Consider the following 57671-nt stretch of genomic DNA (forward strand, 5'->3'; position numbering starts at 1 on the left):
CAAATTTTTAGTTATACAGGTTGCTTACATCGTAAATGTCTACTAATTTTGTTGTCAGTTGGAAAATTCAAGTTATTGTGTCTAATTTGACTATCCTTTTGGGGATACTATGCAGTAATCACAACACCACAGCCACAGAAGTTACACCAATATCAGAGTTTCCCCAACACGAAAGTAGTGCAAAAGACCTACAACCAGTTGCAGAAATCACACCTCAAAATACTCCAGCAGCAACAAACAAACCAGAAGGAATTGCTCAAAATCCTCCAGCATCCACACAAGAACCAGATATTGAACTAACAGTCATCGACAAGCTATTGAATGAACCCGTTTACTCACCCTTTCGCCGTGAGGGGACAGTCAAAGATTCCACCCGTCCGGTTTACGTGATTACTGGTGAAGAGATGGAAGCGCAAGGCGCAAGAACCGTCAGAGAAGCACTAAAATTTCTTCCTGGTATCTTACCTGATGGTACAGTTGGCACAGAAGTAAACGCTTTAAGCGGTCAATTTATCCGGGGTTCTAACTCTGCACAAGTGTTGATTTTGCTTGATGGTAGACCGATTAACCAGTTAGGTTCCGGTGGTTTTGACCTTTCAGAATTTACCACCAATAATATCGAAAGAGTCGAAGTCTTGCCGGGTGGTGGTTCTACCCTTTATGGTTCTGATGCAATTGGCGGAGTGATTAACATTATCACTCGTCGTCCTACAGAAAAAGTGACAACGCAAGCAGGAGTCACCCTTGGCGCGTATGGGTTAAATCAGCAGACTATCAATAGTAGTGGGAAAGTAGGGGATATCTCTTGGGTTGTAGGTTACAACCGTACCGAAGCAAAAAATAACTACCCTTTTTCTATCCCAGAAGCGAACTTTGAGGGAACCAGGAAAAACAATGACACTCTCTACAATAACTTTAATATCAAGTTAGAGGCGAATTTAGGAAAGCGCAACACTCTAACCTTCTCAACCCTATATTTAGGTAAAGACCAAGGAGTACCAGGAGGAGTCCCCATTCCTGAACCATTATATGGTCAAGGTTATTTTAACTCATTGACGGATAGCGATCGCAAATACACAGATCAAGTTCTCACCGATTTAACCTGGAACTCAAAACTTGGAGGTGGGGATGATTCGCTGCTAACAGCAAGATTTTACGCAGATTTCCTTAACACTCGTTACGATAGTCGCAATTCATCCCAAGCACGATATGATAATGGGCAAACTTCTTATGGATTGCAAACCCAACACAGTTGGAAATTTGCTAATAATCAAACCCTAGTTTATGGCTTTGATTACCGCAATGTGGCAGCTACTAACAGTACATTCGACTTTTCGGTTAATAGAAAAACAGTCACTTACGACGATAGTATTAGTCAAGGGGCACTATTTGCTAGATATGAAATTAACTTTACCCCTAGCTTCACTGCCAACTTAGGTTTACGCCAAGATTTTAGCAGCTTGACAAATGGCTCATTTACATCACCGAGCGTAGGAGCAAAATTTGCGCTTACGGAATCTACCACCTTAAGAGCTAATTATATCAAGAATTTTCGCGCACCGAATCTTTTTAGCTTATATGCGAAGGGTCGTAGTTACGTTGGTAATCCTAATCTCCGTCCAGAAAAAGGCGATAGTTATGATATCGGAATTGACCAAAAATTAGGCGATTTTGGCTTATTGCGTTTGACCTATTTCAACAACACAATATCAGATTTAATTGCCTATAACTTTGCTGTTCCTGTAGCTACTTATGAAAATATTGGTAAGGTTCGCACTACGGGAATCGAAGCAGTTTTAAATTTGCAGCTAGCGAAAAATATCTACGCCTTTGTTAGTTATACAGCAAATGATCCGCGAATTTTAAAAAGTACAAACTCTGCCGAAGTTGATAAAGAATTGCGTTTTGCCGGTGCAGATAGTTTAAATGCAGGACTTTCTTATGAAACTCGTCAAGGTTTATATGCTGGAATACTGATGCATTCTTTGAGTGCATATCCCACAAACAATACTAATACAGAATCTTTGTCTGGCTACACTACTTTTGATTTCAAAATGCGCGTACCTTTAAGTGATAGGTTGATATTTACAGGTAGTGTGGATAATCTTTTTGATCAGCGTTATCAGTTGTTTCCTGGGTTTCCTGATGGAGGGAGGGTTTTTCAGGTTGGGTTAAGTTCTACGTTTTAATAGAAGTAATTTCTTCTCACATAGAGAAAAATGTAAACCTGTAATACAAGGAGAATGTTAAATGGTTGAATTTAATTGTTGGGTAACTCCAGTAAATGAGGTTGTGACTGAGACTTTATCTACAGGTGGTTCTATTGAGTATGAATATTTTAATTGTAGTACTGACGTTTTGTCCTCACTACTTTACACCCTATTTGAGCAAAATTGGCAACAGGTAGGAATAGGACATATTGTCCAAGGTAGTGTTTTAGAATTAGAATTTAATGCTCCACCAAAACTCTGCATTCTTTACGATGGATATTTGACAGTAGCAGCAGAAGGTTGGCATTTACACTTATGTATTGAGGCTAATCTAGGTGGGCCTCTGTGCAAGACACCTTTGGAATTAAGAAAACAGCGTCAAGTCAGCCGTGCTGCTTTTTACCGTCGATTTAATACAGAAAGTTATCCTAGAAGTTGGGGAATTCAATTTTGGAATGGTGCAGATGAACAATTGATGACTATTTTATTACCTAATCCTTTGGTGGATGGGGAGAATTTATTACCAGAAGGTAAACCTGACTTATCAAAGTTAGCTCTTTATGAGGAATTGCGAGATATTTATGTGTTAGCTAAAAAACCGATGCCATTTAACAAAAATCCTCTGAAACATTCTTATATCTCAGTTTGTACTTCAACTCGCTGTCTTCCTTCCCGCAAATGGCAACCCACATTTGATGCTTTAAAATCAGCAGTAGAACAAGCAGGTGTGGAAGTAGAAGTGAGGACATCTGGCTGTTTGGAAGTTTGCCAATTAGGGCCAGTTGTATTTTATTCAGATGATAGAACTTGGTACACTCGTGTTCACCATAATGTTGCTGAAATTATTGTTAATGAACATTTAGTAAAAGGGAAGAAAGTATCTGAATACCTCTATCCACCAGATTCCGTCTAGCTTCTCATTTTTTTTAATCTCACGCAAAGATATAAATCACTTTTTATTTATCTCATCCTCTTTTACTCTAACTCTTTGCGTGAAAAAAATATTTTTCTGAAACCCATGAAATTGCTAAAAACCCCTCACCCAAAAGCCATAATTTTTTTATGCCAATTACTTTTAATAGCAACTTTAATCATTGCTTGTAATAGTACAGCAATTAACACATCTACAAATATCAACAATAACGGCTGTATTCAAAAATATGATCCCAATACTGATTACTTCCCTAATAAAATCAAGATTACTCATGCAACAGGCTTGGCAGTAGAGTATCATAAACACTACAAGGTCGTCACTACAAAAAATCCTTGGCAGAATGCCAACACAGGTTTTCAATATGTTTTAGTTCAATGTGGAACTCCTACGCCACAAGGATTTAATCAAACACAGGTAATTACAGTACCAGTAAATACTATAGTCTCTCTTTCTACTACTCATTTACCGCACTTAGCAAAGTTAGGCTTGGTTGATAAACTGATTGGTATTAGTAATGCTAAACAAGTCAATACACCTGATGTTGTCAAGAGAATTAAAGCGGGTAAAATAGCAGAAATAGGTGATAATTCAAATGTAGATATAGAGAGATTATTAGAACTAAATCCTGAGTTAGTAACCACTTATGGTACAGGTAATTCCCAAACTGATAGCTATGCCAAACTCACAGAGGCGGGTTTGAAAGTGGCGATAAATGCTGAATATATGGAAGACACACCATTGGGAAGAAGTGAATGGTTAAAATTTACTGCTTTATTTTTTAATAAAGAAGAACAAGCAGAAAAGATATTTAATGAAATTGCTTATAAATATAAACAAATAATGCAAAAAGCCAAATCTATAAAAAATCGCCCGACTCTATTTGTTGGATTTAACTTTAAAGGAACTTGGTATATGCCTGGAGGAAAAAGTTATGTAGCTAAATATCTGGCTGATGCAGGAGCAAACTACCTCTGGAGTGATGATAAATCATCTGGTAGTCTACCTCTATCTTTTGAAGTTGTTTTAGAACGTGCGTCTAGTGCTGATTACTGGTTAAATTTTCGTCAATCTTGGAAGAGTTTAAAAGATTTAGTTGTTGAAGATAGTCGTTATGCTGATTTTAAGGCTGTGAAACAGGGAAATCTTTATAATAATAATGCCCGTGTTAATGAAAATGGAGGTAATGATTACTGGGAAGATGGTATTAGTAACCCAGATGTTGTTTTATCTGACTTGATTAAGATACTGCATCCAGATATATTACCTAATCATAAACTATTTTATTACCGAAAACTTATTTAACAATGTTAATTCAAAAATCTAAATTTAAAGTTACCCTACTAAACCAAAAAGCTCTGGGTATAAAAATCATTATTTTCTCAAGTTTGCTGATAGGTTTAATATTTGCCTTTTTATTGGACTTAGCTTTAGGTTCAGTTGATATTCCTATTAATGAAGTAGTCAAAATTTTACTAGGACAAGAAATAGAAAAACCGATATGGGCTAATATTATTCTCAAATTTCGTTTACCTAAAGCTTTAACTGCAACTTTAGCTGGTGCAGCTTTAGGTGTAAGTGGCTTGCAAATGCAAACTTTATTTAAAAATCCCTTAGCAGGGCCTTTTGTATTAGGAATTAGTTCTGGTGCAAGTTTAGGTGTAGCGTTAGTTGTGCTAACAGCAAGTGCTACTACACCAACGTTATTAGCAGATTTGGGGTATTTAGGTGATTTTGGTTTAGTCATAGCTGCAAGTCTCGGCGCAGCATCAGTTTTAGGAATGATGTTAGTTGTTTCTCGCCGAGTGCAAGATACGATGACACTACTGATTTTAGGTTTATTGTTTGGCTACGCTACCAGTGCAATGGTTAGCATTTTGCTGCAATTTAGTTCAAAAGAACGTATTCAAAATTATGTCATGTGGACTTTTGGTAGTTTTGCTGGAGTGACTTGGAAACAGTTAGTTGTTTTAACTCCAGTTATATTTTTGAGTTTATTCTTAGCAGTGTTGCAATCAAAATCCTTGAATGCACTTTTACTTGGTGAATCTTATGCACGTAGTCTAGGTTTAACGGTGCAAAAAACCAGATTTTCTATTATTACTAGTGCATCTATATTAGCAGGCGCAATTACTGCTTTTTGCGGCCCCATAGCATTTTTAGGTGTGGCAATTCCTCATTTATGTCGTAGTTTTTTCAATACTTCTGACCATCGAATATTAATCCCTAGTGTAACAATTATGGGTGCAATATTAGCATTGGTTGCAGATTTATTTTCCCAACTTTGGGTAAGTCAGATGGTTTTACCTTTAAATGCTGTTACTGCTTTGATAGGAACTCCTGTTGTCACTTGGGTAATTCTGCGGCGTAATTCCCAAAAATCTTTTCCATCGTAAGCGAAATCAGCTTTTTAAACGCAGAGTAACGCGGAGGTAAGCGCAAAGGTACGCAGAGTATTTCTAAAGTTAATTGACTAATGAGTAATTCAATTTTAACAACTCACAATCTGACTATTGGTTATAAAACATCCCGAAAAACTGTTCGGTGTGTTGCATCGGATATTTCTGTATCTCTCTTAGCTGGGGAACTTGTGTGTTTACTTGGCCCCAATGGTGCAGGTAAATCTACATTACTGCGATCGCTAGCCGGAATGCAACCCCCAATCGCGGGGGAAGTGCGACTCTTAGGAGAAAATATTTACAAGTTAGCACCACAAGAATTAGCCAAACGTCTGAGTTTGGTACTGACTGAGAAAGTTGATGTGGGAATGCTATCAGCCTACACCTTGGTGAGTTTGGGACGATATCCTTACACTGATTGGTGGGGAAATTTGACAGCCCAAGATGAAGCAATAGTAGATTGGGCGATAAAATCTGTAGGAGCAGTACACTTAGCAACATGCCAAGTTAGCGAATTAAGTGATGGTGAACGTCAAAAAATTATGATTGCGCGTGCTTTGGCTCAGTCGCCTATTGTGATGTTACTTGATGAGCCTACAGCATTTCTCGATTTACCACGACGGGTAGAAATTATGCAATTGTTGCGTCAGTTGGCGCGGGAAACTAATCAAGCGATTCTTCTTTCCACTCACGATTTAAATTTAGCTTTGCGTCTTGCTGATAAAGTTTGGCTGTTAGCAACTAATGGTATCTTACACGTTGGCGCACCGGAAGATTTGGTTTTGAGTGGTGCATTTGCTGATACTTTCCGTAGTGAAGGTGTAGAGTTTGATATTGCTTCTGGGGAATTTCATCTCCATACATACCACAAAGGAGAAATTAATGTGATAGGTGAAGGTATCGCATCTGTCTGGACTATTCGTGCTTTAGAAAGAGTAGGATTTTTGGTTAATCGAGGTGCAAAGTCTTCTAAAGTAGAAGACGCTATGCAAATACAAATCTTAGTAGAAGTTATATCAAACTACGAACAAGTTTTATGGCGAATCACAAATAGTAAGACTGTGTATACTCATCATTCATTGTATGAAATGATTAAATTTTTGGATTGTTTATAGAAGCCTTATATAGCGGTTCTCGATTGAGTGAGATACAACAACCCAACCCCCAACCCCCTCCCCGCAAGCGATGAGGGGGCTATAATGTACTTTGTATGATTAGGAAACGCTATAGAATTTCTTTGTGAGTATATAAGCTGAAAATACTTTAATTTGCATCCTCAAAAAAATGAATCTCTTGTGGGGTGGGCATCTTGCCCGCCCTAGCTGTGCAAATTAAATGCACGACAGCTTACTCCCATATTTTCAAAATAGTTCGTCTACATGGAGATTTAATTAATGTCCCTCGCTTCTACTGATAAACCCATTGATAAAAATATCAAAGATGTTGTAAACGAAATTGAAGCGCAAAGTCCTAATTTATCAGTTTTAGCAGCACGTCAATTGCGTTATAGCTTGCGTCAAACTCCTGTAGAAGTCAATATCAAGGAACCCCGCCAGTTTAATGTACTTGAAGAATTTATTATCCGCGCGGCTATTGAATTGCAACCCCCACCAACAGAGAATGAATTAGCCTCTATACTTGCACTTGATTCTGTATTTATTAAAACTACTACTGCAACTCTTCGTTCATTACAAACTCTATCAGCAACATCGCCAATTACAGTTACTCCTGAAGGTCGCTCATTTTATGAAAAAGGGTTTGTACCACAGCCCCCATATCCTGTACAATTGAATGCTATTTCAGACCCTTTAGGCAATGAAATAACCTTTCAATTTGAATCATTAAATGATACAATTGTCAACTTTCCTGATTTAGCAGATTTTATAAATCTCGATTGTAGAATTATTGATATTTCTTCATTACCTCTTGAGCAAATCCAAAAGAGTATTCAGGACTCAGGTTTAGCACTTCATTTGCCAGAAGAGGGAAAGATTGTTACTTCCTGTAAAGTAGTAGCTTCGACTCAAAAAATTTGGCAAAAGATATCACTTTTTGTTATTTTCGATGCCATTGAAGACAAGTTTAGCATTCAAATAAGAAGTGGGAAGAAAATTTTAGAGTCAGCGTCAAACTTATTAGAAGTTTTATATGCTGAAGGCAAAATATCTTTGGAAACCTTATGTGAATTGTCAACTGAAACCATAAGTTTGGAATGCGAAGCTATTCTGAAACAAAAAAACCTGAAATAGAAACGAGGGTCTTTCCTGTCAATACGTAATTCCTAATATAGGATTACTATTTGATTTCTGAACGAAATTAGGTATTGTAGAGTGTGTTAGAACGGAGTTCGTAACGCACTATTATCAAGGGTTTGATGCGTTACGCTGTCGCTAACACATCCTACGGATATTTTCAGAAATCAAACCGGATTCCTATATCTATAATATCTAATCAATAATCTATTCCTAAAGATTTAGAGATTATTTAATTTTGATAACTAAACTATGCCTTGTGTCAGAAGAATAATTGCCTTTTTGTCGTTAGGGTTTACTTGTAATTAAAAAACAACCGGATTGGCATGATAAGCTTGATTTCTATGGCGATTAGTAAGATTAGTTCCTTGCTTAAAGGACTTCAGATAAAAAGTTTTTTGGCTGTTGTCCTAGTTGGTTTTCTAGTACTGACAACGAATGTTAGTTCTGACCAAAATGACAAAGCCTTAAAGGAAAGAGTCCGTGAACAGATAGAGCAAAATGATGCTCAAAGACCCAAAACAACAGGGCAGTGGAATAAAGAAGCTCGTGAAACGGAAGGTTCTCTTGGTAAAAGACTTGAGAAGATTGGAGGAGAGTCAGCAGAAGCCTTTAAAGAATTTGGCTCTGGGTACGTAGAGGGCGCTCAGAAAACTGCTACCGATGTAGGGAATAGCGCAGCACAGAAAGGTAAAGATATCTCTAACCAAATTGGACGCTAAATGCGTTTCAATATTCTATTGGCATTGACGCACCCACCCCTAGAAGGGGTGGGATTTATAGAATTATAGGTCAAGCAGAACTCGATGGGTTCATCGCAAACCTTGCCCAGGCGATCGCAATTTGGGCGAAGTAGCGTGCATGGAAGGTTAGCAGTCGGTTAGATAGGCGGATTTGCCGAGAGCAAACTAAATTGTTGTAGATTCAAATAAAATATGTGAGATAGGTAACTATCTTGCTCAAATATTAAGAAGAGATATCAGTGAAGACAACGCTATTCCTCAATCCTCCTTCCTTCGATGGGTTTGATGGCGGTGCTGGTTCCCGATACCAAGCCAAGCGGGAAATTACATCGTTTTGGTATCCCACATGGCTAGCGCAACCTGCGGCGCTTGTACCTGGTAGTAAGCTGGTAGATGCGCCACCACATGGTCAGACTGTGGACGATGTGCTGAAAATAGCTAAAGATTACGAATTAATTATCATGCACACTAGTACACCATCACTAGGTAATGATGTTAATTGTGCGGAAGCTATTAAAGCTGCGAATCCAAATGTACAGATTGGTTTGGTGGGCGCTCATGTGGCAGTCTTACCAGAAGAGACTTTACGGGATAACCAAGTTATTGACTTTGTGTGCCGCAATGAATTTGACTATACCTGTAAAGAACTAGCAGAAGGTAAACCCTGGGAAGAAATCAAAGGACTAAGTTACCGCGATCGCTTTTCACAAATCCGCCATAATGAAGAGCGTCCGTTAATTCATGATTGGGATGCTATGCCTAGTGTCCTGCCAATTTACGCAAGTGATTTAGATATTACTAAGTATTTCATTGGTTATCTCCAACATCCTTATATTTCGTTTTACACTGGACGCGGTTGTCCGGCAAAATGCACCTTTTGTCTTTGGCCGCAAACAATTGGCGGTCATCTCTACCGCCACAAAAGCCCAGAGGCTGTAGGACGAGAGATGACACAAGCCAAAGCCATATTTGGCAACAAGGTGCAGGAATATATGTTTGATGATGACACCTTTACCATTGATAAACATCGAGCGATCGCTATCAGTGAACACATGAAGCGGCTCAAGCTGACTTGGAGTTGCAATGCCCGCGCTAACCTAGATTACGATACCCTTAAACAACTACGTGATAACGGTTTGCGCTTGCTTCTAGTTGGGTTTGAATCTGGGAACCAAGATATTCTCAACCGGATTAAAAAGGGAATCAAGTTAGAAGTGGCGCGAGAATTTATGAAAAACTGCCACAAACTGGGAATTACTGTCCACGGAACTTTTATCATCGGTTTACCGATTGAAACTCAAGAAACTGTAGAAGAGACGATTCGGTTTGCTTGCGAACTCAGTCCCCATACTATTCAAGTTTCCATCGCCGCACCCTATCCAGGGACGGAACTTTATGAACAAGCCCAAGCTAACAGCTGGTTTAGCAACCAATATCTAGTAGCCAACTCTGGCATTCAAACTTCTACGTTGCAATATCCCACCTTTTCCAGTGCGGAAATTGAAGATGCCGTTGAACAAATGTACCGGAAATTTTACTTCCGTCCCAAAGCTATCATCCCCATTGTACGGGAAATGCTGACTGACCGCAAAATGATGGTGCGTCGTCTACGTGAAGGTGTGGAGTTCTTTGCCTACCTGAAGGAACGCCGGACTCAAGCGATCGCCAACGCACAATCTAATCAGGCGGCTGCGGTTTAAATATTGCCCCCTTGAAAACCGTCTCTTGATGCAGGTTAAATACCTGCTCAAGAAGAGATTTGCCAAACTTATTGGTTATCTGTAAACCTTCAAAATCACTCATGGGCGAGTAAAGTAACTGGTGATGCAGCCTCGGAAGCGATCGCTCTAGCACTAACAATTATGCAATCATCAGCTTCATCTCTAGAAAAAATTAGAATTTAAGCTGATTTTCAGATGATAATCATTAATGTTCTGCTGTTAGTACTGTGTCTATCGACTGTCTTATTTTATTGCTATGGAATTTATGCAGCGATAACTTTTTCCAGTGACCCCGATCTCATCGATCCTGAATTCCATCCGCCTCTTACCATTCTCAAGCCAATTTGTGGGCTAGATAGTTATACTTACGAAAATTTTGCCTCATTCTGCCAACAAAATTATCCAGAGTACCAGATGATCTTCGGTGTCTGCGATCCCGAAGACCCTGTTATAGAAGTTGTCAAGAAAATCATTCAGCAATTTCCAGATATAGATATTCATCTAGTGGTGAGCGACCGGATCATTGGCGCTAATCTGAAAGTGAGTAATCTGGCAAATGCTGTCGCCGCCGCTAAACATGAAATCTTGGTCATAGCTGATAGTGATATTCGAGTCGGGAGAGACTATTTACAACGAACCATTCAACCTCTCAAAGATTGCAAAGTTGGTGTTGTCACCTGTATGTATCGTTCTTTAGCACAAGGATGGGTAGCAACCTTGGAGGCGATTGCTACTGCTACAGATTTTCATGCAGGCCTTTTAGTCAGTAATCAATTGGAGGGGACAAAATTTGCCTGTGGTTCTACAATTATCATCCGTAAACAAGTACTCAAAGCAATCGGCGGATTTGAAACGATTGCTGATTATTTGGCAGACGACTTCCAACTCGGCTACCTACCAGGGAAAATAGGTTACAAGGTTGTGTTATCTAACTATGTAGTTGAGCATGTTTTGGGTACGACCACTTTAGCTGATGCTATTGCGCGTCAAATCCGTTGGATGCGTTGCATCCGCGTTTCTCGTCCTTGGGGTTATCTGGGATTGCTTTTTACTTACGGTACAGTTGCTAGCCTACTTTTGTTATTGACTACAAAAGGGTCAATAGTAGGATGGATGGGGCTTGTTATTACTTGGATGATGCGGTTACTAATGGGCTGGATAGTTGGGGTAAATATTCTCAATGATTTAAATACCAAAAAGTTTTTCTGGGTCATCCCTTTACGCGATTTGATTCAGTTTGCTATTTGGTGTTATGGCTTCCTTGGCAGCACTATTACATGGCGAGGACAGCAACTAAAGTTGACAAAAGGAGGTAAGTTAGTTTCTATTACAACACCAATGCCCAATGCCTAATACCCAAGGAATTAACATCTTGCGACCTCGTTTTGCTATTATCAACGGTGATGACTTCGGCTTCTCTAGCGGTGTCAATGAAGCGATTATTAAAGCACATAAACAAGGTATACTAACCAGTACTAGCCTGATGGTGAGCGGTGATGCGGCCGAGGAAGCGATCGCGTTGGCACATAATTACCCCAATCTAGCTGTTGGGTTACATCTAGTTTTGGTCTGTGGCCGGGCAGTCATGCCGCCTACCCAAATTCCTCATTTGGTTTCATCAAATGGGAACTTCCCAGATAGTCCCCTCAGAGCCGGGTTACGCTACCAATTCGACACCGCCACACGCTCAGAATTGCGGCAAGAAATCCGCGCCCAGTTGACCAAATTCAGCGATTCTGGGCTATCCCTTTCTCATGTAGATGGACATTTACATCTACACTCTCATCCCATCATACTAAGTATCTTGGTAGAGTTGGCACAGGAGTTTAATATTCAAGTTATCCGTCTGCCAAATGAAGAATTGGGGATGAGCCTGAAGCTTGATAGACGTAAGTTACTGACCAAGTTAGTTTGGTCGGGGGTGTTTACTCTCCTGCGCCGTTATGGTGAGACTTTGCTCGCATCTCATAATATTAATTACGCTAACCGCGTCTACGGGTTATTGCAAACTGGCAATATGACTGAGGAATATTTGCTCGGTCTAATACCTCAGATAGAGGCAGATTTAGTGGAGATTTATTCCCATCCCGCAATGGTTAATCCTAGTGAACCGTTGAATAATCCACCAGGAGCAGGTACAGTAGAACTCGCTGCCTTGTTGAGCGAACAAGTACGTCAAACACTTGCAGATAATGGCTTTGAATTAACCAATTATGTTAAAATTAGAAGAACGAATAGATAATGGATTAGCGATCGTCTATTTCCTTGGATTAAGGCTTCAGCGTTGGTTCGCTACCTTCTTGGGAGAAATTTAACTGACTCGGAAAATTTTCATTCTGACCCTTGGAGTATCCAAGTTTTACAGCACATTCAAATGCTAACAGGTAAGCGTCAGGTAAAAGATGAGGATGGTTCTTTTACTGAAGTTGCAGTCCGATTACATACTGGTTGGCAGCTAGCTGTTGCAGTCGATGCAGACATCGAGTCATCGGTTGTGCATTTGGGTGGTGAAGAGCAACTTGCGTTGTGTTAGAACGGAGTTCGTAACGCACGATTATTGAAGGTTAAGTGCCACAAATCGCTCTCTAGGTAAGGGTTTAAGGTTAATTTACATGAAGAACTCAAGAAGAAAAGAAAATGTCAAATTTCCCCGATCGCACAGATTCAAACACCGATAAAGTCTTACTCATAGGAGTTACTGGCGGTACAGGTGGAAATGTCGTTAAGGGATTTCTCGAACAAGGAGTTACCAACTTGCGAGTCATCACTAGAGAAATTGACCTTAATCGTCCAACTCTTGCAAGACTCAACGATGCCGGAGTTGAATTGGTAAAAGCTAACCTAGACGATGAAACCTCACTCATACGAGCCTTTACAGGAATTTTGGCTGTTTATTGCCACGCTACTTCTGGAGACTCTGCTAAAATTGATCCGCTAGAGGTGGAAAGAGCAAGGCGAGTTGCACAAGCTGCCAAACAAGCCGACATTAAGCACTTTGTTTACAATTCCGCAGGTGGGGCGGACAGAAATTCAGGAATTCCCCGCATTGAGCAAAAGTACCAAGTGGAGCAAATTTTCATTGAAGCTGGTTTACCGACTACCATGTTGCGAGCTTGCTTGTTTATGGAGGAGTTTTGGAAGAAGTACACACGACCTTCCATCCTCAAAGGTAGTTTCCCATTTTCCATTCAGCCAGACAAGCCCCTTCATTTAATTACAACCAAAGACATGGGCCGCGTTGCTGCTTACGTAATGAAACATCCTATCAAGTATGTTGGTCAAAAAATTGAGCTAGCTGGTGATGTGCTGACTCCAAAGCAGATGGCAGAGGCATTCTCGCAAGTGCAGGGGATGCAAGTTGTCTACAAAGAGACACCCGCCTGGATTTTCTTACTCTTGCTGCAAAAAGAACTGTTCGATTTGATTCAGTGGTATCGCAAACAAGGTTATCAAGCAGATGTCCAGGGTTTACGAGAAGAGGAGTTTCCTGGGCTTCTGACCACATTTAGGGAATTTCTGGCAGAAACCGACTGGGCAAATGCGGAACTCACCTACGAGAGTCTGTGAGTGGAATTTTACAGTGTAAGGTTTTCAAGTAAATTTTACGAAAAGAAGTAGGGATCTTTAGAATTGGGGGACAGTTTCGGGGCGGGAGCTGCGGAAAATTCGCCTTCATAATCCGCTTTCACCGAAACAGTGCTGAGTGCTGTACGCGAATAGCGGGGCGTTTAGCCCGTAACTCGGCAAAGAGAGAAAAAGTAATAATTGCACTTCATTTCAGAAGGTTTGAGAGCAACTGCTTAAAAGTCATGGAACAAAAATAAATATTTATTTCGTTAGCGTAGCGACGATCGCCTGGGTATTGTTCGTAGTGCTGGCTAGATTTTTGAGTGCCATGCCGATCAGCCGCAAACATTCTTGGGCATTTTTTTTGGCGGTTCAACTGCTAGCGATCGCAACTGCTTGTTCTGGTGTCTGCTCATAAGCCAGTACACCAGGAAAAGCAATCACTTCAGCTAGAAAGCGGGAGTGCCCAGACTTTTGAGTACTACTCGCCTGCTACTCAAAAACAGGCTGAAAATGCTTGTAATCTAGTTAGGAGGTAATTCTAAACTCATTTCACCGAACAATCCTTTGCGAAAATCTGTTAACAGTTGCCTTGCAGCACGCTCTACATCACCTTTGTAACGATGTTCGGCCAAGGCGTGTAAATAAGTATCTCCAGTGTCGGATGTCGAATCGAGTTGGTAACGCGACTGTAATGGTTTCTTTGGTAATAAATCTGTAGTTACAGCTTCCAAATAGTTGAATAAATCTACTAAGGCTGCTGCTACTAGCTGATTATCGTAAGATGCTTCACCGATATCATCACAAATAGCTAATTTCAATGCTGCATCTTGATCTTCTAACCTGATAGGGATGACACCAGGAGCATCTAGTAATTCCAAATGTTCGGAAATTCGTACCCATCGCAGTTGGCGAGTCACTCCAGGACGGGCTGCACTTTCCACTACTCGCCGTCCTAAAAGGCGGTTAATTAAAGCTGATTTACCAACGTTGGGAAAACCAATTACCACAGCCCGCACTGGACGAGGTAACATTCCGCGATCGCTTCTTCTTTGATTGAGTTCTACTCCGGCGGCTTGCGCTGCCTGCGCTACTTCTGTTATACCTTTACCGTGTTGAGCGTTGGTAAAATAAGGGACTTCACCTTGACGTTTAAACCAATCTATCCACAGCGATCGCATTCGCGGCGTAATCATATCTACTCGGTTAAGGATCAACACCCGTTTCTTACCCTCCACCCACTCGCCTATTTGGGGATGGTGAGTCGCTAAGGGAATCCGCGCGTCTCGTACCTCAAATACTACATCTACGCGCTTAAGCTGCTCTTTGAGCTTCTTTTCAGCTTTAGCAATGTGACCTGGATACCATTGAATCAGATTTAATCTATAGTTTTGAGTTATAGCCATAATTTATGATTAACTACCAATTACTTATTATCACTAATATTAAAGGGACTGGGGATTAGGGGAGAATAATAACTCCAAACTCTTGTACAGAGGCGATTAATCGCGTCTCTCCTCTTTGGCTTGATGTAAAATCAGACGATTGCCATCGGGATCATAGGCATAAATTTCTCTGCCGTGGGAAGCAATGGAAATCTTCCCTGGTGGGGGATAGCCTAAAACTGTTAGATGAGCGATCGCATCTTCTAAGTTACTGACCTCTAAACACAAACTTATCTTACTTTTGCTGACAGCTTCAAATTCCGATTCGTTTGTGTTCTTGGGTTTAAAAATACCTAATCGCATACCAACCAAACTAAACTCAGCATAGACATTCGGAACCAAAATAACTGGTTTTTGCTCCAGCAATTTAGTATAGAAATTCATTAAAGTCTCGCAATTAACCGATGCTATAGCGACAAATGCATTGGTGTACTTAAAAACCATATTTGTTTATCGCCTTTGAAGTTGCAACTTAAATAGCATACGCATTTATGGTTAAGTAAGTGGGTCAAATTACAGCGTATTGCGGGTAAATTAAGTACACGGGTAGGGGCACAACATATTGTGCCCCTACAATGATCTCAGCAAAATGAAGGAGAGTAAAGCCCGCTACAGGTAATATTTTGAGATTATTGTTTGTCTGTGACAGGGGGGTAAATTTACCCACCTAAAAATTTCTACACAGTCGCTACCTTGGATTGAGGTTTAGTGAATAACTCAGCTAAACGATGCGGTTGGCGATCGCGCCAGTTACCCTTATGATATGCATACCCCGCAATTAACGGGAACGCCACAGTCGCTTCAGAAAATACCATCTGTTCGGTAGCTTTATCTACCTTTCCCCAAGAATGAGCTTCTTTGAGAGTAGAACCAGATAAAGCCCCATCCCGCTCATCGGCGACGGTAACTTGAATTGTATACTTGTGCATACTCGTTTCAAATCCCAGCATTTCCGCAGCTACCACCGTATCTTGAGCGAAGTTTTTCGGCACACCACCACCAATCATTACCAATCCGGTGTAATTAGAAGCTAGTTTGCACTGCGTCAATTCCCTGAAGTCTCGCACCGAGTCAATGGTTACATGAGATTCTGGAGAATTCCATTGGTGATGCACTAAACCAAACCCAGCAGAACAATCACTAAAAGCGGGGACAAAAATTGGTACTTGGTGTTGATAAGCGGCTTGCACCACAGATTGTCCATAGTTACCTCGACGTTCTAAATAAGCCGCCATCTGCTCAATAAATTCCCTTGAGGAATAGGGACGGTTATCTAAAGTCTCGGCGATTTCTGCGATCGTCATGTCACATACCCGCAGTTGATCTTCATCAATGTAGGTGTCATATATGCGGTCTATCCGTTGCTGTCTTAGCACTTCATCATCTGCAAAGGGATCGCCGACATAATGACGATAACCCAATGCTTCAAAGAAATCTTGGTCAACGATGTTAGCGCCAGTAGACACGATCGCATCTACCATATTGTGAGTAATTAAATCGTGGACTATTCCCTTAAGTCCAGCACTAAACAAAGACCCAGCTAAACACAAAATAATCGTACATTCTTTATCTTGCAGCATTGCATCATAAATTTTTGCTGCTCGTCCTAAATTTCGACCTTGGAAAGCTGTCTTACCCATAGCTTCCACTAAGCCAACAACATCGAAAGCTTTGATGTCAATTGGTTGAACGGTCTGTTGCAAAAGTTCTTCACGATTCATGGTAGATTGTCCTTTTTATTGAAAATAAAAGTTATACGGTCTGCACAGCGACTACAAGGCAAAAAGCCTATGGTATAAGACTTCTTTGTTTTGCCTTTTTACTTTTTACTTTTGCCTTCTTGTACTAGGCGCTTCGCAGTGGTCGTACCAGGACAAACCGGGATCGGATTGCCGTCTTTTATTTAACTTGACGTGCAAATCCCAGATACTCATGAGTTGGATAAAACGATTGATTAATTTTGCTACTAATGACTTTTCAAACACTACAGTATAACCATCATACTCAATTTACGCCAAACTAACAACTGGTTGTCAAAACTTTCTCAATTTTCTCTAATGCCCAATCTATTTCATCTTGGGAAATAACCAAAGGTGGAGCAAAGCGAATGACATTATCTCTAGTTTCTTTAGCTAATAATCCCTCTTTAGCTAAGGCTTTACAAAAACGTCTAGCACCACCAGCTTCGGGGTACAATTCCATGCCAATTAATAAACCTTTGCCACGCACTTCCTTGATATATGGACTCTCAATTGATTGTAATTTTTTCAGAAAATACTCCCCTAGTTGTAAGGCTTTTTCTGACAACTTTTCTTCAATAATTACATCAAGGGCTGCAATTCCAATGGCAGCAGCTAATGGATTTCCGCCAAAGGTACTACCATGATCTCCTGGCTGAAATACACCCATGACTTCCTCTGTCGAAATAAAAGCAGAAATGGGATAAAATCCCCCAGATAAGGCTTTCCCTACAGTTATGCCATCTGGTTTAACATCCTCATATTGATGGGCAAACATTTTGCCAGTGCGTCCCAATCCTGTTTGAATTTCATCAAAAACTAGTAATACATTATGATGGCGACAAATTTGTTCTGCTTGCTTTAAAAACCCATTAGGAGGAACAATAATACCCCCCTCACCCTGAATTGGTTCTACCAAAAAGGCAGCAGTGTTAGGAGTAATCGCTTTTTCTAATGCATCAGCATCACCAAAAGGAATAACTTTAAATCCGGTCGTTAAAGGCCCAAACCCATCTTGATATTGTTCTTCTGTGGAGAAACTAATCAAACTAATAGTGCGTCCAGAAAAATTATTACTACAAACAATAATTTCTGCCTGATTTTCTGGTACTCCTTTTACTTTATAAGCCCATTTACGAATGGCTTTAATAGCAGTTTCCACAGCTTCGGCTCCCGAATTCATGGGTAGCACTTTGGGTAAACCAGAAATTTGAGAAAGTTTCTCATAAAATATTCCTAACTGGTCATTACGAAAAGCTCTAGAAGTTAAGGTGACTTTCTGAGCTTGTTCAATCATGGCTGCTAGAATTTTAGGATGACAATGACCCTGATTTAATGCTGAATAAGCGGAAAGAAAATCCAGATATTTTTTACCTTCTATATCCCATATCCACACTCCTTCTCCTTTGGTGATGACTACATCTAAAGGATGGTAATTATCAGCACCATATTGCTGTTCTAGTTCAATATAATCCTGGGTATTCATAGTGTTGAAATTGGGAATTCCCAGAGTTAAGTTCGTTGCTTGCATATTTACTCCTGATAGTTATGAGAGGTTGAAATCAAACTAGAAAACATCTGAAACATTACCAGTCAAATGAAATATTCAACAGGTAAGCTGAAAATACTTTAATTTGCATCCTCAAAAAAATAAATCTCTTGTGGGGTGGGCATCTTGCCCGCCCTAGCTGTGCAAATTAAATGCACGACAGCTTATGAGCATAATTTGAAAAAATCCCGCTTTGTTCTTCGTTTTATAGTTCCCAATTCCTGGTTACTATTTACATGAGAGCAAAGACTCCACTCCCAAGATTAGTCAGTAATGCCAAATCCAAGCGTTATTATGTAGTGCTGATTGATTTTCTCTAAATATCTAAAATAGCCAGTAATTATTGACCAGATATTTACTCATCTTTCAGACACGCAACTTGTGTAGGACATCTTGTGCCTACTTTTAGTGAAGAAAACCAGTTGCCCATTCTGTCTGAATGTAAAATTTTGCTGGCATAAAAACCGAATGTATAGACTATAACATTTCTAATGTTAATGTAGACTATCATTAAATTCCCAAACTCTCAATGCTGGGGTAGGGGATGAAAATGTCGAAGATTATTTCATGTGTCCCATGACTACTCCAATCAGCTACGCTGGACGGTTACGCCATTGCTGCTCGGTAAACTGCTGTATCAAGACCGTACTAATTGCAACTTCAGCAACTTGAGTCAAGTAGAAGTCTGGCGATCGCACCAATACGGTCAATACGGTTCAGTTAACGAAATCATAAAGGACTGAGTAGTTTTTTTATTTACTCAGCACTCAGCACTCAGCACTCATCACTGAGTGTTGTAAAAAACTAGAATCTATGACTATAGATTTGGTCAGTCTTGGGAACGATTTTGAGGGAACAGATAAGCGATCGCAGCGTACCCCGAAACACTGAGCAAACTAACCAAAAAAGTAGCCAAAATAAAAGTAGACATACGTCATTCTACCCAAATGCCAAATAATCTTTATATTCCATACAATTCCAAAATCTTGGCATCGATCAAAAAACAAGATTTTGGATCAACCTGCTTTAGTTAAGTCTCGATCCTTTCTACCCCTCTTTTTTAAGGAGGGAATAAAGCCCCCCTCTTTTTAAGGGGGGTTGGGGGGATCTTCCGAAGCAAAATATCACTAACACCAAGCAGAGTGAATTTTGGATACTTTTAAATTAGCAATTAGGTATGACACAGCCGTGAACAGCTTGTGTCAATGCCTTGTATATCAATGGTTTTCCAAAAAGAAGCAATATATAAATTTCAACCCCCTGTCCCCTTAAGCCAAAGGTAGAAAAAACCGAAACGTACTCCCAACTCCCAACTCGCTTTCTACCTGAATGTGACCGCCTTGTAATTCAATCAAACGATGGGAAATAGTTAAACCAATACCCGTACCTCCCGAATGGCGATCGCGCGACTGATCGGCTCGCCAGAAACGCTCAAACAGATGGGGCAAATTTTCTGGGGCAATACCAATACCTGTATCTATAACTGCGATCGAGAGAAGAGAAGCTTCAGTCCCAACACGAATGGTAATTGAACCTTCGTTAGTGTAACGCACCGCATTACCAAGCAGATTAACCAAAATCTGTTCTGTGCGGTCAATATCCGCCAATACAAGAGGTAGCACAGATGGGCATTGTAAGAGCAAGACTGGCCCATCTTCCAAAAGTTGATCCGTGAATTTCTCCACTAATGACTCTAACAACGGACGCAGATTTACCCGTTGGATATTAATTGGCAAATAGCCAGCTTCTGCCTTAGACAGTTCTTGCAAATCGTTCACCAGCCGCTCTAAGCGCCTAGTTTCTTTAGCTAAACGCCGATAAATCTCAGGAGACGCTTCAATTTCCCCATCAGCCAGTTCTTCCAAGTAACCGCGCACAACTGTTAACGGTGTCCGTAATTCATGAGTCATATCTCCAATTACCTCTCGCCGCCGCGTTTCCACCCCTTCTAAACTAGCTGCCATCCGGTTGAAACTAGCACCTAGTCCATTCAGTTCTGGAATATCAGACATAGGTAATCGTGCATCCATCTGGCCAGCAGCAAACTTTTGGGTGATTTGTTCCATCTCCGTCAAGCGCTGCATAATTCGTCTGGAAACCCAGTAACTCAGTCCTCCGGCGGCGGTAGTGCCAACTAAAACTGACCAAAGAGTGCTTCGCTGCCAAGCAAGCTCAAATCCTGCAACCAATTCAGTCCGAACATCAATTAAGTCGAACCCCTGATTTTCTAATCGTTCCAAATGCAGTACAAATAAACGGGGGGAAGAGATTTTGCTAATGCTAACTAGACTTGCTACCCCCACAATCATCACTACTAAGTGGGAGAAAAATAGGCGCGTTCTCAGCCCCATTTTCATAATATTTACGCTACCGCAGGATCTTCAAATTTATAGCCCACCCCAACAACAGTTTTAATAAAAGTGGGAGTTGCTGAATCAGGCTCAATCTTTTTTCGTAACCGAGCTACATGAGTATCAACCACTCGTTCATCGCCGAAAAAGTTATCTCCCCAAAGTTTATCAATTAGTTGAGTGCGGTTCCAAACTCGACCAGGATTACTGACAAAGGTGGTTAGCAAGTTAAATTCTAGGGTAGTTAAGTCTAAAATTTCAGGTTGCTGAGAATCCATTTGACGACTGGCAGTGCGCTGATCTACATCGACGATAAAGTGTTGAGTGCGATTGACTTGATGTTGTCCGCCTTGGCGCAGGCTACGCCGCAATAGTGCCCGTACCCTAGCTACCAACTCTCTAGGGCTAAAGGGTTTAACCATGTAATCATCAGCACCAGTAGATAGACCAATCACGCGATCGATTTCCTCACCCTTAGCTGTAAGCATCAAAATGTAAGGATCTTTTGCACCTGGTTTCTGGCGAATTCTGGCGCAAACTTCCAACCCATCCAAACCAGGAATCATTAAATCTAGAATGATTAAATCGGGTGGTTGCTCCTGAAACATCCGCAAAGCATTCACCCCATCGCGGCTAATGCGACAAAAAAATCCTTCTTTCTCTAAAGATAATTGAATTAAATGAGCAATTTCTGGTTCATCTTCAACTATTAAAATATCCATTTCAATTCATCACAAAACTTGGAGTTAACAAGGGGATTTTGCCCCTTGTTAAAAGTAGGCAAACTTCTATAGCGGTTCCCACTCAGATGCGGTACAACACTATATCGCGGGGTGTAAGGGCACGGCACTGCCGTGCCCCTACGGGTATACCTCACGCTTGTTGGTAAATGCTATACCAGAGTGGATTAAAGGTTTGAATTTGATGGCGTGCGATAACTATAGCCAAGATTAGAATCTTTTTGAATGTGTGTTTTAATACTGTCGAGGTCAATGAAGCAGTCAGCGACATCAATCAAGCTTTCACTAGTACTAGTTTGTAGACTCACCACTTCCACTCTAACCCCCATTCTGCTAACAGCGTTCACAGCATAAGCTAGATCGCCATCTCCACTAACTAAGACCCCAGTATCATAATAAGGAGCTAAAGTTAGCATATCTACAGCAATTTCTACGTTCAGATTTGATTTTTTGAAGTTCTCTGCTGGTTGCATGATATCTTTAGCTACTACACGATAGCCATTACGACGCATCCACAATAAAAAACCCTGTTGCTTTTCATTGCTGATATCAACCCCCGTATAGAAGAAAGCACGCAACAGTCTTGAACCATTAGTTAAATGACAAAGCAATTTAACGTAGTCAATTTCTATACCAAGTTGTAAAGCTGTATGAAATAGGTTTAAACCATCAATAAAAATAGCAACTCGACCACGATTCAAGTTATTGACAATCGAACTATCAGTTACTGTATCTTGTATTTTAGGATCTTTACCTTTGACTGTAGTATCATTCAAATTTTGCCCTTGCCAATGTGGTTTAGCCTTGAGTATTTTAGGTTCTTTAAATTCATTTCTATGTTTGCTAAAATTAGTTATAATCATTGATACCTCTGATTTTAAAGATGGAAAAAGTTTTGGGTAAATTATCTATAGTATAGTCTGTGCTAATTTATAACCCTAGCAGGTAATGGTCTTTAATCACTACATGCAAATAAAGTTAACTGGCACTAAACAGGATTTAAAGTAGGCAGATGAAGGGTTTGTCACTTTTCTGAGAGTTGGGTTGACGATATATTGCTTCTGTCCACAGATATGTTAATCTTTACCCACCAATACAGCAAGAGTTTGGAGAAAATAAATCTTACTGTAAGATTAGGGGCAAGAATCCGCAAATTTAATCTATATATTTTATTTTAGCTCTTGATTTAATAAGCTTACAGCCAGAAAGTTGAGAGTTACCGCAGTCTAAGGACGCTGAAATACTGACAGACTAATAATGTAATATGCGATGCCTGCGGCGGGCTACGCCAACGCTCCTCAAACTCCTCAAAAGGTAAGTTTTCTGAAGATATTTAAGTAATCTTAAATTCAATTCTTATAAAAGTTTATGTGAATGAGGAAGGTTAAACGGTCAATAGTCAGAAACCACTGACGAAAATAGCAGATTCCCGACTTCTTAAAAGAAGTCGGGAATCTAAGTCTTAGTCTTTAGCCAACTGATTAGTAGATGTGTAGTAAACCTTACCACCAGTATCAGGTACAAAATGGCACGTGATACATGAATTCCATAATGACTTCCAAATAGGTTCTTCCGATTTGTGGAAATACTCACCCATCACTGGTTTGATTGCCTCAGTTGCCTTCAGCAAATTGTAGTGAGGGATGTTAAGGAATATATGGTGAGCAACATGAGTACCAATATCGTGATGGATATGATTAACCAAACCATAATCACGATCAATACTAGAAATTGCACCTTTCAGGAAAGTCCAATCTTCTCCACGATACCAGGGAATCTCTGGCTCAGTGTGGTGCAAGAATGTTACCAAATCTAGCCAAACTATGAACACAAGATAGGGTACAGCGTAATATTTCAGCAACCACATCCAGCCCCATTGATAGGTGAGGAAACCCAGTAACCCTACCATCCCAATCAAAAGGACAGTACTAGTGAGAACATCCCATTTTTCCGATGGTTTGAACAGCGAACTGCTGGGCAAAAAGTGGGAGCCTTCTTTATTAGGAGAACGCTTAAACAGATACACAGGATAAGCGAATAGAAAGGCATAATATCTGCCTATCTTTTGTGCTAGAGGCATCTCCTTATATTGTGATTCAGTCACAGGATACCAACTTTCATCGTTATCGATATTGCCAGTATTTTTGTGATGAGTTGTGTGACTAATCCGCCAACCATGATAAGGAACAAGTATTGGTGTGTGAGAAAGATGTCCAATCAAATCATTCAGCCATTTATGCTTAGAAAAAGATTGGTGTCCGCAGTCATGCCCAACTACAAACAACGCCCAAAACATCGTTCCTTGCATTAGCCAGAAAATCGGAAAGAAAAGCCAAGAATCTAAGTAAGAAGCTGCTGCATAAAGCAGACTGATAATCAGGATGTCACGAAAAAAGTAAAAAAGTGATTTTGTCACATTTGGCTGAAAGCATTCAGCAGGGATTGCAGCTTTTAAATCCCCAAGTGTGAAAGGTAATTTAGTCGTATTTTCAGACTTTTCACGGCTAGCAGAATCGTTGAATGTGATGATGTTTGATGACACTGGATTCTTTTGATTGGATATAAATCGGAACTAACAAGGCAAAAGTAAAAAAGATATGCTCTGAGAACAACTAAATTTATTCAGCGAAATTATCTTTTTACTTTTTACTTTTCAACTTTAGGATGCCCACAATCTAAGCGATCGCTAACACACAAGAAGATAATTTCTGGCAATTTATCTAAAATTTTCCTCAGTCAACAATTGCCAGATTCTATTTAAACACAGCATGATAAACGCTCTCGTTGGTTCAAGAGCGTGAGTGTATAATCACAGCGCTATCTATTGCCCTGTATAATGTTCGTTAAAAGTTTTATAACCAACGTCAGTTGTATACAGTTGACACTCGTCTGTAATCTGTTTCATTAAAGGCCAAGAAAACTGACACTCATCATGGAGATAATTCGCCCAATTTTCTTTGATGCTGCTGTAAGCTAGCCGCAAATTATATGAAGGAATAGCAGTGGAAATATGATGAGGGACATGAACATTGATATCGTGGCAAAGGATTTCTACCCAACGTGGATAATCGCAATGGATAGTGCCAGCTAACTGTGCTAGAGCTTCGTTCCACTTGTTCGTTGTCGCAAAAGGAACATCTGCGGCAGTATGGTGAACAATAGTAAAAGTACTCATCCAAAAATGGTAAATCATCCAGGGTACTAGCCAAAACTTGACAAATCCCCAGATACCAGTTGTGGCGATGAGAGTTGGGAAAGCGATCGCACCAAACACAACCACTACAGCCACAGAAAGCTTGATACTCGATTGGTCTTTAGTTTTAAAGTTCCGCCAATCAAAATGCACAACAGCCCAATGTCCAATGGAACCTACCCACCAGAGGCGTTTACGCATGAACAGTTCAAAAGCAGACTGCCGAGTTTTATCCCAATTTTCAAACACTTCTGGTCTGATTGGATGCCAAGCATTATCCTCTTCTAGCTTGTTGGTATGAGCATGGTGATAATTATGCTTAATACGCCAACTGTGAAAGGGATAAATTAACGGCATCAGAAAGATATGCCCCACCAAATCATTTACCCAACGACGTTTGGCAAAAGACCTATGACCACAATCATGGGCAATTACAAAAAAACCTGTTAAGGCAGTACCTGTAAAAATCCAAGCTAGGGGCAAAAGAAACCAAGGAGTAATAATCAGGCTGTAATAACCCAAGGCAACCGCCAAGACACTGAGTATTACTTGTGTCCAAGCTTTGCGACGGTTTTGCTGAAAACATTCCCGTGGGAGGGATTTGACAATATCTTTGAGCCGGAAGTCGGAATTACCTGGCTCGTCACTTATTTTCTGGCTGTTAATTATTGATGTAGTCATGGACACCTGAAAAACAACACAAAGTCCTCCACCAAGTTACTTTTTAGTAACTTGCCGCAAAAATTCTTAATATTAGCGCTTTGGATTATAGCAATCTAACCGACACAAGCGCACCCGTAAATAGATTTTTGAAAAGTTAGAAGTGATGAGTTAGGAGTTTAGATTCTTAACTCACGCCTGATGTGAATTAGAAACGCTTCTTCTGGCATAAGATTTCTGTGTCTACCTCAAATCACGGTTTGAGAAAAATCGACGGCAAAATAAAATTCCAAAGCCTTATTCACATTAAGCATAATTCCAAACTTCTAACTCTTGTACAGACGCGATTAATCGCGTCTTTCTTGTACAGAACAGACGCGATTAATCGCGTCTCTACTCCTAACTCGTTTTTGTTGGGGCCAATTTTACATTAGTAGCCAAACCAACAGCTTGTAGCAATTGAACAGTCATCCAGGTTAAATCGATTTCCCACCATTCCAGCCCGTGACGAGCCGAGTATTGAAAGGCATGATGGTTATTGTGCCAGCCTTCACCGAAAACTAGTACGGCTACCCACCAGCAATTAGTCGATTTATCACCAGAATCATAGCTCCGATAGCCAAACTTATGAGTAGCGCTGTTTACCAACCAAGTGCAGTGGTAAACCCAGATAACACGAACAAAAATTCCCCAGATAACGAAAGGCCAGCCACCCAGATACAAAAGTAAGGCACCTAGAGCAATCTGGAGTAGAATGAAATATTTTTCTAAAAACTGATAAACTGGGTCTTCGGCAATATCTTTGGTGAAACGAGGAACGTCATCGTGGGAGGCGCAAAAATGAATTAGCCAACCCATGTGGCTCCACCAGAAACCTCTATTAGAATCATGGGGATCAGTAGGTGTATCAGAATTTAAATGATGGATACGATGTGTCCCGATCCACTCAATTGGGCCTCCTTCACAGGAGAGTGTCCCAAAGAAAACCAGAAGATATTCCAGCCATTTGGGAGTTTGAAAACTGCGGTGGGTAACAAGGCGGTGAAATCCTAAAGTAATGCCTAAACCACCAGTTATCCAGTACAGTAAGAAACCCACACCAACTGCCGTCCAGCTAAAGTTGCCAGGAACAAAGGCAAATAAAGCACCGATGTGCAGTGCAATGAAAAACAGGGTATTAACCCAGTTAATTTTCGGTTCGGTTGAAGTAGCAATTGTCATGAAGTAACCTGAATTTGAATTTTCCAGCCTAGTATGTGGGATCTGAAAATCCGCATATCTATAATTTAATTTTTTTGAACGAGGAACTGAATGAACAGCTTAGAACAGCTGCGGCAAGCAGAACAAGCACTATTAACAATTTTTTCTGGAATTGACACTCAGGTCAAGCATAATCTAAAACGAGTCCTGGATGCTTTTCGTAATCACCGAGTGGGCGCACATCACTTTGCGGGTGTAAGTGGCTATGGTCACGATGACTTAGGACGAGAAACTTTAGATAAGGTTTTTGCCGAAGTCATGGGTGCTGAAGCTGCGGCAGTGCGGGTGCAGTTCGTTTCGGGAACTCATGCGATCGCTTGTGCTTTGTTTGGTGTTCTCCGTCCGGGAGATGAAATGTTAGCAGTGGTCGGTTCTCCCTACGATACGCTTGAAGAAGTCATTGGTTTACGAGGTAAAGGTCAAGGTTCTCTTATCGAGTTTGGCATAAATTACCGCCAATTGGAGCTAAACCCCGAAGGAACTATAGATTGGCCAGCTTTAAGTACTAATGTGACTGAAAAGACCCGTTTAGTGTTAATTCAGCGTTCTTGTGGTTATTCTTGGCGACCTAGTTTATCAATTGCCGATATTGAAAAAATCGTCCACTTAGTCAAACAGCAGAACTCAAACACCGTTTGCTTTGTGGATAACTGCTACGGCGAATTTATTGAAACAAAGGAACCTACAGCCGTAGGTGCTGATTTAATGGCGGGATCGCTGATTAAAAATCCTGGTGGTACCATTGTCAGCGCTGGTGGTTATGTTGCTGGTCGCGCCGACTTAGTAGAGGCATCTGCCTGTCGCCTCACGGCTCCCGGTATCGGTAGTTATGGCGGTGCTACTTTTGACCAAAATCGTCTGCTATTCCAAGGTTTATTTCTCGCGCCACAAATGGTAGGAGAGGCGATGAAAGGGACGTATTTAACTGGTTATGTATTTGATAAACTCGGTTATCCAGTGAATCCTGCTCCCCTTGCTCCCCGTGGTGATGTAATTCAGGCAATTAAGCTTGGTTCTGCCGAAAAGCTAATTGCTTTCTGTAAAGCCATACAACAGCATTCTCCCATTGGTTCTTACTTAGACCCGGTTCCAGATGAAATGCCGGGATATGAGAGCAAAGTAGTCATGGCTGGGGGGACATTTATTGAAGGGAGTACTTTGGAATTATCGGCTGATGGGCCTTTGCGTGAACCTTATGTAGTTTATTGCCAGGGGGGGACTCATTGGACTCATGTAGCGATCGCATTAGAGGCTGCGATTAATGCGATCGGAACTGCGGGCGAGGAATTATAAGATATTAGGACTTACGCACTGTACAAAACAATTATGTTGTGAATCAAAGTAAATACGCCGTTTCAGGTTTTTATTAATCATTCATCGACTCAGTATTTAGTGCTGAATTATTTAGTCCTTCGTTATGATTTCTGGCTCGTTAATATCAATATCAATACTCGATTTAACCTGATTTTGAGACGCGATAATATCGCGTCTCAACTACTCAAAAACTGAGACTTTAAAGTTGCTATAAATCTAGCTTCTATCTCTCAGTTGCTTGCTAGGAGGATTTTGATAATAGCCTTCTCTATTTCCATCGGATGATGAAGCTTTATCTCCGGCTTTGTTTGTTGAAGGATCAAAAAACTCTTTTGTAGCTCTAGGAGTCCTTTCATCCAAATTTAACTTTTTACGGATATTATTAGCAGCTTCTTTTAATGGATTTTGGGTATTTGTTGTTTGGGTATCGTTTCTGATTTCACCTTGCCCGTCTGGTATGACTTTATAATAAGTCCCTTCTGGAGTTTTAACATCAGCTTGTGCTACATTAATGTCGCTAAAAGCCTGACCTAACAAGAACATAAATCCTACTAAGAAAACTACGATTATTTGGGAAATGCGAATATTTCGCAGCCATGAAATTACTCTATTCATAATAAACCTCAATTGCATTATGTTGGGTGGACAATTTAAAACTCTGAATGACTGCTTGCCATTTAGGGTTTAAGAAGAACTTTGATACAGTTAAGTAGGTAGCATCAAACCTCACCCTCAATCCTTCTCCTTAATAAGGAGAGGGAAGCCGGAGACAGGGTGAGGTTTTATATTTATTTGACCCACTTACTTATCCTTTTTTTGTTTAAAGATGTGGTAGGTGTGAGGTGCTTGCTCTAGTGGCAATTGATGGGTGACAACAAAGGATGGATCTAGTTTTCCATTCTCCATCACAGTAATAAAAATCGTGCAAACAATAGCCAAAAAGAAAGATTTTCACGTAGGGGCAATTCATAAATTGCCCCTACAACTTCAGTTGTGCGACAGTAGAAAGTTCGTAAGCTCCCACTGATACCACGAACGTCTTGTAATTACGAATTATGAATTACAAATTATATTGACACCGCCGCCCCTGTCGTTGGTTTAGGAGCCTGAATGTTAACACCTATCCGCGCCCGATATAGTTCTGCTAATCGCTGTTCGGATTTCAATAAATCGTGGTAAATTTCTTTAAAAATAGCAGTTGCTAGTGGGTCAGTGAACATTGCGGATAAATTACCAATATCGCCGATACCGGTTTGCACATCCCCTAAAGCAGAACGTAACTGATATATGTCATCACTTCCTGTTAAGGCAGTTTTAACTTTGGCATACTGATTAGCAATATTTGCCCCTAAAGAGGGTTTTTCGTTCAATTCCTGAAGATAGGTTTCTAGTGTTTGAATGTGGTGCTGTTTATTAGCAATTATTTCTTGAAAGACTGAGTTTACTTCGCTATCTGATTCCTTTTCCAAGTACTTCTCAAATGCTTCTAGCGAATAACGCTCACCAGCAAGGGCATTATTTAGACCTCTGCTAATGTCACCTTTAGTTGAGCCACCCCAAGCATCTGCTAGTTTCCACCATTCAGCACTGGTGTCTTTCTCATTTGGTAATGCAGCATCTTTGCCACCATAACCCAAACGGCTTAATATGGCTGTGGTGAAAATTGGTAAGTCTCCAGGTTCACGAGATGTAATTAAATTTCCGTCAACTACCAACGGCTCATCTAGATAATTTGCACCAGCGTTAATCATATCCTTGGCAATAGCGCTAAAACCAGTGGCTTTTTTACCTTTGAGTAATTCGCCGTCAATTAAAACTTGTGGCCCGTGGCATACCGCAGCGACTAATTTTCCTTGTTGGATGGCCTCTTGGACAAAACGTACTGTGTTAGGGTTCCGCCGCATTTTATCGGGAGCCATTCCACCGGGAATTATTACCGCGTCGAATTGGGCTGCGATCGCTTCTGTAGTAGTACCATCAGCTTGGATGCTGAGTTTGCCGCGTTTCCCCTTATATTTTTCATTCATTCGGGAACCAAGGATTACTACCTCTATTCCGGCTTGTTTTAGTCCATTATAAGGAACTGTAAATTCTGCATCCTCTACCGCCTGTTCAATGAGGATAGCAACTTTTTTATTACCGGAATGATTGTTATGGTCAGTCATAGATTGTATTACCTGTTTTTTTCTAGTTTTTAACTAGCTACAATATTCATCAATAAGGAAGCTTAAAATTTCTGAGTTTTTAACGGGATAGAACCACTCACCGAACAAGGCAAAAGTAAAAAGTAAAAAGGCAAAAGAAAGAAAAAAAGCAGTGGTTTGAAGCCCCTAAATTTATTTATGGAACGAAATAAAAACATTTATTTCGAGACGCATAGCGCAAGAAATAATAAGTCCTTAATCATTTCCCCTGAATTTATTTATGGGGATTATCTTTTTACTTTTTACTTCTTAAATTCTGTTGTTTCTCTAATAAAAAATAGCTATGAGTGAGAAGTTAGCTACTGAATAATTTCGGTTGGAAAACTCCTGACTCATAACTAAAAATTTCAACTACAAGTTGCTTGACCATGATTTTCATATTTATAATGGTATGGTGCGATCGCTCGTTTCGCTTCGTACCAAGGGGATAGATTCTTTTATTTCTAAAGCTATACATCTCTAGCAAGATAACTTCGCGATCGCAAAACGTTATTGTGAGAATGCAGAAAAAGGCTAGTATCATGGCAGAAAAAAATCATAATGACGAAATTAAAACCAATGATTTGCCACAGGAAATTACCGAATCCTACGGTACTGGTGTGAAAGATTTGCCAGGATACAATATTGGTGGTAGCTCAATGAAACAAGAAAGACGTGAATATACAGAAACTAGTCCTGAACTGACTGGTGGAGATGTTGATGCTTATTGGCAAGATGCAGATGCAGTCGGGGATGAAGCTGTTGGTGGTAGTACTGCGACTCCCGATAAAAATGTAACTGAGGAACTAGAAGCAGCAGTGGGACTAGAAATGGATGACTCGGAGTTTCTCCATACCAATGATATTTTAGAGGATCGTGATGGCGATCGCTGGGAGTTAGATCCAAAGTCTTCTGAAGATTATCAAGATCGGTGAGAATAAAACCAGAAACCTTATTCCTGCTCGATATTCAATAATTGGATGGAAAAAATGCAATCTTCTATGGAATTTTTGTATTATAGCGGTTTCCATTCAGATGCGGTACAAGATTAATAGCGAAGTGTAAGGGAACCGATCAACAAGATCCCCGACTTCTTTAAGAAGTCGGGGATCTGCGGGTTGTAATTCTGACAGTAAGAAAAATTAACCTTTTTGAATCACTGCTTGATATCGACCTAAAGCGATTAAAGGAAAGTATTGTTGATACAGATGATATTTGAGATAAAAATGGCAAGGAAATCCAGTCCCTGTAAAGTCAGCCTCAAACCAAGTACCATCAGGTTTTTGAGTTGCAACTAAATAGCCAATTCCTTGCTCAATAGCCTCAAGAGCTAAATTACCAGTTGCTTCACCTGCTGCTATCAACCCAATTAAAGCCCAAGCGGTTTGAGATGCAGTACTATTTCCTTTTCCTTTAAGACTTGGATCGTCGTAGCTGCGGCAAGTCTCACCCCAACCACCATCTGGGTTTTGACATCCCGCTAACCAAGCTGCTCCTCGTTCTATACTGAGTTTATGTCTTTGAGGATCAATCAACGCTAAGGCTGACAAAACGCCACTGGTGCCGTAGATGTAGTTTACACCCCAACGACCAAACCAACAGCCTTCGGTTTCTTGTTCGTGTAGAAGATAAGTTAGCGATCGCTCTAAATTATCACTATCAATTGACAAATCACAAGCACCAAGCATTTCTACGACTCTGGCTGTAACATCTGCTGTGTTTGGATCGATCATGGCTTTCAAGTCGCCATAAGGGATAGAGTTAAGCCAATCTTGATCGTTATCCAAATCAAAGGCAGCCCAACCACCTGGTTTACATTGCATAGATGCAATCCAGTTTAAGGCACGTGCGATCGCAGCCTGTTTGATTTTTTCGTTGGGAAGTTTGGCCAAATGTAAAGCCATCACCACCACCGCCGAGTCGTCTACATCGGGATAAAAGCGATTCTCAAACTCAAATGCCCAAGCCCCTGGTTTTCCCTGGCGATTTTTTACAGCCCAATCTCCGTAATCTAAAATTTGTTTTTGTAACAACCATTCGCCAGCTTTTAACACAGATGGATGATCTGGTGCAAAACCAGATTCTACTAAGGCACGCATCACCCAAGCTGTATCCCAAACGGGTGAAACACAAGGTTGAACTCGGTAGCTATTTTCTGTTTCAATCACAAAGTTGTCAATTGCTTGCAAACCTCGTTCCACAATCGGATCGCTTCGGTTATAATCCAGACATCGCAAAGCTAGCATTGAATTCAGCATTGCCGGAATAATGCCGCCCCAATCGCCTGTAGCTTCTTGCCGTTCTAAAATCCATTTTTCGGCGGCTTCGATGCCTTCTTTACGAAAAGGTACTAAATTCAGGCTTTCTGCCAACTTAAAACCCCGATCGAGGGTGAGGAATAAATCTGTCCAATCGCCACTTTGGGGTAATTCCCACTGGACTCGATCAACGCCTTCAGCGTATAGCTCATCTAGGTTGATAGTTGAGTCGGTGAGAAAAACAGGTTTGCGATCGCAAACAATCAGTAATGGTACTGTGCTGGAACGTGCCCAGCTAGACATCTCGTAGATATTAACTGGGAAATCTTGAGGCAACAGCATCACCCAAGGCGGTAGCGAGGGAATACCGCGCCAGTTGTAGCAGCCAATCAAAGCTAAGTGCAACTTAGTAAAAATTCGAGTTTTGCTGATACCACCCCGTTGGAGAATAAAAGCTTTCGCCCGAATCAGCGCTGGATCGTTTGCTGGTACACCTAGCAGCCTCAGCGCCATGTAAGCTTCAACTGAAGTGCTAAGTTCTCCGCCATCACCGTAATAAAGTTCCCACCCCCCATGCTGTCGTTGCTCTTGACGCAGATATGCTGCAACTTTGTGTAAAGCTCTGGTTTGATCTGTTCCCCAAATCTTATGCAAAAGGACGGCTTCAGCAGTGATAGTGACATTAGATTCTAACTCTGCCCACCAGTAACCTGCCGGATTTTGAATCGAAAGTAAATATTGTTGGCTGACTGCGATCGCTTCTGCAACTTGATTGACTTTCGTCTTATTTTGTGTTTGCATCAAATACTATCTAACCTCACACTCAACACTAGTTATAAATACGGGAATACTATGAAAAATTTTTCGTTTATTGGTAGACATAGTATTGTGTCTGAGTCACTGAGAATTTGCAATAGATCATGGATGTAATTGTATTAGGATTGATGCTGTTATCCTTGACAATTTGGTTAGGATTACTGTGTTTTTGGGGACAATTTTGGCGGACAGACGAGCAATTAGAGGTTACAGAAACTCAGCTAGAATCTTTACCTGTGGTTTGTGCAGTCGTTCCAGCCCGTAACGAAGCTGAGTTAATACCAACCACGTTGCGATCGCTCCTACTTCAAGATTATCCTGGTTCTTTCAACGTATTTTTGGTAGACGATCGCAGTACAGATCGGACAGCAAACTTTGCCGAAGGGGTTGCACACGCTGTCGGTAAACCCCAGCAATTACATATTATCTCAGGCGAATTACTACCTCCTGGTTGGTCGGGCAAACTTTGGGCAGTTGAACAAGGTATAAATAGTGCTAGTAAATTCGCACCTGACTATTTTTTACTGACTGACGCAGATATCGAACACGATCCTGGTAATCTCCAGCGACTCGTTGCAAAGGCTATTCAAGAAGATTTAGATATGGTTTCGGTAATGGTGCGACTCCGGTGTGACAGCTTTTGGGAAAAACTTTTGATTCCAGCTTTCGTCTTTTTCTTCCAAAAACTCTATCCTTTTCGCTGGGTGAATAATCCCAACAATCCCACAGCCGCCGCAGCCGGGGGATCTATTCTGATCGCCCGTGAAGCTTTAGAGCGAATCGGAGGTATTCAAGTGATTCGCCAAGCTTTAATTGATGATTGCGCCCTAGCTCAAGCTGTTAAGAAGAGTGGGGGACAAGGGGACAAGGGGACAAGGGGGATAAATAATACCCAATCCCCAATGCCTAGTCAAGGGCGTATCTGGCTAGGATTGAGTAGCTTGACTCGTAGTTTGCGGCCTTATGACTCGCTAGCGACGATTTGGGATATGGTTGCTCGTAGTGCTTATACCCAACTAAACTATTCTCCATTACTACTCTTGGGTACTTTGGTGGGAATGCCTCTAATTTATCTAGTTCCACCAGTGGGTGTACTTTTAGGTGTAGTTTGGGGTAGTTGGGCGATCGCACTTACAGGTTTATTGGGATGGCTGTTAATGAGTTTTGCTTACTACCCAACAATCCGCTTTTATAAATGTTCTCCCTGGTTAGCCTTTAGTTTACCTGCGATCGCTTTTCTCTATACCCTGATGACTTTAGACTCAGCAATCCGTCACTGGCAAGGACGCGGCGGCGCTTGGAAAGGAAGAGTTTATCCCAGTTCGGATAATTTATAATTGGGATAATTGGCATAAAAAAATTATGACAACCGCAACACCAACAAATAATCCTGTTATTGTCCCTAAAAAGCTGCCTTTTCTGGAATCAATTTGTTGGCAAACTGCCGATGTCTATCGGTTTACTTTAGAACAAATGCTCAGTCGCTACGAGCGTGGTTGGCAATATCGCAACCTATTTAATAATCTTGAAGGTGAAGAACTCAATTTTCTTCGGGAACTCGCCAAACGTTATAAATCCTGGTTGCAAGTTTGTTTATGAACTCCAGGTTTGAACACCATAATAAAATTCTCACAGTTCTTGAATCCTTAGATTCTGAAATACTTACCAAGGGTTCTGCTTACTTCGGTGGCGGAACCCTTCTTGCATTTGAGTTTGAAGAATATCGCTGGAGTAAGGATGTTGATTTTATTTCTTCTGTTGGTACAGAAGGCTATAAATATTTACGTACAGTGGTATTTGAGGGTGGGCATGAAGCATTATTTCGGGATTTAAGTAAAATCCAAGTTGGACGTAGCACAACTGACCAATATGGAATTCGGATGATAGTTTTTGTGGATGATATGCCGATTAAAACAGAAATCATTGCCGAAACTCGTTTTCAACTAGACCCACCAAGATATCCAAAGTGGTCACTCGTTCCTTGCTTAAGTTTCAATGACTGTTTTACCTCTAAGCTGCTGTCAAATTCTGACCGTTATGCGGATGACAGTGTTGAGGCAAGAGATTTAATTGATTTAGCAATTCTCAGGCTGCAATCTCCAATCCCTCAAGCATCAATTGAAAAAGCTGAGGCAGCTTATCAGGTTATGCGCCCTTTGGAAAGAGCGATCGCACTATTCCAACAAAGACCAGATTACAGAGAGAAATGCTTTCTTAGCCTACAAGTCGATCGATCTCAGATACCCAAAATTATCGATGGGATTGATTTACTCTCTACAGATTTAGGTTTATCTCACACTCCAAGGACTTTTGGAGAACAACATGATATCTTTGCCGATTTAGAAACACAATTTGAAAAACGAGAAGATTCTTAAACAAATAGCGATCGCCCCGCCCCATGCCCCATGCCCCATGCCCCATGCCCAATGCCCAATGCCCCATGCCCAATGCCCCATGCCCAATGCCCCATGCCCAATGCCCAATGCCCCTAAATCCTTGAAGCTGTTTGTTTAGTACCAGGACAAATAGGCAATGGTTGAGCCGCTTTTAATACCGCATCCAGCAACCCTGGAAACAGCATCTCTAAATCTTCACGCCGCAGAATATTAATGTGATGTGTCCCTTCTTTACGTGTAAGGACTATCCCAGACTCCCGCAAAATCTTAAAATGATTGGACATCGTAGACTTAGCGATCGCAAAATCAAACTTGGCACAGCATTGTTCCCCCTCAGTCGCCAGCAGCCGCACAATCTCTAGCCGCACTGGATCGCCCAATGCATACAGCACTCCCGGTAAAGAAATATTTTTTCTATCTGGATGATAAAGAAATCTCATAGTTGCATTATCTCATCAAGTGGCATATATTTTTATTATTCGATATTATCGAATTATAGAATTAATTAGGAAGGCAATTTATGTCATCCATTACAAACGTCACAGAAGCCACATTCAAGCAAGAAGTCTTAGAAAGTGAAATTCCAGTCTTAGTAGACTTTTGGGCCCCGTGGTGCGGCCCTTGCCGGATGGTGGGGCCAGTCGTCGATGAAGTTGCTGTTGAATACGAAGGACAGGTGAAATTTGTCAAGCTGAACACAGATCAGAATCCTACTGTGGCTAGCCATTATGGAATTCGCAGCATCCCGACACTGATGGTTTTTAAGGAGGGTCGGCAGGTTGATACTGTCGTGGGGGCAGTTCCAAAAACTACGTTGAGTAAGACCTTAGCACAGTATCTTTAATTTAAGTTAGGGGCATTGGGCATTGGGCATGGGGCATGGGGCATGGGGCATGGGGCATGGGGCATGGGGCATGGGTTATTAATTCTTCCCCTGCCTCCCCTGCTCCCCCTGCCTCCCCTGCTCCCCAGTTCCCAGTCCCTAGCGATGCACTGAGGTTGTCGAAGTGTCTCCAATCCCATAGCATTTTGTTTCAACTAACGGGGAAAGAGCGAAATGGACTTGAAATTGCATGGTAAATCCGCGCTGGTGAGTGGCTCAACCGCAGGTATTGGTTTTGCGATCGCCCAGGGATTAGCTCAAGAGGGTGCATCAGTGATTGTCAACGGTCGCTCTGAAGAAAGAGTAGCCCAAGCGATCGCTAAAATTCAACAAAGTACACCCGAAGCGAAAGTTTCTGGTGTTGTTGCAGATGCAGGTACTGCATCAGGGGTAGAGCAACTTTTGCAAAAAGTTCCTCACGTTGATATCCTGATTAACAATGTCGGTATTTATGAGCCAAAAACCTTTTTCGATATTACTGATGAAGATTGGTTAAACATATTTGAGGTCAACGTCCTCAGTGGAGTTCGTTTGAGTCGGCAATATCTGCAAAAGCAGCTAGAGCAAAACTGGGGGCGGATAATTTTTATCTCCAGTGAATCTGGTATCCAAATTCCAGTGGAAATGATTCACTACGGCACAACAAAGACAGCGCAGCTTGCGATCGCCAGAGGTTTAGCAGAAATGACTGTGGGGACTGGAGTCACGGTAAACTCCGTCCTCCCAGGGCCAACTCGTTCAGAAGGAGTTGAAGAGTTTATCACCAACCTGGCACAGGAACGTGGTATTAGTCCCGATCGAGTTGAGGCGGAGTTTTTTGAAAATGTGCGTCCAAGTTCCCTAATCAAACGCTTTGCAACCAATGAAGAAGTAGCAGCGATCGTAGTTTACCTTTCTAGTCCCGTAGCTTCAGCAACTAATGGTGCAGCTTTACGGGTAGATGGTGGCGTTATTCGGTCGATTGTTTAGTGAATGGACTGTATTAAGAATTGGCTATTGGGAAGACTTTTTCCTTGTTACCAAGACTTTTCTTTCCAGACATAAACAGCCCATAACTAAAGTTTTTGACTACCTTAAAACGGACAATAACCTTTTCTTAGTGGTCTTTAGAGACTTTCGCTATTAGACTGAGAATTTATTGTGAGGCGGGCTAAATGAGAATAGAATAGCCCTCTCATTGTTCCCTTTATGTCTCAGCTATGGGGTTATGAATTTTTAACTTTGAATTTTGAATTGGAGCAAAGCGACATGACTACTGATATTAACTTATTCTCTTCTTACCAGTTAGGGAATCTGGAACTACCTAACCGGATAGTAATGGCACCCTTAACCCGAAATAGAGCAGGTAAGGGAAACGTACCACACGAACTGAATGCTACCTACTACGTCCAACGTGCTTCCGCCGGACTGATTATTGCCGAAGCAACACAGGTAACTCCTGAAGGACAAGGCTATCCCGCTACACCAGGAATTCATTCGTCAGAACAGGTTGAAGGATGGAAGTTAGTAACCGATGCCGTACATCAGGCGGGAGGCAGAATTTTTCTGCAACTATGGCATGTAGGCAGGATTTCTCACCCAGACTTACAACCCAATGGAGTTTTACCTGTAGCACCTTCTGCGATCGCTCCGAAAGGTGAGGCTGCAACTTATGAGGGGCCAAAACCCTATGTTACTCCCCGTGCTTTAGAAACTTCAGAAATACCGCAGATAGTCGAACAGTACCGTCAGGGAGCAGCAAATGCTCTAGCGGCTGGGTTTGATGGGGTGGAAATTCACTCAGCCAATGGTTATTTAATAGATCAATTTCTCCGCGATCGCACCAATCAACGGACAGATAAATATGGCGGTTCCATTGAAAATCGCGCCAGATTCCTGTTGGAGGTGACTGAGGCGGTAACTAGTGTGTGGGATTCTAACCGAGTCGGGGTACGTTTCTCTCCCAGTGGGACTTTTAATGATATAGGTGATTCCAATCCCTTGGAAACATTCGGTTACGCGGCTCAAGCGTTGAACCGATTTAATTTGGCATATCTGCATATTTATGAAGCAACAGAGGCAGATATTAGACATGGCGGGATAATTGTACCCACCAGTCATATCCGCGATCGCTTTACAGGTACGCTCATCGTCAATGGCGGTTATACTCGTGAAAAAGGCGATGCGGTGGTGGCAAGCAAAGCAGCCGATTTAGTTGCCTTTGGCACGTTATTTATATCAAATCCAGATTTACCCCGACGCTTGGCTTTAAATGCACCACTAAATGAACCAAATCAAGCAACCTTTTATGGTGGCAGTGAAAAAGGATATACAGACTATCCATTTTTGTCAGCCGCTAATGAGGCGGTAGCTCAACCGTAATTCGTAATTATGAGTCTTCCTTGGGGACTTACAACAAATAAATTACCCAATCTTGTGGGGTGGGCATCTTGCCCGCCTTTGTATATGGGCGCTCATGTTGCCCACCCCACAAGAAGTAGTTGAGTATTTTTTTATTTGGAAGTCCCTTGTGAGGTATGTAGGCAAGTTGTTTATTCTGAAACAGGGAATAATTTTTATTTTTGTTTCATGAATAAATAGATTTGGTTGTACTCTAATTACGAATTATTTGGTCAATAACCCAATTATCAGGAGAATCTCATGAGTCCGATCACTCAAATCCAACCTTTAGATGTACCCAGTGCGATCGCTAAACGTCGTTCAATCAAAACTTTTAAACCAGACCCCATTACCCCAGAACTACTCAAGCAACTGGTAGAGTTGACCGTAGCAGCGCCCAGTAGCTATAACATCCAGTCCTGGCAAATTATTCTTGTGCAAGATGAGGCGCAAAAAGCAGCACTATCAGCCGCATCTTTTAATCAACAGCAAATTATTCAAGCACCTGTAACCTTTGTTTTTGCCGCCGATCCCAACGCAAGCGAAGAAAACTTGACCCCAATTATAGAGCAGGGACTCGAAACTGGAGCATGGAATGAAGGCACGGTAAATTACTTTAAAACCGCCATCCCGCAATTTCAGGCTGGGCTAGGCGACAAGCGACGCGAATATGCCATCAAAGATGCCATCATCGCTGCTACCCATTTGGTGTTAGCAGCAGAAAGTCTGGGATTATCCACTTGTTTTATGAACGGTTGGATTGAGGATAAGGTAAAACAAGTGATTGGTGCGGGGGATAATCCAGATTTAGCGATCGCTGTTGTTGTTCCTGTTGGCTATGCAGCCGAACCACGCTTAAATCCAGGTCGTTTACCATTCTCCTCCAACATCTCAGTAGACAGAATTGGCAATCCTTATGCAGGGTAGTTAGCTCTAAATTGGGAATTGGGCATTGGGCATTGGGCATTGGGCATTAGACATTGGTAATTTAAGTTTCATCTGCATAACCTATCCCTTATTCCCGATTTGCTTATTTACCATTCCCCATTCCCCATTCCCCATTCCCAATTCCCCATTCCCAATTCACACCAATGTCCTTAGCCTCCTTCTTAGCGCGTCGTTCGTTCCACTATGGCTGGCTCGTTGCGGGTTTAACATTCTTAGCCTTACTAGTTGCAGCTGGAATTCGCTCTGCTCCCGGAGTTTTTATAGTGCCTCTCGAACACGAGTTTGGCTGGAGTAGAGCAACTATATCTTTGGCAATATCCATTAACTTAGTTCTCTACGGATTAATTGGCCCTTTTGCCGCCACAGTTATGGAGCGAATCGGCATTCGCCGGATGATGGTATTCTCACTTGCTGTCATTGCTGTCGGTGTCGGTTTAACCACTTTGATGTCAGAATCTTGGCAGCTAGTCTTGCTTTGGGGTGTAGTTGTCGGTTCTGGTAGCGGAGTTATCGCCCTGGTTTTGGGGGCGATTGTTGTCAATCGCTGGTTTTTTGAGAAGCGGGGTCTAGTTCTCGGTATCTTAACTGCCAGTACAGCCACAGGACAACTGGTGTTTTTGCCCATACTGGCTTCAATATCCGATCGCTTTGGATGGCGAACTGCGGCTTTAGTTTTGACTGGTGCAGCACTTCTAATTATTCCAGCGATCGCAGCCTTTATGCGCGATCGTCCGGCTGATGTCGGGTTGCGACCCTTTGGTGACAACAGCGAAACTGTAGAGATATCAAAGCCTAGAGCAAATTCCATCGCCTCTACCGTCAACGCCCTCTGGCTGGGAATGCATAAACGCGATTTCTGGCTGTTATTTGGTAGCTTTTTTATCTGTGGCGCAAGCACAAATGGGTTAATTGGAACTCATCTGATTCCTGCTTGTATTGACCACGGTATACCTGAAGTCAAGGCTGCTGGTCTTTTAGCAATCATGGGACTATTCGATTTTTTTGGAACTACTATGTCCGGTTGGCTATCTGACCGATGGAACAATCGCTACTTATTATGCTGGTACTACGGGCTACGGGGTTTGTCTTTAATTTTCTTGCCCTTTAGTTTCAACTTTTCCTTTTATGGACTTTCCATTTTCGCCGTATTTTATGGACTTGATTGGATTGCTACCGTACCACCGACAGTCCGTCTTGTTGCCAATGCCTTTGGTAAAGAAAATGTCGGCGTGATGTTCGGTTGGATTGTTGCAGGACACCAGATTGGTGCAGCCACAGCAGCATTTGGAGCCGGAGTCTTGAGAACTTGGTCGGGTAGTTATTTACAAGCGTTTATTTTATCAGGAGTTCTCTGTCTGATTGCCGCAGTTAGTGTACTGCAAATTGGTCAAACTCCCACTAAGGGCGATTCACAACTATCTTCAGCTAGGCTCAATTCTTAATCTATGAATGTTTTAATCGAATGGCATTAAAAAAAACTCTAAGCTAGGCAGGATAAGCACTACAGGTTTAAAATATGGCAACAACAGCTTTAATTGTCGGTGCAGGTAGTGGATTGAGTGCTTCTTTAGCTCGCTTATTTGCCAAAGAAGGATTTACCGTAGTTTTAGCGGCTCGTCAAATTGAAAAACTCACTCAATTAAGCACTGAAATTGGCGCAGTTAGTTTCGCTGCTGATGTTTCAAAGCCAGATGAGGTAGAACGATTATTTATTGATATTGATAATAAAATTGGTTCCCCGAATGTTGTCGTTTACAATCCCAGTTTTCGGGTGCGAGGGTCTCTTGTTGATTTAGACCCTGCTGAGGTGGCACAAACCCTAGATATAACTGCTTATGGTGGCTTTCTCGTTGCTCAAGCTGCTACCAAAAGGTTTTTACGGCTTGGCGGCGGTGCTATATTTTTTACTGGAGCCTCTGCGAGTATTAAAGGTTATCCTCTGTCTGCTCCTTTTGCAATGGGTAAATTTGCACTGCGCGGTTTGGCTCAGAGTATTGCTAGAGAATTAGCACCAAAGAATATCCATGTGGCGCATTTTGTAATTGATGGGGCAATCCGTTCAGCAGTTCGCCAAGATCCATTAGATAATCCTGATAGTACTCTTGACCCAGACGCAATCGCTCAAACTTATCTCAGCATTTTACGCCAGCCCCGCAGTGCTTGGACTTATGAAGTAGAACTACGTCCTTGGGTAGAGAACTTCTAGCCTAGAGAATTGTTACAAGAATGGTTTTGCAGGTATGAAAATTGATTTTGGTGCAACTGCTGTTGATTACGCAAAACACCGCGCTGGCTTTCCCAGTTCATTATTTAACAGACTTTCTGAATATGGTATAGGTTTACCAGGGCAAAATATTGTTGACCTTGGTACAGGAACAGGAACACTAGCGCGGGGCTTTGCTGATAGAGGTGCTTATGTAATTGGCATAGACCCATCAGCATCACTTTTAGAACAAGCCAGACAGTTAAGCGAATCTACCCAAATCAAAGTAGATTATCGAGTTGCAACTGCCGAAAATACAGAGTTACCAGATGCAAGTGCCGATGTAGTTACTGCTGGACAATGTTGGCATTGGTTCGATCGTCCGCGTGCTGTCCAAGAAATTACTCGGATATTGAGAAAAAATGGCTCACTTGCGATCGCTCATTTTGATTGGATACCCTTAAAAGATAATGTCGTTGAAGCAACAGAACAACTAATCAAAGCTCATAATCCCGCGTGGAATCTAGCCGGTGGTAATGGCTTACATCCCTTGTGGTTGCAAGATATTGGCGAAGGAGGATTCCGAGAAATCCGCACATTTTCTTACGATGTATTTGTACCTTATACACATGAGGCTTGGCGGGGACGAATTCGGGCGAGTGCTGGCGTGGGAGCCAGTCTGACACCAGAAAAGGTAGAAATATTTGATCAAGAATTGGCAAAATTACTCGAAACAAAATATCCTACACCAATTCTTCAGGTTCACCATAGAGTTTGGGCTGCGATCGCCAAAGCACCAGAATCTAATTCGTAATTACGTATAAAACAATCACACAATTTTAGGAAAAATAACCATGATCGATCTTTATTATTGGGCAACCCCAAACGGTCATAAAATCACGATTTTTTTGGAAGAAGTCGGCTTGCGATATACTATAATTCCTGTGAATATTGGCGCTGGAGATCAATTTAAGCCCGAATTTCTCAAGATTTCTCCTAACAATCGGATGCCTGCGATCGTTGATAGCGAACCGGTAGATGGAGGTGCGCCAATTTCTGTATTTGAGTCTGGGGCAATTTTGCTATATTTAGCTGAAAAAACCGGGAAATTAATCCCGCAAGATTTACGCCAACGCACTCAAGTTTTAGAATGGTTGTTCTGGCAAATGGGCGGGCTGGGGCCTATGGCGGGGCAAAATCATCACTTTAGTGTCTATGCTCCCGAAAAAATTGAATATGCCATTAAGCGTTATGTGAATGAAACGGGACGTTTATATGCAGTACTGAATAAGCAACTAGCAGATAAAGAATTTGTGGCTGGTGATTATTCCATTGCCGATATTGCTGCTTATCCCTGGATTGTGGCCCATGAGATTCAAAGTCAGAATCTAGAAGATTTTCCGCACCTCAAGCGGTGGTTTGAGACAATTAAAACCCGTCCAGCAACAATTCGCGCCTACGAGAAAGCCGAAGCATTCAAAACTCAAGCGCTCGATCCAGAGAAGTTACGAGATTTGTTATTTAACCAGTCGGCGAAAACTATTCAACCTTGAGCCTTTTGAATTGTCTTATGAGTATGGTAGGAGGCTTAATGTGTATCAGCTTCTTGATACAGAAATTCTACAAATGCTGAGGTTAGCGTCATTAGTAATTACCCATTATGATGAAAAACCTTGAGGATAAAGTGGCATTAGTAACAGGTGCTACGCGGGGAATTGGGAAAGGAATTGCTCTTGGTTTGGCTGAGGCTGGTGCAACTGTATATATCACAGGTCGCAGCCTCAACAATTCTGGTAATGCGGTTTCAGGGAGTCTTAGTGAAACCCAATCAGCTATTGACGAAATTGGTGGTATATGCATTCCTGTTCAAGTAGACCACAGCGACGATGAACAGGTGCGTTTATTATTTGAGCGCATCCAAGATGAACAGCATGGACAACTTGATCTATTAGTGAATAATGCTTATTCAGGAGTTCAGGCAATAAGAAATGCTTTTGGGCAGCCCTTTTGGGATTGTGAACCAAATATTTGGGATGCTAGCAATAACGTCGGTCTTCGTAGCCACTATATTGCCAGTGTTTTTGCTGCCCGAATGATGACTAAGCGGAACTCTGGACTAATTTGCACTATTTCCTCGTGGGGTAGTATGTCTTATATCTTTAATACAGCTTATGGTGTTGGCAAGGCAGCTTGCGATCGCCTAGCATCTGATATGGCTGTTGAATTAAAACCCCATAATGTCGCTTCCGTTTCAGTCTGGCCGGGTATTGTGGGGACTGAGCTTTTTTCCAGTTTTGCTTCTGAGATGAATCAAACCAATACTACTGAGCAAAAAAACTCATTAATTAGCGATCGCTACAACTGGGAAACTCCCTTATTTACTGGACGAGCGATCGCTGCACTTGCTTGTGAACCAAATATCATGCGCCATACTGGACGTGTGCAGATTGTTGCCGAACTAGCTAGTAAATATGGAATTGTCGATGAAAATAGCGAGCGTCCTGCATCGCTACGTTCTTTACGTTTTTTACTACCGACTGCATTGCCAGTATTGAGAAACTATTCATGGCTCATACCCGATATTAAAATACCGTGGCCACTATTATTATTGAATGCCCTTAGCTCACCTAAAATTTAATGACTGCTTTAACTTTACAATTACCTCCCAATCTCAAATTTACGGATGAGGAATTTGAGCAGATTGTTGCTGTGAATAAAGAGTTGCGTTTGGAATTAACTGCTGAAGGAAAATTGGTAATCATGTCACCCACTGGAGGAGAAACGGGAAACCGTAATTTTGATTTGTTAGGTCAACTATGGTTTTGGAACAGTCAAAAAAATTTAGGAAAAGCCTTTGATTCTTCCACTGGTTTTAAACTTCCCAATGGTGGAACTCGTTCTCCTGATGCTTCTTGGGTGAAGATGGAACGGTGGGATGCTCTCACACCACAACAAAGAAAAAAATATCTCCCCTTGTGTCCTGACTTTGCAGTAGAATTGGTTTCCGAAACTGATGATGTGGAAGACACTCAAGCCAAAATGCTGGAATACTTAGTTTCGGGATTATTACTTGGTTGGTTAATTAATCCCAAAGAGAAACAAGTAATAATTTATCGTCCAAATCTTGCACCAGAAGTTTTACAATCTCCTACAAGTTTATCTGGTGAAGATGTTCTCCCTGGTTTTATTTTAAATTTACAGCCGATTTTTGGGTAGATTAATTAATATTCGTGAACAATGCCCAGTGCCCAGTGCCCAGTCCCAAAAATTCTGTCACACCTTCACGAAACAAGCTGTTTGAGATCGTAAAACTTTGTATGCTGAATTAATAGGTCTTAATAAATAGTTCTTTTAAAACTGGTGCAAGAAGATTTTAGGCTAATTGTTGATTTAGTTTTAGTTTTGGGCGTTGCAGCTTGTGGCGGACTGCTGGCGGCACTTTTACAGCAACCTGTGCTGCTAGGCTATCTCATCGGCGGGATGATTATCGGGCCAGCCGGGCTGGGATTAATTAAAGAAGTTATTCAAGTAGAGACTCTGGCACAGTTCGGGGTTGCCTTTTTGTTATTCGCCTTGGGCGTGGAATTTTCGTTCGCGGAACTCAAAAAGGTAAAAGCGATCGCTCTTGGTGGAGGTGGACTCCAAATTGCTTTGACGATTTTGGTAACAGTTGTAGTGTGCGGTTTAAGCGGGGCTTGGGGAACCTTACCCGCTAAGGGGATGTTTTTGGGGTGTATTCTGTCCTTGTCTTCGACAGCAGTTGTCCTCAAGTGCTTGATGGAAAGCAATGAAACAGAAACCCCTCACGGACAAGTGATGCTAGGGATTTTGGTAGTACAGGACTTGGCACTAGGGCTGATGTTAGCAGTCTTACCAGCCCTCAACCAACCACCCGAAACTATTGGCATCGCCGTGCTGACAGCGCTACTGTGGATTGCTTTATTTGCTGCTGGTGCAGTAGCTGCGGGGATGTGGCTAATACCGCCTTTGTTGCGACTCTTAGCCAGTACCGAAAGCCGAGAATTATTTTTATTAGGGGTTGTAGCCTTATGTTTGGGTATTGCCCTGTTGACAGAGCATTTGGGGCTATCGATTGAAATGGGGGCATTTGTCGCGGGTTTGATGATTTCTGAGGTGGAGTACGCCGATCAAACTCTGACTTATGTAGAACCTCTGCGAGATATCTTTGCCAGTTTATTTTTTGCCGCTATTGGCATGTTAATTGACCCAGTGTTTTTGTGGAACAACCTAGAATTGATTTTAGGGCTAGTGGCGCTAGTTTTCATAGGTAAATTTTTGATTATCACCCCCTTAGTAAAACTATTCCGCTACCCCTTAAAAACAGCCATAATCGCCGGTTTGGGATTGGCGCAAATTGGGGAATTTTCCTTTGTTCTGGCTAGTGAGGGGCAATCTTTAGGGCTGGTGTCCCGACAAATATACTTATTAATTTTGGCAACCACCGCAGTTACTCTGATGCTGACTCCCTTTGTATTGCGGTTAGTGCCATTTTTATTTAGCTTTGCCGAATCGATGCCTTGGCTGAAACCGTACTTAGAAGAACAGGAAGCGCGGGATGTATCAGATGATTTGCCCTTTAAAGACCATGTAGTAGTCTGCGGTTATGGGCGAGTTGGCAAAAATTTGGTGAAGTTGTTGTTGCAACACAATCTACCTGTGGTGGTAATTGACCAATCAGAAAGTAGAATTCAGCAGTTACGTGAGGCTGGCGTATCTTATGTGTATGGCAATTGTGTAAGTTTACATGTTTTAGAAACCGCCGGGGTAAATCATGCCAAAGGAATGGCGATCGCACTCCCCGATCCAATGAGTACTCGTCTTTGCTTAAAACGCGCCTTAGAATTGCGCCCAGAATTAGATTTAGTTGTCCGTGCTACCCAGGATAAAAATATTGAGGTGCTGTATCAATTGGGAGCGAAAGAAGTTGTACAACCAGAGTTTGAAGCCAGCTTAGAAATGGCAACTCATTTATTAACTAGCTTAGGCTTGTTGTCGCTAGATGTCGTCCAACAAGAAATGCAGCAAATCCGCAACGATCATTATTTAGATTTGCGGCCAGAACGTTCTGCAACTGAAGTTGCTCGTGATTTACGCCAAGCAACTCGTGATTTAAATCAGCGTTGGTATCCTCTCCCGGATGATTCGCCCTTAATTGGTATGACTATAGAAGAAGCAGATATGCGCTACTTAACAGGAGCGAGTTTGATGGCAATTCGCCGCACTAACGGCGATGAAATCGATTATCCCAATAATCAAACCAAATTGGAAGCAGGCGATCGCCTCTTAGTAGTGGGAGCAGATGAAGAACTAGCAGCTTTAGCAGAATTCGCTAAGGGACAAGCTGCTGTTCCTGGAGAAAATAGTGCTTGCCAGTGGGTTACAGTCAATGCAGATGCGCCAACACTAGGAAAAACCCTTGCAGATTTAGATAGCAAGCAATTTGGAGTACAGGTACAGGCGATCCGGCGAGATGGTAAATTTATCCGCTATCCTGATGGCGGCATGGATTTGCGAGTCAGCGACCAAGTATTATTATGTGGTGGCTTAACAGGTTTGAGTGAACTAGAACAGTTATTTGCGATCGCCAGTTCAGTACCCCTTTCTCTTCCAGTGCTGAAAGCTACTGAGGTAGAAACACTCAAGGAGTTTCTACCTATGGATAATGTTCTTGATTAGTTATAACTCCTCAATCCTCATATCATGTCCGCTTGATTGCTTATTAAACCCGAAGAACCCCACCCCGCCAAAGCTATGCTTTATCTCCCCTCCCCGCAAGCGGGGAGGGGTTGGGGGTGGGGTTCTTTATGGGTAATCTGGCAGACATGATATCACTCCTGACTTGTTTTTGGCTTGATGTATGCGAGCGCATGTTTCCAAATGGTGGTTTGCTGACTATTTTCATCAGCAATAGAGATACACTGTGGGTCTTGCCATAAAAGCTTTCCTGTAATCACATCACCAGTTAGCAGCTTTAACTCTACTGGCGTTGTTTGTTTAATCAGGTTTTGGACTTGTTTAATACTGGGTAAAGTGGTGTCAAATTCGGTAAGCATTTTTAGTAAAGATGAACCTACAAGGCAAAATAAAGAGTAACTAATCCTTGATAATTCATCCTTGAAGAAATGGCAATCGAATTTACTAAGTATCATGGTCTAGGCAACGACTTTATTCTGATTGACAATCGCTCGTCATCTTTGCCTGTAGTGACTCCAGAACAAGCCATCCAGTTATGCGATCGCCATTTTGGTATCGGTGCTGATGGTGTCATTTTTGCCCTACCTGGAGAAAACGGCACTGACTACACCATGCGGATTTTTAATTCCGATGGTTCAGAACCGGAAATGTGTGGTAATGGCATTCGCTGTTTAGCTGGCTTTGTAGCAGATTTAGAAGGCGAATCGCGGAATAAAGATTCATATCGCATTCATACTTTGGGTGGTGTCATGACTCCCCAACTCTTATCTAATGGTCAAGTTAAAGTAGACATGGGTTTACCCAGATTACTAGCTGGCGAAATTCCGACTAATCTTGCACCCGCTCAAGAAAAAGTAATTTCTCTGCCGTTGGAGGTGGCGGGACAAACTTGGGAAGTCACCTGTGTAAATATGGGAAATCCTCACTGCATCACTTTTGTAGAAGATGTATCAGCAATTGAGCTAGAAACCATCGGCCCGAAATTTGAGCATCACCCAACCTTTCCCCAACGCATAAATACCGAATTTATACAAGTGGTACGCCGTGACTATTTGAAAATGCGGGTATGGGAACGGGGTGCTGGAATTACATTAGCTTGTGGGACTGGTGCTTGTGCTTCCTTGGTGGCTGGAGTATTGACTGGAAAATGCGATCGCGCTGCCACTATAGAATTACCAGGTGGCCCGTTACAAATTGAATGGTCAGAAATTGACCAACGGGTTTACATGACAGGCCCGGCTGAAAAAGTATTCACGGGTAAACTGTAACTAACCGATCCATTCTAGTAGGGTACGTTATGGATCAGGACTTACGCAAAAAATAGCCCAAAGCTTGAGTTTCAGGTAGGGGCAATTCATGAATTGCCTCTAGCGCGTGTAGTTTTGCGTAAGTCCTATGGATATTACTTCTAACGCACCCAAAATCTAGATGGTACGTTAGCCTTTGGCATAACACACCCTACGAAACTTCATTTTCCTTTGAAGATTGTATAGGCAGATTAATACTCAGATAGTAGTGCCATAGAAGTCTTGCAGCTACCGCCCGCCACGGTCGCCAGTGCTGTGTCATTGCTTCGAGTTGTGCTGGTGTTGGACGTGTTGCCAACTTTTTGAGTTTTTGTAGAGCGATCGCGATCGCTAAATCGCCTTTAGGAAAAACATCAGGACGTTGCAGCGCCATCAGCAAATAAATATCAACTGTCCAATCTCCTATTCCTTTAAGACGCTTTAACTCACTTCTGATAGTCATTTCGTCCATTGTTTCCAGCTTGGTTAGGTCAAGCTGACCAGTTGCGTAGGCTTTGCCCGCCGTAGGCATCGCATCCGCCAAACCACGACAGTATAGAATCTTTTGCCGACTGAATCCAATCCCTTTCAATTGAATATCATCTAATGTTAGAAAGTTTTCTGGTGTAAGAGTCACAACAAGCTCACATAATCGGGTAAATACAGCTTTTGCAGCTGCTAAAGAAACTTGCTGTTCTAGAATGATGCACAACAGCGTTGCAAAACCTGGTTCTCTTTGCCACATAGGTGGAGGCCCTAGTGTTTCTAAAATTCCAGCCAAATCGCTGTCAATATTAGCAAGCACCATTAAACCACGGGTGAGACTTTCTTCAGTCAGCGATTCTAGTTGTGGTGTTTGAGTCATCTTTGAGTAATTTCGATTCTTGTATAAGCAGTTTTTGTTTACGCTCAATTCCCCAGCGATAACCACCAACACTGCCATCACTCCGCAGCACCCGATGACACGGTACAATCAACGCGACCGGATTAGCCCCACAAGCATTTCCCACGGCGCGGACTGCGTGCGGCTTGGCAATATCGCGGGCGATATCAGTATAAGTGCGGGTTTCGCTATAGGGAATTTTTTGTAATGCTTGCCAAACCTGTTTCTGAAATGCTGTCCCACGGACATCAAGTGGTAAATCAAGATGTGTTTCATTTCCCGCAATCAAGCCGAGAATTCCTTGTATCCATTCGTTGTGTATGTCGTCATCACGCATGATCTGCGCTTGGTGAAATTCCTGATTTAAAATGTGTTCTAGCTTATCTGCTTCATCACCTAGTTTAACGGCACAGATACCCTTGTCTGTTGTTGCCACCAGTAAATATCCTAGCGAACATGGAGCGATCGCATAAACAATCCTGATTGTCTTTCCAGCTTGCTGATAAGTTTTTGGTGTCATTCCCAGTTGTTTAGGCGCTTTCTCATAGAGTTGGCTACTTGAACCATAACCCGTTTCGTAAACTGCATCAGCAATTTCTTCTCCTAACTGGAGACGCTGTTTCAATCGTTGGCTACGCAGCGCATCTGCATATTGGAAAGGAGATACACCAATTATTTGCTTGAATACTTTTTGCAGATAACTGGGACTCATTCCCACCTGAGAGCATAATTCGGAGAGGGTGGGGATGTGGTCAACTTGTGACTCAATATATCGACATACTGCTAAAACTTTTGCTTTGGCTGGATTTGGAACTGTTTCAGATTGTGGTTGACAGCGCTTACAAGGTCGAAAACCTGCAATTTCAGCCTCTTGTGCCGACTGGAAGAAACAAACTTGATTGCGATTTGGTCTGCGACTAGGGCAAATCGGTCGGCAATAAACGCCTGTGGAGCGAACACCATAGAAAAGCTTACCCTCAAAAGTCGAGTCTCGATTGAGAACTGCTTTCCAAAGAATTTCTTCCAAAAATTGTGTCTGTTGTAATTCCATTCATGCCTTCTTGGATGTATTGCAAAATATCCTTACTTTGGAGTGCCTATTATTAATTTTTGCCTTTAAGTAAAACTAGATTAAATGTATCAATAAACTGCTTTCTATCTGATTGTTGCGATCGATGTAAGTAAGTGGGTCAAATTAAATATAAAACCTCACCCTCCCTCCAGCTTCCCTCCCCTTACTAAGGAGAGGGATTGAGGGTGAAGGTCGATTATTGTGACAAAGCTGAAAAAATTGCTCGTCAGTCAAGTCGATGTTTAATTGGAGGGTAGGAGGTAAACTGACGGTGATAGTATTCATGTTATCAGTTTAAGTAGAAGCCATATATCTATTTTAGTAGTCTGTCAAGTCAACTCTGCTAACTAAATAAACTTGTAGTAAAGACTCAACTCCTTAACTGATTCGCTCTTTGACATCTTTGACAACTTGTTCACCCGATTGGGTGAATGCGATCGCTACATCCAGAACTACTCTGAAAGTAGAGGAACTTTTTTTACAGTTAGTGATAACGCTGACAGTCAAAAAACTCTTAAAATGGCTATGATTTCCTAAAATATTATGCCAATTGCTTATATATCAAAGGGTCTAAGAGTGGATGAAATTGTAAAATCACCCCATAAACCAGATGTCCAACCAGAGAAGATCACTCTGCTGGAAACAATTGCTGCCAATTTACCGGGGATAATTTTCCAAATTCTGCAACGGCAAGATGGTTCTGTGTTTATTCCTTATATTAGTTCTGGTTGTGAATATTTGTATGAATTAAAACCAGAAGCTTTACAGGTAGACTTTCAGGTGATATACAACCTAATTCATCCACAAGATATAAAAGCTTTTGTAAAATCTATTACTATTTGTAGTACCACTTTTAAACCTTGGCATTGGGAAGGTCGGATTATTACGCCTAGTGGCAAACTTAAGTGGATTCAAGGTAGTTCGCAACCAGAACGACAAGAAGAAGGCGATTTTCTTTGGAATGGCTTAATTTTAGACATTACAGACCGAAAAAAAGCTGAAGAAAAATTACAAGAGAGTGAGGCGCGGTATCAAGCAATTTTGGATGCTATCCCTGATTTGATGTTTCGCATCAGTCACGATGGTGAGTATCTAGATTTGAAAAGTGAGGGTGCAAATGTCATTCTTTCGAGAGAAGAAATAGTTGGGAAGCATGTGCAAGAGTTATTGCCTAGTGATGTTGCAACCATTAGCCTAGAAGCGATCGCTAAAACTTTAGATTCTGGAACTTTGCAAACTTGCGAATATCAACTACCAACGCCTTTGGGAATTAGAGATTATGAGGCGCGGTTGGTAGTGAGTGGTGAAAATGAAGTACTAGCAATTGTCCGAGATATCACAGAACGCAAACAAGCAGAAATCGCTTTACAAAATCTGGCCCAGAAATTTGCGAAAGCTTTTAGTTGCAGCCCTGATTCCATTACCATCAGCACGCTGCAAGAAGGGCGCTTTATCGAAGTTAACGACAGTTTTGTAGAACTTGCCGGTTATCAGCGAGATGAAGCGATTGGTAAAACTTCCTTTGAGTTAAATCTTTGGGTAAACGATCGCGATCGCTTAAATTTGTTACAGGAGTTGCAAACTACAGGAGTTGTTCGCAACTTGGAAGTTGGATTTCGGCAAAAGTTTGGCAAGATCATTACAACGCTGCTTTCAGCCGAAGTTATTGATTTGGATGGTGTTCCTTGTATCTTAGCCGTCCATCATGACATTACAGAACGCAAACGGGTAGAAGCACAATTCCTTCTTTCAGCACAACGCGATCGCTTGTTGGCAGAAACCTTAGTCCGAATTCGATCTTCCCTTAACCTAGAGGAAATTCTGCAAATCACCGTCACAGAAGTCAGACAATTTCTGCAAACAGATCGAGTTTTTATTGCTTTAAATAATGCCAAGTTAGGAGTCAGAACTCTTGCCGAATCAGTAGATCCCAAGTATCCATCAGTCTTAGGTTGGTCTACTAATGATGAAGCTTATTTACAAGAATTAAGAAACTTATTAAAAGATAATCTTGTGCGTGTCGTTGAAGATATTACACAAGTAGCACTATCTGCCAAAGTTAAAGCACACTATAAAAAATTCCAAAGTAAGGCTAGCTTGGCAGTACCAATTATGCTAGACAATGAATTATTTGGTGCATTAATTGCCAATCAATGCTCAGGTTCGCGTGATTGGCAGCCAATAGAAATTGATTTGTTACAGCAGATGTCAGAACCAGTAGCGATCGCTATTCAGCAAAGCCAAATATATCAAAAACTCGCAGAACTTAACACTAATTTAGAACACCAAGTAGAAGAACGAACAGCACAGTTGCAGCATAAAATGCAAGAAGTTGAAACATTGCATCGCATCAAAGATGTTGTTTTGCACACAGTTGCCCACGATTTACGAACTTCAGTCATGGGTAACTTGATGGTGTTAAAAAATTTGCTAAATCAGGGAATGGCGAGTGGCGGAGAAGAATTAATAACCAATGCCCCATGCCCAATCCCCAATCCCCAATCCCCAATCCCAGTATCTCGCTCAATAATCGAGCGGATGATTCAAGGCAACGATCGCCAACTGGCAATGATTAACTCATTGCTAGAAATGCATTCGTCGGAAAAACAGGGTATGAACATTAAACTTGAACCTGTGCAATTTAACATCCTACTGGAAGGAATGTTCACCCAGTTGGAACCCATGCTGATCCAAAATCAAGCGACTTTGAAGAAATTGGTTCCCACAGATTTACCATTAATAATGACAGATGGGACTCTGTTGCAGAAAGTTTTGATAACTTTAATCACATATAGCTTGCAAAATAATCCACCAGGATTAAATTTAACTCTGAGTGCCACTGTTGAGCGGCGAATGATTCGCATTCAGATTCAAGATGATGGTGTGGTAATGAGTAAAGTAGAGTGCGATCGCCTTTTCGATCTCCATGTCCGCGATCCCCAAGACTGTTGTTCTACAAGCATTGGCTTAAAAATGTATCTTTGTCGGAAAGCTATTGAGTCACATGGCGGCGAAATTGGTGTTATTAGTAACCGCAAGCGCGGATTAACTTTCTGGTTTACATTACCTTTGGCAACTTCATCAGCAACAAATCGCCCATAAATCACCAAAAAATGAGAAGGTGTTATTTATAGCAATATTGAGTAAGGAAAACACCCTCAAGGTATGGGCAAAGTTGCTCGGATGCTAATGGCCACTCAATTTACAACAGTAAAAAGGTTGTGGAGACAAACCTTTTCTGCACCAACGAGAGATGAAACTACTACTCTTTACAGAGCTTGGCGCGATCGCTTTTTGTGGCAGAGATTGCGTTTATGGTTATGGCTGGCGCTGATTTGTCTGTTTTCTTTTACTTTGCGAGACATTTACAGCTTGTTTTTCCCATTTCAAGAGTTGCAGGAACTGCCAGAAGTACTTAGAACTCAAAGCCTTGTAATCAATATTGCAATGCTCTTGAGTATACTAATCTGTTTTGCCTTACATAAAACTAAATTAGGTCGTAATCGTCCAGATTTATTATTTTTAGGGTCTTCTTGGGCAATTAGTCTAGCATCGCAGTTGTTTGCCACCCTCAGAGGTTTTGCACTACCCGATCCTATTGGTTGGTCACTGCTATTCTTGAGTCAAGCTGTATTAATGCCAGTCTGTTGGATTGTTCACTTGTTATCACAAGTGGGTGTATTACTTTACTATTTTAGTGTGAATACGGCACTTGGGCTAAAGACACCAGTCCCTGAACACCCAGAAATATATAGCGTAACATTTATTTTATACATTTTTTGGTTTTGTACTATATGTGATATAGGTGTTTATCTATACGATCGCCTGCAACGTTCTGAGTTTTACGCCCGTCAAGAACTGGAATCTGCCTATCAAAAACTCAAGGTTGCAGAAACTAAATATCGCACCATTTTTGAAAACGCTGTTGAAGGTATTTTTCAAAGCAGTCCCGATGGACGTTACATTACAGCAAATCCTGCTTTAGCACGCATTTATGGCTACTCCTTAGCGGAGGAGGTGACAGCAAATTTCACCGCCATTGAACAATTGTACGTTGATCCGAACCGCCGCGCCGAATTTGTCCGCCTGATGGAAAAGTATGGCAGCATTTCCGAGTTTGAATCCCAAATTTATCGTCGAGACGGAAGCATTGTCTGGATTTCGGAAAAAGCCTACGCAGTGCGCGACGAACATCTTCAACTCCTTTATTACGAAGGTTTGATTGAAGATATTACCCAGCGCAAACAAACTGAAGCAGAACTACGAGTATTTTTCCATGCAGTTTCTCACGACTTACGCAACCCAGTGCTGGGTACTTTAATGGTGCTGAGAAACTTGCTTGCATATCCAGAGGGAAATATTTCGATTTCCCGCTCAATTTTAGAGCGAATGATTCAAAGTAGCGATCGCCAACTAAGCTTAATTAATTCGTTGATGGAAGCTCATCTAGGCGAAATTCAAGGTGTAGTTTTGCAACGTCAGCCTGTAAAACTACTGACGGTTGTGGAAGCTGCGATCGCAGATTTAGAGCCATTGCTTGAGCAAAATCAAGCCAAGCTAACAAATCTAGTATCCACAGATTTGCCACTAGTAAATGCAGATACCACACAACTATGGCGAGTTTTTTCTAACTTAATTGTCAATGCTTTGAAACATAATGCCCCTGGTTTGCTATTGACAATTAACGCTACTTGTGAAACTAGCATGATTTATTGTACTGTTAGCGATAACGGCGTGGGCATTAGTCAACAACAAAGCGATCGGCTTTTTGAGCTTTACTTTCGGGGTGCAAATATCCGCAATTCTGTAAGTTTAGGATTGGGCTTATATTTATGTAAGCAAATCATCAATGCTCACGGCGGTGAAATTGGGGTGAATAGTGCGTTGGATGCAGGGGCAACTTTCTGGTTTACATTACCTATTAGCTAGTACTCTGTCAAACCCCTTTTGACGCTTGGAGAGACGCGATAAATCGCCGTCTCTACAGAATATCTATTCGTCAATTAAGTAAGTCGGCGAGAAAAATTCAATGTATATGAAGAAATATAAATTGCGAGTAGCGTGTGTTATGCCGTAGGCTAACGCACCTTGAATTGTTGACGGTGCGTTGCACTGCGTGACAACGCACCCTACATTTAAATTTCTTAATATAGCTTGTGCCGTACTAAGCTGAAAATACTTTAATTTGCATCCTCAAAAAAATAAATCTCTTGTGGGGTGGGCATCTTGCCCGCCCTAGCTGTGCAAATTAAATGCACGACAGCTTAGTCATTCAGGAAAAAATAACTTGATAGAACAGCAAAATCCGGGTAAAAGTGGCGATGTGATTTCATCATCGCCTAACAAAGTAGCAACTAAAACCAATTGTGCTTTTTCTCGCCGATAAACTTCGACTTTTTGATTAAAGCGATCGACAATCCAATACTCACGCACACCTTGAACTGAATAAAGTTTCAGTTTTGCTTCTTTATCTCGAAGTTCATTTTGTTTACCAGGCGATAAAACCTCTATTACTAAATCTGGTGCGCCTGTCAAATGTCCCGCTTTATCTTCAATTTGCGCCAGTCGTTCTCGACTTACCCAAACGACATCGGGTATAACGCTATCTGCTTGCGAAAAAATCACTCCGGGAGCGATAATTGTTTCGCCTAAACCACTCGAATCTGACCAAACATCGAGTTGTCGGAATATTTTGCCACAAACTTGTTGATGACGGCGGTGAGGAGTGCGAGTCACAAAGAGTTCTCCATTAATAATTTCATAGCGCGTCCACTCATTTTCGGGTAAAACCTCTAAATCGTGAACTGTCCAGCGTACTCCCTCAATGGCTTGGTTCATGATTGTCCCCGTTTGGCTTGTTGCCTTTATTTGTCTAATTTTATCTTTTCTTCGAGAAAGGTAGCTAAGTAATTCGTAAAATTAGAACCATAATGAGAAACGGAAGTTAAAGCGAAACTTTGTATGATAACATTTACCCAACTTAAACCACCTAATCAAGATGCCGCAGTCGCTTTTACTCTGGCGCTGACAGCAGAAGAACGTACCCGTAGCCGTCATCGCTTTGAAATGGAAGATGGTAAAGTTGTGTTTTTACATTTACCCAGAGGAACTGTTTTACACGATGGTGATATTCTGCTAGAAGAAACCCATTGCAGTTTAATCAGAATTACTGCCAAACCAGAATTAGTAGTGACTGCTTTTGCCGAAACACCACTTTTATTACGGGCGGCATACCATTTGGGAAATCGCCATGTACCTGTAGAAATTACTCCAACTTATTTACGCTTGTCTTCTGATTCGGTTTTACGCACGATGTTGGAACAATTGGGGTTAGAAGTAAAAGAAGAAATTTTACCGTTTCAGCCAGAATTAGGGGCTTATGGACAACACCATCATGCTCACTGATAGCCATCTTTTGAGTATTTTGCAGCTGGCTAGCCCCGCTTTACCTGTGGGAGCATATAGTTATTCTGAAGGTTTGGAAATGCTCGTAGAAAATGGTACGATCGCTAGCCAGACAAATCTCAAAGATTGGTTAAAAGCCGAGTTGCTGTATGGGGCAATTCGGCTAGAGG

The 57671-nt window shown here is 41.6% G+C and carries 56 protein-coding genes and 1 pseudogene (1 of these 57 only partly in view); 35 read left to right on the plus strand and 22 right to left on the minus strand.

What is annotated here, in order from left to right:
• Positions 1 to 35: 35 nt before the first annotated feature.
• The 12 genes from V7K98_RS13425 (at position 36) to V7K98_RS13480 (ending at position 13823) form a co-directional block, all read left to right on the plus strand.
• Positions 36 to 2189, plus strand: coding sequence for a TonB-dependent receptor (locus V7K98_RS13425; protein WP_335022500.1), 2154 nt, complete (start codon positions 36 to 38; stop codon positions 2187 to 2189).
• A gap of 61 nt (positions 2190 to 2250) precedes the next feature.
• Complete coding sequence (locus tag V7K98_RS13430; protein WP_335022502.1) at positions 2251 to 3123, plus strand: (2Fe-2S) ferredoxin domain-containing protein; 873 nt, start codon at positions 2251 to 2253, stop codon at positions 3121 to 3123.
• Positions 3124 to 3228: 105 nt separating this feature from the next.
• Complete coding sequence (locus V7K98_RS13435) at positions 3229 to 4446, plus strand: ABC transporter substrate-binding protein (protein WP_335022504.1); 1218 nt, start codon at positions 3229 to 3231, stop codon at positions 4444 to 4446.
• A 2-nt stretch (positions 4447 to 4448) separates the two neighbouring features.
• Positions 4449 to 5537 (plus strand): iron ABC transporter permease, encoded by a 1089-nt coding sequence (locus V7K98_RS13440; RefSeq protein ID WP_335022506.1) that lies wholly within the window; start codon positions 4449 to 4451, stop codon positions 5535 to 5537.
• An 80-nt stretch (positions 5538 to 5617) separates the two neighbouring features.
• Positions 5618 to 6655 carry an ABC transporter ATP-binding protein gene (locus V7K98_RS13445; RefSeq protein ID WP_335022508.1) on the plus strand — a complete coding sequence of 346 codons (1038 nt, stop codon included), beginning with the start codon at positions 5618 to 5620 and terminating at the stop codon, positions 6653 to 6655.
• A 279-nt stretch (positions 6656 to 6934) separates the two neighbouring features.
• Positions 6935 to 7789: a hypothetical protein gene (locus tag V7K98_RS13450; protein WP_335022510.1), complete on the plus strand. Its 855-nt coding sequence runs from the start codon at positions 6935 to 6937 to the stop codon at positions 7787 to 7789.
• Positions 7790 to 8118: 329 nt separating this feature from the next.
• Positions 8119 to 8514, plus strand: a complete 396-nt coding sequence (locus V7K98_RS13455; RefSeq protein ID WP_335022512.1) for a hypothetical protein — start codon at positions 8119 to 8121, stop codon at positions 8512 to 8514.
• Between the two features lie 260 nt (positions 8515 to 8774).
• A complete protein-coding gene (gene hpnJ, locus V7K98_RS13460) occupies positions 8775 to 10235 on the plus strand; it encodes a hopanoid biosynthesis associated radical SAM protein HpnJ (protein ID WP_335022514.1) in 1461 nt (486 codons plus the stop codon).
• Positions 10236 to 10451: 216 nt separating this feature from the next.
• Positions 10452 to 11609 (plus strand): bacteriohopanetetrol glucosamine biosynthesis glycosyltransferase HpnI, encoded by a 1158-nt coding sequence (gene hpnI / locus V7K98_RS13465; protein ID WP_335022516.1) that lies wholly within the window; start codon positions 10452 to 10454, stop codon positions 11607 to 11609.
• Positions 11602 to 12498, plus strand: coding sequence for a hopanoid biosynthesis-associated protein HpnK (gene hpnK, locus V7K98_RS13470; protein WP_335022518.1), 897 nt, complete (start codon positions 11602 to 11604; stop codon positions 12496 to 12498). Before hpnI ends, hpnK begins: the two co-directional genes overlap by 8 nt.
• Positions 12499 to 12525: 27 nt before the next feature.
• Positions 12526 to 12789, plus strand: a complete 264-nt coding sequence (locus tag V7K98_RS13475; protein ID WP_335022830.1) for a type III-B CRISPR module-associated Cmr3 family protein — start codon at positions 12526 to 12528, stop codon at positions 12787 to 12789.
• Positions 12790 to 12893: 104 nt separating this feature from the next.
• The gene (locus V7K98_RS13480; protein ID WP_335022520.1) at positions 12894 to 13823 is read left to right on the plus strand and encodes an NmrA family NAD(P)-binding protein; all 930 of its coding nucleotides are present in this window, start codon (positions 12894 to 12896) and stop codon (positions 13821 to 13823) included.
• A 524-nt stretch (positions 13824 to 14347) separates the two neighbouring features.
• Here V7K98_RS13480 and ylqF read toward each other — a convergent pair.
• The 4 genes from ylqF to rocD form a co-directional block, all read right to left on the minus strand.
• Positions 14348 to 15229: a ribosome biogenesis GTPase YlqF gene (ylqF, locus tag V7K98_RS13485; protein ID WP_335022522.1), complete on the minus strand. Its 882-nt coding sequence runs from the start codon at positions 15227 to 15229 to the stop codon at positions 14348 to 14350.
• 96 nt (positions 15230 to 15325) lie between these two features.
• Positions 15326 to 15712, minus strand: coding sequence for a VOC family protein (locus V7K98_RS13490; RefSeq protein WP_335022524.1), 387 nt, complete (start codon positions 15710 to 15712; stop codon positions 15326 to 15328).
• A gap of 233 nt (positions 15713 to 15945) precedes the next feature.
• A complete protein-coding gene (locus V7K98_RS13495; protein ID WP_335022526.1) occupies positions 15946 to 16989 on the minus strand; it encodes a 1,9-bis(guanidino)-5-aza-nonane synthase in 1044 nt (347 codons plus the stop codon).
• A 298-nt stretch (positions 16990 to 17287) separates the two neighbouring features.
• On the minus strand, positions 17288 to 18538 hold the full coding sequence (rocD, locus tag V7K98_RS13500; RefSeq protein WP_335022527.1) for an ornithine--oxo-acid transaminase: 1251 nt from the start codon (positions 18536 to 18538) through the stop codon (positions 17288 to 17290).
• Between the two features lie 587 nt (positions 18539 to 19125).
• On the opposite strand from rocD, the gene V7K98_RS13505 reads away from it, so the two are divergent.
• Complete coding sequence (locus V7K98_RS13505) at positions 19126 to 19299, plus strand: hypothetical protein (protein ID WP_335022529.1); 174 nt, start codon at positions 19126 to 19128, stop codon at positions 19297 to 19299.
• Positions 19300 to 19824: 525 nt separating this feature from the next.
• On the opposite strand, the gene V7K98_RS13510 is transcribed toward V7K98_RS13505, so the two are convergent.
• From V7K98_RS13510 to V7K98_RS13535, 6 genes are all read right to left on the minus strand, one after another.
• Positions 19825 to 20913, minus strand: a complete 1089-nt coding sequence (locus V7K98_RS13510) for a sensor histidine kinase (RefSeq protein ID WP_335022531.1) — start codon at positions 20911 to 20913, stop codon at positions 19825 to 19827.
• 5 nt (positions 20914 to 20918) lie between these two features.
• On the minus strand, positions 20919 to 21629 hold the full coding sequence (locus V7K98_RS13515) for a response regulator transcription factor (RefSeq protein ID WP_335022533.1): 711 nt from the start codon (positions 21627 to 21629) through the stop codon (positions 20919 to 20921).
• A gap of 185 nt (positions 21630 to 21814) precedes the next feature.
• A complete protein-coding gene (locus V7K98_RS13520; protein ID WP_335022535.1) occupies positions 21815 to 22510 on the minus strand; it encodes a LabA-like NYN domain-containing protein in 696 nt (231 codons plus the stop codon).
• A gap of 599 nt (positions 22511 to 23109) precedes the next feature.
• Positions 23110 to 24189 (minus strand): fatty acid desaturase, encoded by a 1080-nt coding sequence (locus V7K98_RS13525; protein WP_335022537.1) that lies wholly within the window; start codon positions 24187 to 24189, stop codon positions 23110 to 23112.
• A 279-nt stretch (positions 24190 to 24468) separates the two neighbouring features.
• Positions 24469 to 25521, minus strand: a complete 1053-nt coding sequence (locus tag V7K98_RS13530) for a fatty acid desaturase (RefSeq protein WP_335022539.1) — start codon at positions 25519 to 25521, stop codon at positions 24469 to 24471.
• A 378-nt stretch (positions 25522 to 25899) separates the two neighbouring features.
• Positions 25900 to 26721 (minus strand): acyl-CoA desaturase, encoded by an 822-nt coding sequence (locus tag V7K98_RS13535; protein ID WP_335022541.1) that lies wholly within the window; start codon positions 26719 to 26721, stop codon positions 25900 to 25902.
• A 90-nt stretch (positions 26722 to 26811) separates the two neighbouring features.
• On the opposite strand from V7K98_RS13535, the gene V7K98_RS13540 reads away from it, so the two are divergent.
• Positions 26812 to 28053: a methionine gamma-lyase family protein gene (locus V7K98_RS13540; RefSeq protein WP_335022543.1), complete on the plus strand. Its 1242-nt coding sequence runs from the start codon at positions 26812 to 26814 to the stop codon at positions 28051 to 28053.
• A 237-nt stretch (positions 28054 to 28290) separates the two neighbouring features.
• Here the strand turns inward: V7K98_RS13540 and V7K98_RS13545 are convergent, their stop codons facing one another.
• The 3 genes from V7K98_RS13545 to V7K98_RS13555 all read right to left on the minus strand — a co-directional run bounded on the left by V7K98_RS13545 (position 28291) and on the right by V7K98_RS13555 (position 30801).
• Positions 28291 to 28689, minus strand: a complete 399-nt coding sequence (locus tag V7K98_RS13545) for a hypothetical protein (RefSeq protein ID WP_335022545.1) — start codon at positions 28687 to 28689, stop codon at positions 28291 to 28293.
• 452 nt (positions 28690 to 29141) lie between these two features.
• Entirely contained in the window at positions 29142 to 30239 is a 1098-nt protein-coding gene (locus V7K98_RS13550; protein WP_335022547.1) for a DJ-1/PfpI/YhbO family deglycase/protease, read from the minus strand.
• Between the two features lie 334 nt (positions 30240 to 30573).
• Positions 30574 to 30801, minus strand: a complete 228-nt coding sequence (locus V7K98_RS13555; protein ID WP_335022549.1) for a hypothetical protein — start codon at positions 30799 to 30801, stop codon at positions 30574 to 30576.
• On the opposite strand from V7K98_RS13555, the gene V7K98_RS13560 reads away from it, so the two are divergent.
• Positions 30800 to 31192 carry a DUF6335 family protein gene (locus V7K98_RS13560; RefSeq protein WP_335022551.1) on the plus strand — a complete coding sequence of 131 codons (393 nt, stop codon included), beginning with the start codon at positions 30800 to 30802 and terminating at the stop codon, positions 31190 to 31192. The genes V7K98_RS13555 and V7K98_RS13560 overlap by 2 nt on opposite strands.
• A 207-nt stretch (positions 31193 to 31399) precedes the next feature.
• Here the strand turns inward: V7K98_RS13560 and shc are convergent, their stop codons facing one another.
• Entirely contained in the window at positions 31400 to 33316 is a 1917-nt protein-coding gene (gene shc, locus V7K98_RS13565) for a squalene--hopene cyclase (protein WP_335022553.1), read from the minus strand.
• Between the two features lie 119 nt (positions 33317 to 33435).
• On the opposite strand from shc, the gene V7K98_RS13570 reads away from it, so the two are divergent.
• Genes V7K98_RS13570 through V7K98_RS13585 form a run of 4 tightly spaced genes read left to right on the plus strand, consistent with a single transcriptional unit; the run spans position 33436 to position 35845 of the window.
• Positions 33436 to 34668, plus strand: coding sequence for a glycosyltransferase (locus V7K98_RS13570; RefSeq protein ID WP_335022555.1), 1233 nt, complete (start codon positions 33436 to 33438; stop codon positions 34666 to 34668).
• Between the two features lie 25 nt (positions 34669 to 34693).
• On the plus strand, positions 34694 to 34930 hold the full coding sequence (locus tag V7K98_RS13575) for a hypothetical protein (protein ID WP_335022557.1): 237 nt from the start codon (positions 34694 to 34696) through the stop codon (positions 34928 to 34930).
• Positions 34927 to 35706 (plus strand): nucleotidyl transferase AbiEii/AbiGii toxin family protein, encoded by a 780-nt coding sequence (locus tag V7K98_RS13580; protein WP_335022559.1) that lies wholly within the window; start codon positions 34927 to 34929, stop codon positions 35704 to 35706. The genes V7K98_RS13575 and V7K98_RS13580 overlap by 4 nt, the downstream gene beginning before the upstream one ends.
• A complete protein-coding gene (locus tag V7K98_RS13585; protein ID WP_335022561.1) occupies positions 35684 to 35845 on the plus strand; it encodes a hypothetical protein in 162 nt (53 codons plus the stop codon). Before V7K98_RS13580 ends, V7K98_RS13585 begins: the two co-directional genes overlap by 23 nt.
• Here V7K98_RS13585 and V7K98_RS13590 read toward each other — a convergent pair.
• Entirely contained in the window at positions 35820 to 36167 is a 348-nt protein-coding gene (locus tag V7K98_RS13590) for an ArsR/SmtB family transcription factor (RefSeq protein ID WP_335022563.1), read from the minus strand. The genes V7K98_RS13585 and V7K98_RS13590 overlap by 26 nt on opposite strands.
• Before the next feature lie 80 nt (positions 36168 to 36247).
• On the opposite strand from V7K98_RS13590, the gene trxA reads away from it, so the two are divergent.
• Positions 36248 to 36571 (plus strand): thioredoxin, encoded by a 324-nt coding sequence (gene trxA, locus V7K98_RS13595; protein WP_335022565.1) that lies wholly within the window; start codon positions 36248 to 36250, stop codon positions 36569 to 36571.
• A 1-nt stretch (position 36572) separates the two neighbouring features.
• Here trxA and V7K98_RS13600 read toward each other — a convergent pair whose 3' ends face one another.
• Positions 36573 to 36755 carry a hypothetical protein gene (locus V7K98_RS13600; protein WP_335022567.1) on the minus strand — a complete coding sequence of 61 codons (183 nt, stop codon included), beginning with the start codon at positions 36753 to 36755 and terminating at the stop codon, positions 36573 to 36575.
• A 29-nt stretch (positions 36756 to 36784) separates the two neighbouring features.
• On the opposite strand from V7K98_RS13600, the gene V7K98_RS13605 reads away from it, so the two are divergent.
• The 10 genes from V7K98_RS13605 (at position 36785) to V7K98_RS13650 (ending at position 47837) form a co-directional block, all read left to right on the plus strand.
• Positions 36785 to 37579, plus strand: a complete 795-nt coding sequence (locus tag V7K98_RS13605; protein WP_335022569.1) for an SDR family NAD(P)-dependent oxidoreductase — start codon at positions 36785 to 36787, stop codon at positions 37577 to 37579.
• A gap of 279 nt (positions 37580 to 37858) precedes the next feature.
• Positions 37859 to 38971: an alkene reductase gene (locus V7K98_RS13610; protein WP_335022571.1), complete on the plus strand. Its 1113-nt coding sequence runs from the start codon at positions 37859 to 37861 to the stop codon at positions 38969 to 38971.
• Between the two features lie 279 nt (positions 38972 to 39250).
• Complete coding sequence (locus V7K98_RS13615) at positions 39251 to 39916, plus strand: nitroreductase family protein (RefSeq protein ID WP_335022573.1); 666 nt, start codon at positions 39251 to 39253, stop codon at positions 39914 to 39916.
• 164 nt (positions 39917 to 40080) lie between these two features.
• Positions 40081 to 41379 carry an MFS transporter gene (locus V7K98_RS13620; RefSeq protein WP_335022575.1) on the plus strand — a complete coding sequence of 433 codons (1299 nt, stop codon included), beginning with the start codon at positions 40081 to 40083 and terminating at the stop codon, positions 41377 to 41379.
• A gap of 74 nt (positions 41380 to 41453) precedes the next feature.
• A complete protein-coding gene (locus V7K98_RS13625; protein ID WP_335022577.1) occupies positions 41454 to 42143 on the plus strand; it encodes an SDR family NAD(P)-dependent oxidoreductase in 690 nt (229 codons plus the stop codon).
• Positions 42144 to 42177: 34 nt separating this feature from the next.
• A complete protein-coding gene (locus V7K98_RS13630; protein WP_335022579.1) occupies positions 42178 to 42954 on the plus strand; it encodes a class I SAM-dependent methyltransferase in 777 nt (258 codons plus the stop codon).
• Positions 42955 to 42994: 40 nt separating this feature from the next.
• The gene (locus tag V7K98_RS13635; RefSeq protein WP_335022581.1) at positions 42995 to 43693 is read left to right on the plus strand and encodes a glutathione binding-like protein; all 699 of its coding nucleotides are present in this window, start codon (positions 42995 to 42997) and stop codon (positions 43691 to 43693) included.
• Positions 43694 to 43803: 110 nt separating this feature from the next.
• Positions 43804 to 44778: an SDR family NAD(P)-dependent oxidoreductase gene (locus tag V7K98_RS13640; protein ID WP_335022832.1), complete on the plus strand. Its 975-nt coding sequence runs from the start codon at positions 43804 to 43806 to the stop codon at positions 44776 to 44778.
• A complete protein-coding gene (locus V7K98_RS13645) occupies positions 44778 to 45356 on the plus strand; it encodes a Uma2 family endonuclease (RefSeq protein ID WP_335022583.1) in 579 nt (192 codons plus the stop codon). Before V7K98_RS13640 ends, V7K98_RS13645 begins: the two co-directional genes overlap by 1 nt.
• Before the next feature lie 144 nt (positions 45357 to 45500).
• The gene (locus tag V7K98_RS13650; protein ID WP_335022585.1) at positions 45501 to 47837 is read left to right on the plus strand and encodes a cation:proton antiporter domain-containing protein; all 2337 of its coding nucleotides are present in this window, start codon (positions 45501 to 45503) and stop codon (positions 47835 to 47837) included.
• 152 nt (positions 47838 to 47989) lie between these two features.
• On the opposite strand, the gene V7K98_RS13655 is transcribed toward V7K98_RS13650, so the two are convergent.
• Positions 47990 to 48214, minus strand: coding sequence for an Hfq-related RNA-binding protein (locus V7K98_RS13655; protein WP_335022587.1), 225 nt, complete (start codon positions 48212 to 48214; stop codon positions 47990 to 47992).
• A gap of 69 nt (positions 48215 to 48283) precedes the next feature.
• Between V7K98_RS13655 and dapF the strand changes: the two genes are divergently transcribed.
• Positions 48284 to 49123: a diaminopimelate epimerase gene (gene dapF / locus V7K98_RS13660; RefSeq protein WP_335022589.1), complete on the plus strand. Its 840-nt coding sequence runs from the start codon at positions 48284 to 48286 to the stop codon at positions 49121 to 49123.
• Between the two features lie 190 nt (positions 49124 to 49313).
• Here the strand turns inward: dapF and V7K98_RS13665 are convergent, their stop codons facing one another.
• The 4 genes and pseudogenes from V7K98_RS13665 to V7K98_RS13675 all read right to left on the minus strand — a co-directional run bounded on the left by V7K98_RS13665 (position 49314) and on the right by V7K98_RS13675 (position 51603).
• On the minus strand, positions 49314 to 50006 hold the full coding sequence (locus V7K98_RS13665; protein ID WP_335022593.1) for a DNA-3-methyladenine glycosylase family protein: 693 nt from the start codon (positions 50004 to 50006) through the stop codon (positions 49314 to 49316).
• Positions 49972 to 51075, minus strand: a complete 1104-nt coding sequence (gene ada, locus V7K98_RS13670) for a bifunctional DNA-binding transcriptional regulator/O6-methylguanine-DNA methyltransferase Ada (protein ID WP_335022595.1) — start codon at positions 51073 to 51075, stop codon at positions 49972 to 49974. Before ada ends, V7K98_RS13665 begins: the two co-directional genes overlap by 35 nt.
• A gap of 213 nt (positions 51076 to 51288) precedes the next feature.
• Positions 51289 to 51381, minus strand: a pseudogene (locus V7K98_RS28910) (Uma2 family endonuclease); the annotation flags it as partial.
• 93 nt (positions 51382 to 51474) lie between these two features.
• On the minus strand, positions 51475 to 51603 hold the full coding sequence (locus tag V7K98_RS13675) for a hypothetical protein (protein ID WP_335022597.1): 129 nt from the start codon (positions 51601 to 51603) through the stop codon (positions 51475 to 51477).
• A 69-nt stretch (positions 51604 to 51672) separates the two neighbouring features.
• Between V7K98_RS13675 and V7K98_RS13680 the strand changes: the two genes are divergently transcribed.
• Together V7K98_RS13680 and V7K98_RS13685 are read left to right on the plus strand one after the other, a co-directional pair.
• On the plus strand, positions 51673 to 54198 hold the full coding sequence (locus V7K98_RS13680; protein ID WP_335022599.1) for a sensor histidine kinase: 2526 nt from the start codon (positions 51673 to 51675) through the stop codon (positions 54196 to 54198).
• A 63-nt stretch (positions 54199 to 54261) separates the two neighbouring features.
• Entirely contained in the window at positions 54262 to 56025 is a 1764-nt protein-coding gene (locus V7K98_RS13685; protein WP_335022601.1) for a sensor histidine kinase, read from the plus strand.
• A gap of 339 nt (positions 56026 to 56364) precedes the next feature.
• Here the strand turns inward: V7K98_RS13685 and V7K98_RS13690 are convergent, their stop codons facing one another.
• A complete protein-coding gene (locus V7K98_RS13690; protein ID WP_335022603.1) occupies positions 56365 to 56934 on the minus strand; it encodes a Uma2 family endonuclease in 570 nt (189 codons plus the stop codon).
• A 123-nt stretch (positions 56935 to 57057) separates the two neighbouring features.
• On the opposite strand from V7K98_RS13690, the gene ureE reads away from it, so the two are divergent.
• Positions 57058 to 57501, plus strand: coding sequence for an urease accessory protein UreE (ureE, locus tag V7K98_RS13695; RefSeq protein ID WP_335022605.1), 444 nt, complete (start codon positions 57058 to 57060; stop codon positions 57499 to 57501).
• Positions 57476 to 57671, plus strand: partial view of an urease accessory protein UreF gene (locus V7K98_RS13700; RefSeq protein ID WP_335022607.1) — the 5' end (the start) only. 497 nt of this gene lie beyond the right edge of the window; only the first 196 of its 693 coding nucleotides appear in the window; it begins with the start codon at positions 57476 to 57478; its stop codon lies beyond the right edge, outside the window. Before ureE ends, V7K98_RS13700 begins: the two co-directional genes overlap by 26 nt.

Source organism: Nostoc sp. (assembly GCF_036917435.1).
Classification (GTDB): domain Bacteria; phylum Cyanobacteriota; class Cyanobacteriia; order Cyanobacteriales; family Nostocaceae; genus Nostoc.

What these genes read in the sequence shown, in the direction of transcription:
- V7K98_RS13425 (WP_335022500.1), top strand. Translation starts at nt 36, where the DNA reads ATGTCTACTAATTTTGTTGTCAGTTGGAAAATTCAAGTTATTGTGTCT.
- V7K98_RS13430 (WP_335022502.1), top strand. Translation starts at nt 2,251, where the DNA reads ATGGTTGAATTTAATTGTTGGGTAACTCCAGTAAATGAGGTTGTGACT.
- V7K98_RS13435 (WP_335022504.1), top strand. Translation starts at nt 3,229, where the DNA reads ATGAAATTGCTAAAAACCCCTCACCCAAAAGCCATAATTTTTTTATGC.
- V7K98_RS13440 (WP_335022506.1), top strand. Translation starts at nt 4,449, where the DNA reads ATGTTAATTCAAAAATCTAAATTTAAAGTTACCCTACTAAACCAAAAA.
- V7K98_RS13445 (WP_335022508.1), top strand. Translation starts at nt 5,618, where the DNA reads ATGAGTAATTCAATTTTAACAACTCACAATCTGACTATTGGTTATAAA.
- V7K98_RS13450 (WP_335022510.1), top strand. Translation starts at nt 6,935, where the DNA reads ATGTCCCTCGCTTCTACTGATAAACCCATTGATAAAAATATCAAAGAT.
- V7K98_RS13455 (WP_335022512.1), top strand. Translation starts at nt 8,119, where the DNA reads ATGATAAGCTTGATTTCTATGGCGATTAGTAAGATTAGTTCCTTGCTT.
- hpnI (WP_335022516.1), top strand. Translation starts at nt 10,452, where the DNA reads ATGATAATCATTAATGTTCTGCTGTTAGTACTGTGTCTATCGACTGTC.
- hpnK (WP_335022518.1), top strand. Translation starts at nt 11,602, where the DNA reads ATGCCTAATACCCAAGGAATTAACATCTTGCGACCTCGTTTTGCTATT.
- V7K98_RS13480 (WP_335022520.1), top strand. Translation starts at nt 12,894, where the DNA reads ATGTCAAATTTCCCCGATCGCACAGATTCAAACACCGATAAAGTCTTA.
- ylqF (WP_335022522.1), bottom strand. Translation starts at nt 15,229, where the DNA reads ATGGCTATAACTCAAAACTATAGATTAAATCTGATTCAATGGTATCCA.
- V7K98_RS13490 (WP_335022524.1), bottom strand. Translation starts at nt 15,712, where the DNA reads ATGGTTTTTAAGTACACCAATGCATTTGTCGCTATAGCATCGGTTAAT.
- V7K98_RS13495 (WP_335022526.1), bottom strand. Translation starts at nt 16,989, where the DNA reads ATGAATCGTGAAGAACTTTTGCAACAGACCGTTCAACCAATTGACATC.
- rocD (WP_335022527.1), bottom strand. Translation starts at nt 18,538, where the DNA reads ATGCAAGCAACGAACTTAACTCTGGGAATTCCCAATTTCAACACTATG.
- V7K98_RS13510 (WP_335022531.1), bottom strand. Translation starts at nt 20,913, where the DNA reads ATGAAAATGGGGCTGAGAACGCGCCTATTTTTCTCCCACTTAGTAGTG.
- V7K98_RS13515 (WP_335022533.1), bottom strand. Translation starts at nt 21,629, where the DNA reads ATGGATATTTTAATAGTTGAAGATGAACCAGAAATTGCTCATTTAATT.
- V7K98_RS13520 (WP_335022535.1), bottom strand. Translation starts at nt 22,510, where the DNA reads ATGATTATAACTAATTTTAGCAAACATAGAAATGAATTTAAAGAACCT.
- V7K98_RS13530 (WP_335022539.1), bottom strand. Translation starts at nt 25,521, where the DNA reads ATGACTACATCAATAATTAACAGCCAGAAAATAAGTGACGAGCCAGGT.
- V7K98_RS13535 (WP_335022541.1), bottom strand. Translation starts at nt 26,721, where the DNA reads ATGACAATTGCTACTTCAACCGAACCGAAAATTAACTGGGTTAATACC.
- V7K98_RS13540 (WP_335022543.1), top strand. Translation starts at nt 26,812, where the DNA reads ATGAACAGCTTAGAACAGCTGCGGCAAGCAGAACAAGCACTATTAACA.
- V7K98_RS13545 (WP_335022545.1), bottom strand. Translation starts at nt 28,689, where the DNA reads ATGAATAGAGTAATTTCATGGCTGCGAAATATTCGCATTTCCCAAATA.
- V7K98_RS13550 (WP_335022547.1), bottom strand. Translation starts at nt 30,239, where the DNA reads ATGACTGACCATAACAATCATTCCGGTAATAAAAAAGTTGCTATCCTC.
- V7K98_RS13560 (WP_335022551.1), top strand. Translation starts at nt 30,800, where the DNA reads ATGGCAGAAAAAAATCATAATGACGAAATTAAAACCAATGATTTGCCA.
- V7K98_RS13555 (WP_335022549.1), bottom strand. Translation starts at nt 30,801, where the DNA reads ATGATACTAGCCTTTTTCTGCATTCTCACAATAACGTTTTGCGATCGC.
- shc (WP_335022553.1), bottom strand. Translation starts at nt 33,316, where the DNA reads ATGCAAACACAAAATAAGACGAAAGTCAATCAAGTTGCAGAAGCGATC.
- V7K98_RS13570 (WP_335022555.1), top strand. Translation starts at nt 33,436, where the DNA reads ATGGATGTAATTGTATTAGGATTGATGCTGTTATCCTTGACAATTTGG.
- V7K98_RS13575 (WP_335022557.1), top strand. Translation starts at nt 34,694, where the DNA reads ATGACAACCGCAACACCAACAAATAATCCTGTTATTGTCCCTAAAAAG.
- V7K98_RS13580 (WP_335022559.1), top strand. Translation starts at nt 34,927, where the DNA reads ATGAACTCCAGGTTTGAACACCATAATAAAATTCTCACAGTTCTTGAA.
- V7K98_RS13590 (WP_335022563.1), bottom strand. Translation starts at nt 36,167, where the DNA reads ATGAGATTTCTTTATCATCCAGATAGAAAAAATATTTCTTTACCGGGA.
- trxA (WP_335022565.1), top strand. Translation starts at nt 36,248, where the DNA reads ATGTCATCCATTACAAACGTCACAGAAGCCACATTCAAGCAAGAAGTC.
- V7K98_RS13600 (WP_335022567.1), bottom strand. Translation starts at nt 36,755, where the DNA reads ATGCTATGGGATTGGAGACACTTCGACAACCTCAGTGCATCGCTAGGG.
- V7K98_RS13605 (WP_335022569.1), top strand. Translation starts at nt 36,785, where the DNA reads ATGGACTTGAAATTGCATGGTAAATCCGCGCTGGTGAGTGGCTCAACC.
- V7K98_RS13610 (WP_335022571.1), top strand. Translation starts at nt 37,859, where the DNA reads ATGACTACTGATATTAACTTATTCTCTTCTTACCAGTTAGGGAATCTG.
- V7K98_RS13615 (WP_335022573.1), top strand. Translation starts at nt 39,251, where the DNA reads ATGAGTCCGATCACTCAAATCCAACCTTTAGATGTACCCAGTGCGATC.
- V7K98_RS13620 (WP_335022575.1), top strand. Translation starts at nt 40,081, where the DNA reads ATGTCCTTAGCCTCCTTCTTAGCGCGTCGTTCGTTCCACTATGGCTGG.
- V7K98_RS13625 (WP_335022577.1), top strand. Translation starts at nt 41,454, where the DNA reads ATGGCAACAACAGCTTTAATTGTCGGTGCAGGTAGTGGATTGAGTGCT.
- V7K98_RS13630 (WP_335022579.1), top strand. Translation starts at nt 42,178, where the DNA reads ATGAAAATTGATTTTGGTGCAACTGCTGTTGATTACGCAAAACACCGC.
- V7K98_RS13635 (WP_335022581.1), top strand. Translation starts at nt 42,995, where the DNA reads ATGATCGATCTTTATTATTGGGCAACCCCAAACGGTCATAAAATCACG.
- V7K98_RS13640 (WP_335022832.1), top strand. Translation starts at nt 43,804, where the DNA reads ATGAAAAACCTTGAGGATAAAGTGGCATTAGTAACAGGTGCTACGCGG.
- V7K98_RS13645 (WP_335022583.1), top strand. Translation starts at nt 44,778, where the DNA reads ATGACTGCTTTAACTTTACAATTACCTCCCAATCTCAAATTTACGGAT.
- V7K98_RS13655 (WP_335022587.1), bottom strand. Translation starts at nt 48,214, where the DNA reads ATGCTTACCGAATTTGACACCACTTTACCCAGTATTAAACAAGTCCAA.
- dapF (WP_335022589.1), top strand. Translation starts at nt 48,284, where the DNA reads ATGGCAATCGAATTTACTAAGTATCATGGTCTAGGCAACGACTTTATT.
- V7K98_RS13665 (WP_335022593.1), bottom strand. Translation starts at nt 50,006, where the DNA reads ATGACTCAAACACCACAACTAGAATCGCTGACTGAAGAAAGTCTCACC.
- ada (WP_335022595.1), bottom strand. Translation starts at nt 51,075, where the DNA reads ATGGAATTACAACAGACACAATTTTTGGAAGAAATTCTTTGGAAAGCA.
- V7K98_RS13685 (WP_335022601.1), top strand. Translation starts at nt 54,262, where the DNA reads ATGGGCAAAGTTGCTCGGATGCTAATGGCCACTCAATTTACAACAGTA.
- V7K98_RS13690 (WP_335022603.1), bottom strand. Translation starts at nt 56,934, where the DNA reads ATGAACCAAGCCATTGAGGGAGTACGCTGGACAGTTCACGATTTAGAG.
- ureE (WP_335022605.1), top strand. Translation starts at nt 57,058, where the DNA reads ATGATAACATTTACCCAACTTAAACCACCTAATCAAGATGCCGCAGTC.